This is a genomic window from Sorangium sp. So ce394 (assembly GCF_051474665.1).
GTDB classification, from domain to species: Bacteria; Myxococcota_A; Polyangia; order Polyangiales; family Polyangiaceae; genus Sorangium; species Sorangium cellulosum_D.
Genome location: NZ_CP150339.1, coordinates 12,413,467 through 12,471,137, shown reverse-complemented (window position 1 = coordinate 12,471,137; position 57,671 = coordinate 12,413,467). Strand labels below are relative to the sequence as shown.

General features: G+C 73.4%; 34 protein-coding genes and 1 tRNA gene (2 of these 35 only partly in view). 16 read left to right on the top strand and 19 right to left on the bottom strand.

What is annotated here, in order from left to right:
* On the bottom strand, positions 1–954 hold the 5' portion of the coding sequence (gene purB / locus WMF33_RS45990; RefSeq protein ID WP_437334499.1) for an adenylosuccinate lyase. It extends 345 nt beyond the left edge of the window; only the first 954 of its 1,299 coding nucleotides appear in the window; it begins with the start codon at positions 952–954; its stop codon lies off the left edge, out of view.
* Positions 955–1,079: 125 nt separating this feature from the next.
* Between purB and WMF33_RS45985 the strand changes: the two genes are divergently transcribed.
* Positions 1,080–1,790: a universal stress protein gene (locus WMF33_RS45985; protein ID WP_061621733.1), complete on the top strand. Its 711-nt coding sequence runs from the start codon at positions 1,080–1,082 to the stop codon at positions 1,788–1,790.
* A gap of 78 nt (positions 1,791–1,868) precedes the next feature.
* Here WMF33_RS45985 and ggt read toward each other — a convergent pair whose 3' ends face one another.
* From ggt to WMF33_RS45965, 4 genes are all read right to left on the bottom strand, one after another.
* The gene (gene ggt, locus WMF33_RS45980; RefSeq protein ID WP_437334498.1) at positions 1,869–3,761 is read right to left on the bottom strand and encodes a gamma-glutamyltransferase; all 1,893 of its coding nucleotides are present in this window, start codon (positions 3,759–3,761) and stop codon (positions 1,869–1,871) included.
* 186 nt (positions 3,762–3,947) lie between these two features.
* Positions 3,948–4,706 (bottom strand): hypothetical protein, encoded by a 759-nt coding sequence (locus WMF33_RS45975; RefSeq protein ID WP_437334497.1) that lies wholly within the window; start codon positions 4,704–4,706, stop codon positions 3,948–3,950.
* A gap of 270 nt (positions 4,707–4,976) precedes the next feature.
* Positions 4,977–6,032: a WD40/YVTN/BNR-like repeat-containing protein gene (locus WMF33_RS45970; protein ID WP_437334496.1), complete on the bottom strand. Its 1,056-nt coding sequence runs from the start codon at positions 6,030–6,032 to the stop codon at positions 4,977–4,979.
* Between the two features lie 62 nt (positions 6,033–6,094).
* Positions 6,095–7,219 (bottom strand): hypothetical protein, encoded by a 1,125-nt coding sequence (locus WMF33_RS45965; protein WP_437334495.1) that lies wholly within the window; start codon positions 7,217–7,219, stop codon positions 6,095–6,097.
* 246 nt (positions 7,220–7,465) lie between these two features.
* Here WMF33_RS45965 and WMF33_RS45960 point away from each other — a divergent pair, with 246 nt between their 5' ends.
* A complete protein-coding gene (locus WMF33_RS45960) occupies positions 7,466–7,597 on the top strand; it encodes a hypothetical protein (protein WP_437334494.1) in 132 nt (43 codons plus the stop codon).
* A gap of 91 nt (positions 7,598–7,688) precedes the next feature.
* On the top strand, positions 7,689–8,912 hold the full coding sequence (locus tag WMF33_RS45955; protein WP_061624709.1) for a serine/threonine-protein kinase: 1,224 nt from the start codon (positions 7,689–7,691) through the stop codon (positions 8,910–8,912).
* 78 nt (positions 8,913–8,990) lie between these two features.
* Here the strand turns inward: WMF33_RS45955 and WMF33_RS45950 are convergent, their stop codons facing one another.
* Positions 8,991–10,268, bottom strand: a complete 1,278-nt coding sequence (locus WMF33_RS45950; RefSeq protein WP_187346073.1) for a citrate synthase — start codon at positions 10,266–10,268, stop codon at positions 8,991–8,993.
* Between the two features lie 100 nt (positions 10,269–10,368).
* Between WMF33_RS45950 and WMF33_RS45945 the strand changes: the two genes are divergently transcribed.
* Positions 10,369–11,040, top strand: a complete 672-nt coding sequence (locus tag WMF33_RS45945) for a hypothetical protein (RefSeq protein ID WP_080682630.1) — start codon at positions 10,369–10,371, stop codon at positions 11,038–11,040.
* Here WMF33_RS45945 and WMF33_RS45940 read toward each other — a convergent pair.
* The 6 genes from WMF33_RS45940 to WMF33_RS45915 all read right to left on the bottom strand — a co-directional run bounded on the left by WMF33_RS45940 (position 11,037) and on the right by WMF33_RS45915 (position 17,109).
* Positions 11,037–12,461: an ABC1 kinase family protein gene (locus tag WMF33_RS45940; RefSeq protein WP_437334493.1), complete on the bottom strand. Its 1,425-nt coding sequence runs from the start codon at positions 12,459–12,461 to the stop codon at positions 11,037–11,039. The two genes, WMF33_RS45945 and WMF33_RS45940, sit on opposite strands and share 4 nt — an antisense overlap.
* Positions 12,462–12,604: 143 nt before the next feature.
* Positions 12,605–12,940, bottom strand: coding sequence for an HU family DNA-binding protein (locus tag WMF33_RS45935; protein WP_044989678.1), 336 nt, complete (start codon positions 12,938–12,940; stop codon positions 12,605–12,607).
* Between the two features lie 561 nt (positions 12,941–13,501).
* A complete protein-coding gene (locus tag WMF33_RS45930; protein ID WP_437334492.1) occupies positions 13,502–14,449 on the bottom strand; it encodes an NAD(+)/NADH kinase in 948 nt (315 codons plus the stop codon).
* Positions 14,449–15,111 (bottom strand): NUDIX hydrolase, encoded by a 663-nt coding sequence (locus tag WMF33_RS45925; protein WP_437334491.1) that lies wholly within the window; start codon positions 15,109–15,111, stop codon positions 14,449–14,451. The genes WMF33_RS45930 and WMF33_RS45925 overlap by 1 nt, the downstream gene beginning before the upstream one ends.
* 136 nt (positions 15,112–15,247) lie before the next feature.
* Positions 15,248–15,988, bottom strand: a complete 741-nt coding sequence (locus WMF33_RS45920) for a CPBP family glutamic-type intramembrane protease (protein ID WP_437316361.1) — start codon at positions 15,986–15,988, stop codon at positions 15,248–15,250.
* Positions 15,988–17,109, bottom strand: coding sequence for a decaprenyl-phosphate phosphoribosyltransferase (locus tag WMF33_RS45915; RefSeq protein WP_437334490.1), 1,122 nt, complete (start codon positions 17,107–17,109; stop codon positions 15,988–15,990). Before WMF33_RS45915 ends, WMF33_RS45920 begins: the two co-directional genes overlap by 1 nt.
* Before the next feature lie 324 nt (positions 17,110–17,433).
* On the opposite strand from WMF33_RS45915, the gene WMF33_RS45910 reads away from it, so the two are divergent.
* The 3 genes from WMF33_RS45910 to WMF33_RS45900 are packed head-to-tail and all read left to right on the top strand — an operon-like array spanning position 17,434 to position 21,810.
* The gene (locus WMF33_RS45910) at positions 17,434–18,399 is read left to right on the top strand and encodes an AAA family ATPase (protein ID WP_020741493.1); all 966 of its coding nucleotides are present in this window, start codon (positions 17,434–17,436) and stop codon (positions 18,397–18,399) included.
* Between the two features lie 7 nt (positions 18,400–18,406).
* Complete coding sequence (locus WMF33_RS45905; RefSeq protein ID WP_437334489.1) at positions 18,407–19,639, top strand: DUF58 domain-containing protein; 1,233 nt, start codon at positions 18,407–18,409, stop codon at positions 19,637–19,639.
* Entirely contained in the window at positions 19,636–21,810 is a 2,175-nt protein-coding gene (locus WMF33_RS45900; protein ID WP_437334488.1) for a transglutaminase TgpA family protein, read from the top strand. The genes WMF33_RS45905 and WMF33_RS45900 overlap by 4 nt, the downstream gene beginning before the upstream one ends.
* A 50-nt stretch (positions 21,811–21,860) precedes the next feature.
* On the opposite strand, the gene WMF33_RS45895 is transcribed toward WMF33_RS45900, so the two are convergent.
* A complete protein-coding gene (locus tag WMF33_RS45895) occupies positions 21,861–23,813 on the bottom strand; it encodes a hypothetical protein (RefSeq protein ID WP_437334487.1) in 1,953 nt (650 codons plus the stop codon).
* A gap of 233 nt (positions 23,814–24,046) precedes the next feature.
* Here WMF33_RS45895 and aspS point away from each other — a divergent pair, with 233 nt between their 5' ends.
* Together aspS and WMF33_RS45885 are read left to right on the top strand one after the other, a co-directional pair.
* Positions 24,047–25,993 (top strand): aspartate--tRNA ligase, encoded by a 1,947-nt coding sequence (gene aspS, locus WMF33_RS45890; protein WP_437334486.1) that lies wholly within the window; start codon positions 24,047–24,049, stop codon positions 25,991–25,993.
* A gap of 217 nt (positions 25,994–26,210) precedes the next feature.
* Positions 26,211–27,566, top strand: a complete 1,356-nt coding sequence (locus WMF33_RS45885) for a DUF4388 domain-containing protein (RefSeq protein ID WP_437334485.1) — start codon at positions 26,211–26,213, stop codon at positions 27,564–27,566.
* A 182-nt stretch (positions 27,567–27,748) separates the two neighbouring features.
* Here WMF33_RS45885 and WMF33_RS45880 read toward each other — a convergent pair.
* The 6 genes from WMF33_RS45880 to mxcH form a co-directional block, all read right to left on the bottom strand.
* Positions 27,749–27,835 (bottom strand) — tRNA-Ser (locus WMF33_RS45880).
* 407 nt (positions 27,836–28,242) lie between these two features.
* The gene (locus WMF33_RS45875) at positions 28,243–28,521 is read right to left on the bottom strand and encodes a hypothetical protein (protein ID WP_437334484.1); all 279 of its coding nucleotides are present in this window, start codon (positions 28,519–28,521) and stop codon (positions 28,243–28,245) included.
* Positions 28,514–28,861, bottom strand: coding sequence for a hypothetical protein (locus WMF33_RS45870; RefSeq protein WP_437334483.1), 348 nt, complete (start codon positions 28,859–28,861; stop codon positions 28,514–28,516). Before WMF33_RS45870 ends, WMF33_RS45875 begins: the two co-directional genes overlap by 8 nt.
* Before the next feature lie 17 nt (positions 28,862–28,878).
* Positions 28,879–30,486 carry a PepSY-associated TM helix domain-containing protein gene (locus WMF33_RS45865; protein WP_437334482.1) on the bottom strand — a complete coding sequence of 536 codons (1,608 nt, stop codon included), beginning with the start codon at positions 30,484–30,486 and terminating at the stop codon, positions 28,879–28,881.
* 35 nt (positions 30,487–30,521) lie between these two features.
* The gene (locus tag WMF33_RS45860; protein ID WP_437334481.1) at positions 30,522–31,802 is read right to left on the bottom strand and encodes a hypothetical protein; all 1,281 of its coding nucleotides are present in this window, start codon (positions 31,800–31,802) and stop codon (positions 30,522–30,524) included.
* 19 nt (positions 31,803–31,821) lie between these two features.
* A complete protein-coding gene (mxcH, locus tag WMF33_RS45855) occupies positions 31,822–34,464 on the bottom strand; it encodes a TonB-dependent siderophore myxochelin receptor MxcH (RefSeq protein ID WP_437334480.1) in 2,643 nt (880 codons plus the stop codon).
* A gap of 428 nt (positions 34,465–34,892) precedes the next feature.
* Here mxcH and WMF33_RS45850 point away from each other — a divergent pair, with 428 nt between their 5' ends.
* The 7 genes in view from WMF33_RS45850 to WMF33_RS45820 are tightly spaced (at most 32 nt apart) and all read left to right on the top strand, a layout consistent with a single transcriptional unit that may run on beyond the window.
* Positions 34,893–40,247: an amino acid adenylation domain-containing protein gene (locus tag WMF33_RS45850; protein WP_437334479.1), complete on the top strand. Its 5,355-nt coding sequence runs from the start codon at positions 34,893–34,895 to the stop codon at positions 40,245–40,247.
* Positions 40,244–45,157, top strand: a complete 4,914-nt coding sequence (locus WMF33_RS45845) for a type I polyketide synthase (protein ID WP_437334478.1) — start codon at positions 40,244–40,246, stop codon at positions 45,155–45,157. The genes WMF33_RS45850 and WMF33_RS45845 overlap by 4 nt, the downstream gene beginning before the upstream one ends.
* Positions 45,154–46,980 carry a cyclic peptide export ABC transporter gene (locus tag WMF33_RS45840; protein WP_437334477.1) on the top strand — a complete coding sequence of 609 codons (1,827 nt, stop codon included), beginning with the start codon at positions 45,154–45,156 and terminating at the stop codon, positions 46,978–46,980. The genes WMF33_RS45845 and WMF33_RS45840 overlap by 4 nt, the downstream gene beginning before the upstream one ends.
* The gene (locus tag WMF33_RS45835) at positions 46,980–49,352 is read left to right on the top strand and encodes a penicillin acylase family protein (protein ID WP_437334476.1); all 2,373 of its coding nucleotides are present in this window, start codon (positions 46,980–46,982) and stop codon (positions 49,350–49,352) included. Before WMF33_RS45840 ends, WMF33_RS45835 begins: the two co-directional genes overlap by 1 nt.
* Positions 49,353–49,384: 32 nt before the next feature.
* A complete protein-coding gene (locus tag WMF33_RS45830) occupies positions 49,385–49,612 on the top strand; it encodes an MbtH family protein (RefSeq protein ID WP_437334475.1) in 228 nt (75 codons plus the stop codon).
* Positions 49,609–50,628 (top strand): TauD/TfdA family dioxygenase, encoded by a 1,020-nt coding sequence (locus tag WMF33_RS45825; RefSeq protein WP_437334474.1) that lies wholly within the window; start codon positions 49,609–49,611, stop codon positions 50,626–50,628. Before WMF33_RS45830 ends, WMF33_RS45825 begins: the two co-directional genes overlap by 4 nt.
* Before the next feature lie 9 nt (positions 50,629–50,637).
* A protein-coding gene (locus tag WMF33_RS45820) for an amino acid adenylation domain-containing protein (protein ID WP_437334473.1) crosses the window boundary here: on the top strand, positions 50,638–57,671 show its 5' portion. The gene runs 796 nt beyond the window's last position; 7,034 of the gene's 7,830 nt are visible here — the first part of the coding sequence; its start codon is at positions 50,638–50,640; its stop codon lies off the right edge, out of view.

Genomic DNA, 57,671 nt, shown 5'->3' with positions numbered 1-57,671 from the left:
GGTCGCGTCGGGGGCGATCATCCGCTCGACCGACGAGTGCGAGATGTCGCGCTCGTGCCACAGCGGCACGTTCTCGAGCGCGGGGATCACCGCCGCGCGCACGATTCGCGCGAGGCCGCACAGGTTCTCGCTGAGGATGGGGTTGCGCTTGTGGGGCATCGCGCTCGAGCCCTTCTGGCCCACGGAGAAGCGCTCCTCCGCCTCGCGGACCTCGGTGCGCTGCCAGTGCCGCACGTTGGTCGCGAGCCGCTCGATGCCCGCCGCGATGAGCGAGAGCGCGGCGAAGAACTCGGCGTGGCGGTCGCGCGCGACGATCTGCGTCGAGACCGTCTCGGGGCGCAGGCCCACGGCGGCGAGCGCGCGCTCCTCGATGCGCGGCGACAGGTGCGCGTACGTCCCGACGGCGCCGGCGATCTTCCCGACCGCGATCGCCTCGCGCGCGGCGCGCAGGCGCGCCCGGCCGCGCTTCATCTCGGCGAGGTGGCCCGCGAGCGCCAGGCCGAACGTGATCGGCTCGGCGGCGATGCCGTGGCTCCTGCCGATCATCGGGGTGCGTCGGTGCTCGTCCGCGCGCCGCGCGAGCGCGTCGCAGAGCTTGTCGAGCCGCGTCGAGAGCAGGTCCGCCGCGCGGACAAGCAGGATCGCGAGGCTCGTGTCGAGCACGTCGCTCGAGGTCATCCCCCGGTGCAGCCACCGCGCCCCCTCGCCCGCCAGCTCCTCGACGTGGGTCAGGAAGGCGATGACGTCGTGCTTGACCGTGCGCTCGATCGACTCGATCCGCTCCGGATCCAGCGAGAGCTGCTTCGCCCGGATCCCTTTCGCGACGCCTGCGGGCACGAGGCCTTCGGCTTCCATGGCCTCGCAGGCGGCGAGCTCCACCTCGAGCCAGGTCGAGAATCGGGTGGCGGGCGACCAGAGCTCTTCGAATTCGGACGGGGTATAGCGGGGGATCATGGGCGGGACGCTGCGAAGGTCTGGAGGGTGCGTCAAGGATGGAGTGGTCCGGGACGCGCGCCGACGTTTGGAGCGCGCCGCGCGGCGCTTGCGGTCGCGCGGCGCGCTCCAAACGTTGGCGCCCGATGCCTACCGAAGCACCGGCGCCCGCGCGCCCCGACCAGGGCAGGTCGGTCGTCCGCCCGCCGTCCACCGAGAGCGATGCCGCGCCCGAGACCCTGCCCGCGGGGGCGAACGAGCCGACCGGAGCCGCCAGGGCGCCGGCGGACCTCCCGGGCCAGCCCGGGCGGGGTGAGCCCGCGGGGCGCGCCGTGGACGCCGCCCCCCCCGCGAGCGAGCCGGCCCGCGCGAGCGCGCGCGCCGGTCGCCGCGTGAAGCCGTACATCGTCGTGGTCGCGATGGACCTGTCCGAGCCGGGCGGGCGGGCGTGGCGCTTCGCCTTCGATCTCGCGGCGCTCCGGGGCGAGACCGAGATCCACGCCGTCGTCGTCGGCCCGCGGCAGGTCGCCCCCGCGGTGTGCGACGTGACGGTCCCGGGCGCGTCGTCGCCGCCCTCGCTGCGGGTGCTCCAGCACCGCTTCGCGGACGGCCAGGCCCGGCTCATGGCGATGCACTTCCGCACCGGCCGCCCCGACAAGGCCATCGTCTCGCTCGCCCGGGAGCTCAGCGCCGATCTCATCGTGGTGGCCACGCACCCGCAGTCGCCGCTCCAGCGGCTGTTCGGCGGCTCGACCGCCGATCGGATCGCGCGGAACGCGCCGTGCCCGGTCGTGGTCGTGCGCCCCAAGGAGGACGACGACGCCGACGCGGCCGAGTACGACCCCAGGCTGCGCTGACGGCCGGCGAGCGGCCTGCACCGCGCCGCTCTTCCCCTGGCGCGACGACCTTGCCGCGCGCTGACGCCCGCGCCCGACCTACCGCGCGCCGGAGGCCGGCGGCGCGCTGGCCTCCGCCGCCGGGCCGAGCTTGTCGGGCGCGCTGACGCCCTCGGCCGTGCCCCCCTCGCGCGTGTCGGCGTAGCCCCACGCCACGCCGGCGGCGTCGACGAGGATGTTGTTCGCGTCGCCGATCGGCATCGGATCCAGCACGACGGCGTGCCCCCGCCGCGCGAGGTCGTCGAGCGCGGCCTGCGGCGGCGGCGTCAGCCGCTCGACGCGCACCCGGTCCGGCATCCACTGGTGGTGGACGCGCGCGTGCCGGACCGCCTCGTCGATGGTCATCCCGTGATCGACCAGGTTGCGGAGCACCTGGGCCACGGTGTTCGGGATCGTGTCGCCGCCGGGCGAGCCGAGGAGGAGCGCGATCTTGCCGTCCCGGCTCACGATCGTGGGCGTCATCGAGCTCGCCATGCGCTTGCCCGGCGCGACGGCGTTGATGCCCGTCTCCGAGAACGCGCCCATCGCGTTGCCGAGCAGGATGCCCGTCCCGGGGATCACGATCTTCGCGCCGAAGCTCGCCGACTGCGTGGTCGTGCACGAGACCGCGTTGCCCTGCGCGTCGATCACCGAGAAGTGCGTCGTCTGCGGGGACTCCGGCAGAAGAGCGTCCGCCGCGCTCGCGATGTCGCCCGCCGCCGTGGCGCGCTCCGGGTCGATGGGCGGGCTGCGGCGCATCAGGGTGCTCCCGTCGAGGAGCCTCGCGAGCAGCTGCCCCGTCTCGGGCGGGGCGAAATCCGGGTCGGCGCCCACCTTGCGCCGATCCGCGTACGCTCGCTTGGCCGCCTCGACGAACAGGTGCAGCGACAGCCCGGAGTCGGCGGGGGCCTCGTGCGCCTTCACCCGCTCCAGCGTGAGCATGATCTCCGCGAGCGCGACGCCGCCCATCGACGGGGGCGGCATCGTGTCGACGGTGAAGCCGCGGTACGAGAACCGGAGCGGCGCGCGCCATTTGGCCTGGTAGGCCCGCAGGTCGTCCTCGGTGATGTGGCCGCCGCGCTCGCGCATCGCCGCGGCGATCTTCCGGGCGATCGCGCCCTCGTAGAACGCGCGCGGCCCCTCGGCGGCGAGCGTCTCCAGGGTGCGGGCGAGATCGAGCTGGCGCACCAGCTCGCCCTGGGCGAGCGGCCCCTTGCCCCGCCCCCAGACGGCGCTCGCGGCGCGATCGGCCCTCAGCCGCGGCCACGCCCAGCGCAGCGTCAGCGCCTGCCGCGCGCCGAGGCGGTGCCCCTTGCGCGCCAGGGCGATCGCGGGGGCCAGGAGCTCGGCGAACGGCCGCGTGCCGAACCGCTCGTGCGCCAGGGCGAGGCCGGCGACCGAGCCCGGCACGCCGGCCGACGCGTAGCCGTGCGCCCCGGCGCGCACCATGGCCATGTTCGACGCGGTGGTCACCGACGCGGGCGCGGCCTCGCGGAAGTCGATCGCCTGCGTCTCGCCGTTCGCGAGGCGGACCATCATGAAGCCGCCGCCGCCGATGTTGCCCGCGCTCGGGTGCGTCACCGCCAGCGCGAACGCGACGGCCACCGCCGCGTCGATCGCGTTTCCCCCGCGCCGCAGCACGTCCGCGCCGGCGCGCGTCGCGTGCTCCTCGACCGAGGTCACGAGCCCCGCGTCGCCGCGCACCGCCCGCGCGCCGCCCGAGGCGAGCGCGATCGGCGGATCCGGGGGCAGCGGCTCCGGCGCCGCCGCCGGGGCTGCCGGCTGCACCGCGGCGCTCGCGGCCTTGGCCGCGGCGGCGGCGCTCCCGGAGGCCGGCGCGCTGGAGGCGGCGGGCGCCGCCGCGGGCGGGGCGGGCGGCGTGCGGGCCTCGCAGCCGGCGAGCAGCGCGAGGGCGAGCACCCAGCGCGGCCTCGAACGACGATGCAGGGTCATCAGGGTGGGCGCGAATCTACTACGGTGCCGGAGAAAGCCAGGCCGGGCCGCGCAGGGCGACCCGGCCCGGGGATCGGTTCATGGCGCGAGGCGCGCTCCCCGGCGGCGCGCGACGGGCCGCGGAGGAGCCTCGCCTGGAGGCGCCTCCGCGGCAGCGCCTGCGCCGTCGGGGGCGCCGGGCCCCGCTCAGGACCGCTTGCGGCGGCGCGCGGCGGCCACGCCCGCGCCCGCGACGAGCGCCGCGAGCCCGGTGCCCGCGAACGGCGCGGACGAGGACGACCCCGGCGCGGCGGCGCAGGAGACGCTGGCCTCGGCCTCGGCCTCGGCGTGGAACTCCACGTCGATCCCCTGCGTCAGCAGCCAGTTCTTGCACTCCTCCATGGTGCCGGCGATATCGACATACTGCCCGTTGCAGAACAGCGCGCCGTCCGGTGTGGAGCACTGCACCTCACACCCGCCCTTGAGCTCGGACGTGCAGTCGACGTTGCAGTCGATGTTCGCCTCGACCTTGCACTCGCCCTCGCAGCTCGCCTCGCACTTCGCCTCGCACGAGGCGCTCGGCGGGGTCCCCTCGCAGCTGACGTTGCACTCTCCGTCGCAGCTCGCTTTGCACGACGACTCGCACTCGGCCCGCGCCCCTGATCCGTTGGCGTGCGCCGAGCAATTGGCGCTGCAGTTCGCCTTGCAGCTCGCCGTGCAGCTCCCCTCGCAGTCCAGGCTCCCCGGGTCGACGTTGCACTCCCCCTCGCAGTCCGCCTGGCAGCTGCCCGTGCACGAGGCTTCCGCGCTGCCGGTGCACCGCCCGGAGCACTCCGCAGTGAACTGGACCGGCTCGCAGTACCCTTCACAGCCGCCGGAGGTGCGGATCTCGCACTGTCCGGCCGCCGCGGCCTGGAGGTTCCCGCACGGATTGGGCTGGGCTGATGCGGAAGAAACAACGAGCAAAGGAACAGCAAAAGTAAAAGCGCTTACAAAAAGCTGAGCAATGGTCCGTCGCATGCCAATTCTCCTGGGTTGAGAGCGCGGGATCCGCGTGTGGTCTCCGCGGGTATTGCAATCGGACGACCAGCACTACCCCTTGAAGCATTTCCCAAGAAAAAAATCTCTGCGGTCGTGCTCGCTATGCCGAGCGTGTCGCGGAGTTCACGGTGCGCTGATGCGACATGCCACACTGCGCGCATGTCAGGGCAGGTGAGAGGACATGCGCCTTGGTGATCAGCGGCTCACAGTGTCGGCGATCTGTCCTTTCCCGTAGCGCGCCACCACGCCCTTGCGCGCCCTGCCCGGGGTCGGCTGGCTGAGGAAGTCGCCGCCGACCGCCCAGAAGGCCCCTTCCCCGTCGACCCAGACGGCGTGCAGGTCGGCATACGGCTCTTCCGTGAACTCGTCGATCCAGACCCCGTCGACGAGGCGCTGCTTGAGGCCTCCATAGCCGACGATCGCGACCTCGCCCGGGCGGCCGCAGGCGACGCCGTTCACGTCGTTGGTGAGCTCGATGTCGAGGCGGCGCCACGCCGTGCCGTCCGAGCGGAGCACGTCTCTCCCGCCGACCGCGTACACCTCTTCACGGCTGCAGCCGGCGGCCGTGAACAGGGTGCCCTGCGCGATCGGCGGATCGGACTGCAGTTCCCAGGTCGCGCCCGCGCGGTGCCAGATCACGCCGAATTCGCCGACGGCATAGAGGTCGTCGGACGACTCCCCCCAAACCTTATAGAGCGCGCGGCCGGGCTCCTCGGGCAGCGGCTCCCTCGACCATGCGCTGCCGTCCCAGTGAAGGACGATATCCTTCTCCGCCGCCCCCGCGCCGCCGCCGGGCGTGCCGCCGACGGCCCAGGCGTCGTCGGGAGCGAAGGCGATTACGCCCCACAGCGTAGCGTCTGTCCCGGTCTCGTGCTCGGTGAACGCTGCTCCGTCCCAGCGCGCGGCGCGGCCGCGCTCGCCGACCATCCAGACGTCCTTCGGCCCGGAGCCGGCCACCCACCAGAACGTCTCCTCCCCGCCGGCCGGGAGCTCACGCCACGTCGACCCATCGTAATGCAGCGCGAGCGACGCGCGCCCGGTGTTGCCGAGCGGCCCCCCCACGGCGAACACGTCGTCCGGCGCCGTCCCCCAGATCGACAGGACCGCGCGATCGAGGTCGCCCTCGTCGAGCAGCACGCGCCACGCCGGCGGTCCGTCCTCGGACGGCGGCGTCGCAGGATCGTCGGAGCAGCCGCCGAGGGCGGCCGCCCCGAGCGCCATCGCGGCAACGGGGTGCAAACGGGTGCGCATCGGGGTGAAGACCAGCCTGGAGCGATCCTGTCGGCGCGCGCGGCGCGCGCCCGTCCGGGGGCTCAGTTGCAGAACACGTCGTCCTGCTTCGGATAGTAGTAGACGAAGATATTGCAGTGCTCGTTCTTCTCGACGATCGGGCCGAACGTGTAGCAGCAATCGAGCTGCTCCTCCGAGGTGTTGTTCTTTGTCGCGTCGTACTCGTCGAGACCGCTGCAGCCCACGGAGGGGTCCGGCGGCTGCCACTCGTAGGTGCAGCCGTACCAGACGCCGCCGTTCTTCGGGACCTCGAGGTCGAGCTGCGGCGAGGTGAGCATCGGCGGGTCGTCCCACGCGTTCGAGGTGTAGAAGCGCTCCGAGGCCGGCGGCGTGCCGATGGATGTGCCGTCCCACGTGTACATGTCGAACCGCGTGCCCCGGCTGTGGAAGTGGCCGTTGGCGCCGATGATCCGCACGGGAGAGGGGCTGTTGATCTGGCACGAGCCCTCGAACGTGGGCCGCGGATTCGACTGGCAGACGCGGATGGATTGCTTGGTCGCGAAGACGGTGCCCATCTCGGCCGTCACCTGCTCGTCGGGCAACGACCAGAAGTTCACCCGGACGCGGCCGACCGCCTGGGGGGTCTTCTGCGACGTCGCGTTCACGTAATGCGTCTGCAGCATGAGCCACTCGTCGGGCTGGAGGACGTTCGCGACGCCCTCGGGGAACTCCCAGTCGAGCTGGCCGTCCTGCTGCGAGTTCGCGACGAGCGGCCAGTCGGCCCAGTTGGGGCTCTTGAAGCACTCGCCCACGCCGTTCTGGTTCTTCTGGATGAGCCCGCCCTCCGGCCCCAGCCCCTTGATGGTCCGCACGCGGAAGATGTTCATGTGGTGCGAGCCGTCGCGCTGCGCGATCTCCACGCGGTGGAGGTTCACGGGCGCCTGCGGGTCGAGCCCGTTCGACGCGGCGAGCTCGCTGACCTTGAAGAAGTAGCAGTCCTGCTGCTCCACCCCCGGAGGCACCTCGATGTCCTCCGTCTGCATCTGGAAGCCGTGGCCCACCGGAGGCGGATCGAGCAGCGACTCGTCCACCGTCGGCCCCGGACCGGAGCCCGTCGAGCCCGGTCCAGGGCCTGTGCGGTCGTCAATGCAGGCAGCAGCCCCCAGCGCGAGGGCAAGCAAACCGAACGTCAGCCGTCGAGCAGCCATGAGGTCCTCCAGTCAATGGAGCAGCAATGATGGAGATATACACCGTTGGGCAATTTCAGGACCATGATGTCGCGCGGCCGGCAGGGATCCGGCGCGAGCCGGGCCGTCGTGGCCGAACGGGGGTAGGAGCTGCTAGGATGTGGGAGAGGTTCAACCATGGCGGCGTCCAAGAAATGCGGTCCACACACGGAGCTCGCCTCGAATGAGGCGACGCGCGTCACCCGGTGCGGGTGCGGTACCGTTCACGTGACACTCCTCGGCCCCGGCGTGACGTTTCGCATGCCGGCGGACGCGTTCCGCGGCGTCGCCTCCGGGCTCAAGGCGGCGGCCGAGCGGCTTGACGACGACGCCCGCTTCGGCACGACCTCCATCAATTAGCTTGCGCACCCGCCGCGGTGCGGCCTACCAGTTGCTTCGCCGCTGAGCATCCCGCTCCTCGGATGGCGCGGGTCGAACGAGGGCGCCTTTCGTGTACGACGACGACGCGGAGCACTGGGTCGGCAAGACGTTCGCTGGAACGTGGTGGATCGAGCGCGTGCTCGGCACCGGCGGCATGGGGAGCGTGCTGCTCGGGCGGGCGGCGGACGGCTCGCAGGTCGCGCTGAAGGTGCTGCACCCGGAGCTCAACGCGATCGCGGAGGTGCGGAAGCGCTTCCTGCGCGAGGGCTTCATCGGGAACTCGCTCGGGGGGGCGGACGCGGTGCCGGGCGTGGTGCGCGTGCTCGGCTCGGGCGAGTCGCCGGAGGGGCTCGCGTACCTGACGATGGAGGTGCTCCAGGGCGAGACGCTCTTCGATCGGATGGCGCGCACCGGGACGATGCCCCCCGGCGAGGTGCTCGCGCTCGCGGATCAGGTGCTCGAGACGCTGGCGATCGCGCACGCGCGCGGCGTCGTGCACCGCGATCTGAAGCCCGAGAACATCCACCTCGGGATCGACGGCCGCGTGCGCATGCTCGACTTCGGCATCGCGCGCGTCGTCGACGGGCTCACGGGCCTGCCCGAGAAGACCGCGACAAAGACCGGCATGATCATGGGCACGGCGACGTACATGGCGCCGGAGCAGGCGACAGGCCTCATCCACGACATCGACGGGCGCACGGATCTGTTCGGGCTCGGGGCGACGATGTTCCGTCTGCTCTCGGGCCGGCAGGTGCACGGCGACGTGACGGAGGCGATGGAGGTCATCGCCGCGGCGACCGAGCAGGCCCCGCCGCTCGCCTCGGTCGCGCCCGGGATCTCGCCCGCGGTCGCGGCCGTGGTCGATCGATCGCTGGCGTTCATCAAGTTCCATCGCTACCCCAACGCGGAGACCATGCGCGCGGACGTCCGCGCGGTGCGCGCGGGCGGGCTGCCCCCGTACGCGCAAGCCGTCCTCGACGGGCGCATCCGCGCCGGCCAACCGCTGTCGCAGCCGGCGCCGCCGCTCGCGTCGCCGCCGATGACACCGTCCCCCGGCGGCGTGTCGCCGAGCGCCCGCCCGCAGCCGACCGTGCTTGAGCACGCCGCCGCGCCGAGCCACTCGATGAGCCGGCCGGAGCGCACGCTCGACGACAGCGCGACGGTGCCGCCCGGCTCCGGCACGCCGCTCACGCAATGGTCGACGGGCAAGCTGCTCTTGCTCGTCGGCGGCGCCTCGCTCGCCACGGGCGTCATCGTGGCGGTGATCGTCGTTCTGCTGCTGCTGAGCTGCTGACGGGCGGCGAGGGCTCCGGCGCCGCCGGCAGACGCGTTGAGGAAGGGCTGCCGGCGGGGCCGAAGGGCCCCGCCGCGGTCAGGAGCGGTCCTCGAGCGGCGTGTAGGCGATGGCGTTCTCGCCCGTGTAGATCTGCCGCGGGCGGCCGATCTTGCCGCTCGGATCGTCGTTCATCTCCTTCCAGTGGGCGATCCAGCCGGGGAGGCGACCGAGCGCGAACATGACGGTGAACATGTTCGTGGGGAAGCCGAGCGCGCGGTAGATGATGCCGCTGTAGAAGTCGACGTTCGGGTAGAGCTTCCGCTCGACGAAGTACGGGTCCTTCAGCGCGGTCTCCTCGAGCCGCTGCGCGATGTCGAGCAGCGGATCCTTGATGCCGAGCTTCGCCAGGATCTTGTCGGCGGCCGCCTTGATGAGCACCGCGCGCGGGTCGTAGTTCTTGTAGACGCGGTGACCGAAGCCCATCAGGCGGAAGCCCGAGGTCTTGTCCTTCGCGAGCTTGACGAACTTCGAGACGTCGCCGCCGTCGGCGCGGATCGCCTCGAGCATCGTCACGACCTCCTGGTTGGCGCCGCCGTGCAGCGGGCCCCACAGCGCGCAGATGCCCGCGGCGATCGAGGCGAAGAGGTTCGTCTTCGCGCTGCCGACGAGGCGCACCGTCGACGTCGAGCAGTTCTGCTCGTGATCGGCGTGCAGGATGAGCAGGAGGTTGAGGACCTTCACGATGTCCTCGTCGATCTCGTACGGCTCCGCCGGGACCGAGAACATCATGTTCAGGAAGTTCGCGCAGTACGAGAGCGAGTTGTGCGGGTAGACGAACGGCTGGCCGATCGACTTCTTGTACGAGAACGCGGCGATCGTGCGCACCTTCGAGAGCAGCCGCGCGATGGTGATGTCGAGGAGATCGGTGTTCTTCACGTCGATCGCCTCGGGGTAGTAGCTCGACAGCGAGAGCACCATCGCGGACAGGATCGCCATCGGGTGCGCCGTCGACGGGTAGCCGTCGAAGAAGCGCTTCATGTCCTCGTGGATCAGCGAGTGCCGGGTGAGCAGCGTGGAGAACCGCGACAGCTCGCTCTTGTTCGGCAGCTTGCCGTAGATCAAGAGGTACGAGGTCTCCACGAAGGTCGACTTCTCGCCGAGCTGCTCGATCGGGATGCCGCGATAGCGGAGGATGCCCTTCTCCCCATCGAGGAACGTGATGGAGCTCGTGGTCGAGGCCGTGTTGACGAACGCCGGGTCGATGCAGACGTACCCGGTCTTCGCGCGTAGGGATGCGACGTCGATCGCCTTCTCCCCCTCGGTGCCCGTGATCACCGGCAGCTCGATCGTCTGCTCCACACCGTTCTTGTTCAGCGTTAACTTCGCGGTCTCCTGCACGCCTCCTCCTTCCGCCGCAGCGCGGCGTAAGCTATCACGAGGTGAGGGAAGATTGCTTCCCCAAGAAATTGAGGTGATGCGTTTGAGCGAGCCGGTCGTGCGGGGGGAGCTGGCCCACCACCCGGAGGCGCTTCGGCTGGCGGCCGAGGTGCGCCGGGTCCACGGGCGTTACGCAGACGAGGTCGTCGCTCGGTATCGCCTGTGCCCGTTCATGCGCGACGCCGCAACCGGTTTCGGACGCTTTTACGTCCTGCTCGACCGCGAGCCCGTCCTGGAGACGGCGCTGGCGGCCGTGGCCGAGGCGGAGTCCGCCGTGGTGCACCTGATTTTCCCGTGCATCCACGCTCCGTCGCCCCAGTTCGAGCGGTTCTCGTCGCGCCTGGGTGAACAGCTGCGGCGGCTGCGCAACCCCGCGCCGGTCCTCGCCGCGTTCCACCCCGAGATGGCCGGGGACGAGACGAACTCGCACCGGCTCGTCGGCCTCCTCCGGCACGCGCCGGATCCGTTCATTCAAACGATTCCAGAAGGGTTGAACCATTCGGGGACTGTCCTCGCGGGGGCGGGCGTCGAGCCCGCCGCGGACCCGGCCGAGGACAATTACCGGCGCCTTCAAGGGGCTGGGATCGCCGAGGTCAAGGCCAGGCTCGCCGAGATCATGGCGGATCGCGACGCGAGCTATGCCCCCTCCCTGGCGCGGCTCGGGCTGACCCGCCCCGGCCCGCGCTTCGGCCCCGCGCCGGCGCGCTAGCGCTCGGGCGGCCGGCCGGGCGCCTGGCTCGCCCCGCCGGCCCTGGCCTCGCGCTCGGCCATCAGCGGCATCAGGTACGGGAAGCCCGCAGCCATGGTGTCGAGGTCGGGATCGATCTGGGCGGCCAGCCAGAAGAGCAGCACGCAGGCGCGCTCGACGTAGAACCAGTCCTCGGGGTACTCGAACGAGCGCATCAGCTCCTGGAGCTCGCCGCGCTCCAGCTCGGGGTCGGCCAGCTTCTCCAGCTGCTCGGGGCGAGCGCGCATCAGCGCCGCGGGCGTGCGATCCCGGATCTTCAGCAGCTTCGCGAAATAGGTCTTCACGGTCCGCTCGAGGAGCGCGTCGTTGCCCCCGGGCGCGACGAACCCCATCCGCCGGAAGCCGCGCACCACCGCCGCGTCGTCCTGCGCGAAGATGCCCTTCAGGATGTCGAGCAGCCCGTCGATGAGCTCGTCGCGGGCCTCGCAGCTCGCGCCGAAGTCGAGGACGACCAGGCGAAAACCGCCGCCCTCGTCCGCGCTCCGCGGGGCGACGAGGAAGTTCCCCGGGTGCGGATCGGCGTGAAAGAAGCGATCCAGAAAGAGCATCTTGTAGAAGGCCTGCACGAGCTTGAGCGCGACCTCCGAGGGCAGGACGCCCGCGCTCCGCAGCGCGTCGAGGCGGGTGATCTTGATGCCCTCCATGAACGTCATCGTGAGGACGTCGCGCGTCGTGAGCTCGTGGATGACCTCCGGGAACGCGACGCCCGCGTCCCCCGCGAAGTTCTGCGCCATCCGCTCCATGCACGCCGCCTCGTGCAGGTAGTCCGTCTCGCGGCGGAGCAGGTCGACCAGCGACTCGTGCACCCGCTCGATGCGCCCCACCGGGACGAACCGCTTGTAGACGAGGATCGCGAGGCGCAGGACGCGCAGATCGACGGCGATGATCCCGCGGATGCCCGGGTAGAGGAACTTCACCGCGACCTTGCGGCCGTCGCGCAGGCGCGCGACGTGCACCTGCCCCAGCGACGCGGCCGCGAGCGGCGCGCGCTCGATCGACGCGAACAGCTCGCCCGCCGAGCGGCCGAAGCTCGCGCGCAGCGCGGCCTCGAGATCGCTGAAGGGGTGGGGCGGCACCTGGTCCTGGAGCTGCTCGAGCTCCTTGCCGTAGGCCCGCGGCAGGAAGCCGCCCATGATGGACAGCACCTGGCCGAGCTTGATGAAGACGCCCCGCAGCTTGAGCATGGCCCGCAGCAGGCGTCGGGCGTTGTTCTGATCGACGCGGGCGCGGCGCGCGACGAGCCAGCCGGGCAGCTCACGCGCGGCGCCGCCGCTCCCTAGGCGCCTCGCGAACACCCGCCCGAGCCCCAGCTGGATCAGGTAGCTCGTCAGGATGACCGAGAACGCAAACAGCGCGCGGAGGAGTCGGACGGCGAGCGTCATGTGCGGCAGGGCAGCCGCACCATGCTACCGCAGGGGCCGCGCGGGGCCAGCCAAGCTCGCTCCCCGGGGACGATCCGGTCCCGGAGAGGGGGCCGCCGCGGGCCTTCCCCGCGCCGAGGAGCCCTCCGGCGAGCCGGGTAGGCTCAGGAGAGCGAGTCCTTGATCGCCTTGATCGGGCGAGCGCGGACCGACTTGCTGGCCGGCTTGGCCGCGAACGTCATCGGCTGCTTGGTGAACGGGTTGATCCCCTCGCGCGCCTTGGTGGCGGGCTTCTTGACGACGCGGAACTTCGCGAACCCGGGCATCGTGAAGATGCCGTTCTTCTTCAGCTCCTTGTACGCGATGTCGGTCAGCGCCTCGAGGATCGCCTTGACCTGCTTGCGCGAGATCTCGTTCTCGTTCGCCTCGACCACCGCGTTGATCAGCGCGCTCTTGCTGAGCGACGTGCTCTTCTTCCCGTCCGTTTTCTTCGCCGCCATGTTCATTCCTCCTGAGGTTTGTGGCCTCTTGCGCGCCAAAGGAAACACAACGGCCGCCGCAGATCCAGTGTCGAATCGTCGATCGGAGCTACAAAAAAAGGGGTTTCATGCCCCGGGGGGCGCGTCGCGCCGCCGGGAAGACCGCCGGGGGGGCCTGACGCGGGTCGCCAAAACCCCAGGAAAACCGCCGAAATCGACCGGTCTTCGGGCCTCGCGCGCCCTCCTCGAGGGCGGTCCGACGCCGGGCGCTCGGGGTAGGAGATCACCCGATCCCCTTCCGTTGAAGGCGATCTGGGCCGCGCGCGCCCTCCTCGGGTCGAGCCTCCTCGGCCGACGGCCCTCCTCCGCCCCGCCCCGCGCGCGCGATCGCGCCGCATCGCCCCGCTCGATCCAGCGCTGCGCGCGCGCGACGCGCCTCGCCGTCGCGCCCCGCGCGTCGGGCGAGCGGCGCAGCTCCCGCGCCCAGCAGCGCCGGCTCGCGGCCTCGCGACGGCGGCTCGCGGCCTCGCGGCGGCGGATCGGCGCGAGCCTCTCGGGACCGTTCGGCGGCCCGACGCGGGCCTAGCGGCGGCTGACCGCCGAGCCCGCGCCCCACTTCCGCTTGGCCGAGAGGCCCAGGATCGTCAGCGACTGCGGCGCCTGCGTGAACTCCATCACGTCGCCGAAGCCGACGTTCACCGAGTGGATCGGCCCGTCGAAGAAGAGCTTCGCGTCGTGCGTCTTGCTCCGCACGACGAGCGAGGAGCCCGGCTGGATCAGCGCGTGGCGGAAGCGGTACTCCTCGCCGTGGGGGGTGTACGGCTCGCGCACGACGAGCTGGAGGCGCGTCGAGGTGAGCGGCAGGACGCGCCCGCCGGCGGAGCGCTGCGCGGCCGTGGAGCCGGCCGCCGGGCCGATCCAGAAGCCGCTCGACTTCTGCTCCTCCTCGGCCTTGCCCAGCCGGATCACGTAACGCGACGTGGCCGCCGGGGAGACATGACAGAAGAGCGCGTCGTTCAGGACGCGCGCGGTGGCGAGCTTGTCGTTCACCGTGACCTGCATGCGGGTGAGCACCGTGCGGCGGAGCGAGCCGCGCAGCGCCTTCGCGATCGCGTCGGCCGCGTCCCCGCTCGTCGCGCCGCAGAAGAAGCCGACCGAGTGGCCAGGGGCGCTGTTAATGCCGAGGATCGGCACGTCGCCGACGTTGTGCGAGGCGCTGAGCAGCGTCCCGTCGCCGCCGACCGTGATCACGAGGTCGAGCTCGCCCGCGTCGAACGACTGCGCCGCGCCGGCGAGGATCTCGACGCGGGCGCCGAGGTCGTCGAGCGCCGCCTTGACCTCGCGCACGGTCTGCTCGTGCGCCTCGTGCGACGCCCTGAGGCGCGCGATGGCGGCGTCGCCGGCCTCGATGAGCCGCGTGATGCGCGGGTCTTTCCGCTCGTCGCGGTAGATCCTCCAGGCAGTGCGCTTGACGACGAGCGCGACGCGGGGCGAACGCCGCTGCGCGGGCGCGAGGGGTTGTTCCGCCATCAGAGCTCCGCGAGGCGCCGGAGCGCCACCTCCGTCTTCGCGTCCTCGATCTCGCCGCGGCGGGTGAGCTCGATCGCCTCGTCGAGCGGGACCGCCACGATGACGGCGTGCCGCTCGAGCGGGGAGCCGTCCTCGATGGGCGCCCCCTGGCGCGCGGGATCGACCTCGACGTGGAAGAAGAAGTGCCGCTCGCCCACCATGCCCGGCGCCGGGAACGTCGACGGGCCGAGCGGCTTCAGCTCGGACGGGGGCACGTCGAACCCCGCCTCCTCGAGCAGCTCGCGCGCGGCCGAGCGCTTCAGGCCCTCGGGGCTCCGCTCGTCGAGCTCCACGAGCCCGGCCGGCAGCTCCCACAGCGCGCCGAGCGTCGGCGCCTCCGGGAACGGGCACACCTCGGGCGCGCGGGTCGCGGCCGGAGGCCGGAGCGCCGAGCGGAGGTAGACGTGACGGCGCCCGTCCGCGCCGCGGTAATGCGGGGCGATCACCACCGCGTCGAGGCGCTCGCGATCGACGCTGTCGTAGGTGAACGGGTCGCTCAGCGACCCGTCCGGGAACTCGACGCGGAACACTTGGCGCCGCACGTTGAGGAAACCAGGGCCGTCCAGCGAGGGGATCGTCTGGACCAGCCTGAGCGCGAGCTTCGGGAAGGGAGGTAGCCGCATGCGTCGAGGCGCGAAGCATAGCGCCAAACGGCCGCCGATCGCGATTGCGCCCTCGCCGGGACGGCGACGCGCGGCCATGACGCGGGCATGGCACGCGGGCGCCCTGCCCCGCCCCCGGGGGGCGCGGCCTCCGGGCTCAGCGGAGCACGAGGACCCAGACGTCGTAGAGCGCGTGGGTCCAGACGGCCGGCGCGAAGCCGCGGAAGACATAAATCCCCGTGAGCACGAGCCCGCACACCATGCGGAACACGAACGAGGGCAGGTTCCAGGGATCGCCCATCGAGCCGACGTAGTGCCAGCCGGAGAAGACGGCCGCGGCCACGACCGCCCAGCCGACGAGCAGCACCACCCCCTGGACCCCCCGGCCGAAGAAGAGCTTGATCCCGAGCGCGCCGAGCCCGTAGAGGCCGACGCGGAACGCGATCTCCTCGTAGAAGCCCGCGCCGAGCGACATCACGACCCCGGTGAAGATGTCGTTCGACAAGACGGGCGGGCCGAGCCGGAGCGAGCCGACCACGTAGGCGCCGGCGAAGCGCATCAGGATGGCGTAGAGCGCGCCCTCGGTGGCGAGCAGCGCGAAGCGCCGCGTCTTCAAAGCGTGGCCGCGGCCGAGGACGGAGAGGACGATGACGAACGCGGCGCCGACGGCGAACGTGAGGCCCGCGTAGAGCGGGAGGCTGTGCTTGGCGAGCGCCCGGAGCTCGGCGGTGACCGGATCCGCCGCGTTGCGGATGGGGAGGAAGGCGACGCCGATGTGGTAGAGGACGAAGATCGGCATCGTCAGCGCCAGATCCGTCAGCGCGTCGCTCTTCGCGGTCGGCTTGTCGCCGGGAGGAGCCGCCCCCGGCCGGGCGAGCTCCGGCCCGGCGCCGAGCATCAGGACGGCCTCAGGCGATACACGATGACCAGCACCTCCGCGGACCACAGGACGAGGTTCAGCACGAAGGGGGTGTCCCGGAGGATCTCCTGGGTGGGGCTCTCGGCCTTCGCGCTGCCGGCCACGAGCTGGAGGAACCGGATCACCCCGAAGAGCGGGTGGATCGTGGTCAGCCAGAGGTACGGGTTCTCGAAGAAGCGCTGCGTGTCGTGATCGAGCGTGTACGCGAGGTAGGTGCCGATGGTGGCGACGCCGGTCACGGCGAGCGCCGCCGTCAGCGCGCCGGGCGTGTAGGCGTCCAGCGCCGCGCGCTGCTTCGAGGCGTTGGCGCACGCGAGCTCGTGGCGGCGCTTGCCGAAGCCGAGGAAGAGCGCGAGCAGGGCGGTGCAGGCGATCATGAAGCCGGAGAGCGGCGTCTTCGTCGCGAAGCCGCCGGCGAGCACGCGCAGCACGAAGAAGACCGCGATGCAGCCGACGTCGAGGTACGCGATCTTCTTGAGCCGGAACGAGTAGGCGACGTTGAGGACGTAGTAGCTGGCGGCGACCACCGCGAAGAGCGGCGGGCCGAGGAGGCTGGCGCCGAGCGCGATGACCGCGAGGCCGACCGCCATCGCCTTGGCGACCGGGATCGGCACGCGGCCCGAGGCGATGGGCCGGAAACGCTTGACCGGGTGGACCCGGTCGGCCTCGGCGTCGACGATGTCGTTCAGGATGTAGACGGCGCCGGCGAGCAGGCAGAAGATCGCGAAGGCCCCGACCGCGCTCATGATGATCGAGGGGTGGGTCAGGTGCTTGGCGAACACCACCGGGGCGAGGACGAAGAGGTTCTTCACCCACTGGTGGGGGCGCATCGCCCGGATCATCCCGCGCACGCGCCAGAGCAGCGTCCCCCTGGGGGAGTCGGGCAGGATGGGCGGCTGCGCGATCAGGCCGCCCGAGGGGGGCCCGCTCTCCGGCGGACGCGAGCTCGGCACGCCGCTCCGCGGCGGCGACGAGGGAGGCTTGCCGGCGGGGACGGAGCTCATCGCGGCGGGTGAGCCGCCCTGCTCCGCCGGCGCAGGGTTGTCCAGCGCGCCGGCGTCCGGGCGAGCATCGGCGCCCGGCGCCTCCTGGGCAGGCAAGGCGGGGGCACTGTGGCGAAAGAGAGGACCCGAGGCGGTCACGGCGGCCGGAGCATACCCGGGAGCACCGGTCACGGCCATTCCGCGGCAGGCAAAAGAGCAGGAACGTGGACGCTCGGGACTGTCGGAACCGAGCGGCGGCGACGGGCCGAGCGCCCCGAGGCCCAGCCGACGCGCCTGGGGGAACGTGGCGCAGCGCACCCGGGCCCGCGGCCCCCGCGGCGCACGTCGCGAATCCGCGTTCGCACCGGCCGCCCCGGCTTGTGGAACGCAAAATGCGCATCCCCGCAGGCTGGCCGTAACCTCGTGCTACCATCGCCCGTGATGACATCAGCGCTCTCGGTCGCGCGTGAAGCTTCGCCACTTCTTCTGAAGCTTCGCTCTGCCGTGGAGCAGGCCCTCGAAGGGAAGCCAGAGGCGGTCGAGCTGGCGCTCATCGCGCTGCTCGCCCGGGGCCATGTCCTCATCGAGGACGTGCCCGGCGTCGGCAAGACGACGCTGGCGCGAGCGCTGGCGAAGGCCGTAGGGGGCGAGCTCCGTCGCGTTCAGTTCACCAGCGATCTCCTGCCGAGCGACGTCCTCGGGGTGAGCGTCTTCGACCAGCGGCTCGGGCAGTTCGTGTTCCGCCAGGGGCCGATCTTCGCGAACGTCCTGCTCGCCGACGAGATCAACCGGGCGAGCCCGCGGACCCAGTCGGCGCTGCTCGAGGCGATGAACGAGGGGCAGGTGTCGATCGAGGGGACGGCGACGCCGCTGCCGGAGCCGTTCTTCGTGCTCGCGACCCAGAACCCGCAGGATTTCGCCGGCACCTTTCCCCTGCCGGAGTCGCAGCTCGACCGGTTCATGGTGCGGATCCGGATCGGGTACCCGCCGCCCCAGGTGGAGATGCGGCTGCTCCTCCAGGGCGGCGAGCCCGATCGCGCGCGGAACGTGCCGCAGGTCATCGATCCCGCGCAGCTCGTGGCGCTGCAGCGCGAGGTCGATCGCGTCGAGCTCGACTCGTCGCTCGCGACCTACCTGCAGGCGGTGCTCGCGGCCACGCGCTCGAGCCCGACCCTCTCGCTGGGCGCCTCGCCGCGCGCCGGCATGAACCTGGCGCGCGCGGCCCGGGGGCGCGCCGTCCTCTACGGCCGCTCGTACTGTATCGCGGACGACATCCATGACCTCGCGGTCGCCGTGCTGGCGCACCGGGTCCGGCTCTCGGCCCACGCCGAGGGCTACATGCCGACCCGCGACGAATGCGAGGCGGCGGTGCGCGATCTCGTGGCGCGGGTGCCGGTCCCGCTCTGAGGGGGCGATGGGCGCAGAGGACCGGGAGCGGGGATCTCTCAGCGGCAGCTCCCGCGGCGCCGAGCGCGAAGGCGGGGCCGCGCGTAGCGCGATCCGGCCGAGCCGCCTGAAGCGCGAGCGGCCCCCGATCGAGCAGCGCCCGCTCTTGCCCTCGCGCGGGGAGCAGGCGGCTTCATGGACGAAGGTCCTGCTGGCCCTGAGGCCGCCCCGGAAGCTCAAGTTCACCCGGGAGGGGAAGTACTACCTCGGGATCACGCTGGGCGTCGGCTTCGCGGCGATCAACACGGGCAACAACCTCCTCTACCTGCTGCTCGGGATGCTGCTGTCGCTGATCGTCGTCTCCGGCGTGATGAGCGACATGTCGCTCCGACACCTCACCGTGACCCGGCGGCTCCCAGCCCGCGCCCAGGTGGGCCGGGCGCACCTCGTCGAGATCGAGGTCTACAACCACAAGAAGCGCGTGCCGTCGTACGCGATCGAGGTCGAGGACCTGCGCGCCGGTCAGCCGGCCGACAAGCGCTGCTTCTTCCTGAAGATCAGCCCCTCCAGCGCGCAGGTGGCCGCCTACCGGCGGACGCCGGCGAAGCGCGGCCGCGACCGGCACACCGGGTTCCGCATCGCGACCCGCTTCCCCTTCGGGCTGTTCGAAAAATCGCGCGAGGTCGAGGCCGAGGGGGATCTCATCATCTACCCCGCCGTCGATCCGGTGCGGCTCCCGGTCGAGGACGCCGGGCGGCGCGAGGGCGGCGCGAGCCTCAGCGGGCGCGGCGGCGGCGACGAGACGTTCGGGCTGCGGCCGATGCGCGAAGGCGACGATCCGCGCGACATCTACTGGAAGAAGAGCACGATGCGCGACCAGCTGGTGCTGCGCGAGCGCACCCGGGAGACGCGGCCCGACGTGCGGATCGTCGTCGACACGGTGCGGCCCGCCGGCGAGGGCGACGGGTTCGCGCAGACCTTCGAGCGCAGGATCCGCGAGGCGGCCTCGCGCGCGGTCGCCCACATCAAGCGCGGCGACGCCGTGGTCGTCGCGACGACGCTGGGCGAGCGGGTGCGCGGCGACCGCAACATCGGCTCCGACGCGATCCTCCGGTTCCTGGCGCTGCTCGAGGCGGTGGACGAGGGGCGGTTGCCGGAGCTCGGCGAAGCGCGCGCCGCTCGGGCGTCCGCGCGGCAGGTCTCCAGCCCGGGCCCCACGAGCGGCGAGCGCCGCACCACCACGCCGAGGACCGCTTCATGAGATTCGGGATGGTGCATCGGGTCATGACCGACGCGCTCGCGGCGCTCGGCGTCATCGCCCTCGTCGCCAGCGGGCAGTTCAACCGCTACGTGAGCTGGGCCATCCTCATCGGCCTCGCGCTCGCGCTCGTCGTGCGCGAGTCCTGGCAGCGGCACCCGGCGCTCCGCCACCTCGACACCGGCGTCCTCCTGGTCGTCATCGCCGTCCAGGTGGTCCGCATCGTCGCGACCGACGCGAGCGTGCTCGACGTGCTCGTGGAGTTCGCCGCGGCGCTGCAGATCATCCGGCTCGCGACGCGGAAGGGCGCGGCGCACGACCAGCAGGTCATCGTGCTCGCGCTCCTGCACCTCATCGCCGGGACCGTCCTCGGCGGCGGCCTGGGCTACGGGCTGTGCTTCCTCGGCGTGCTCGTCGTCGCGCCCGGCGCCCTCGTGCTCAGCCACCTCAGGCGCGAGGTCGAGGGCAACTACCGGCAGGGGGCGCGCGACCGAACCGGGCTGCCCGTGGACGTGCCGCGCATCCTGCGTTCCAGGCGGGTCGTCGGGCGCTCGTTCCTCGCCGTCACCTGCCTGCTCTCGATCCCGATCTTCGTCTTTACCGCGCTCCTGTTCGTCATCTTTCCGCGCGTCGGCCTCTCGCTGCTCCTCCTGAACCGCGGCCACACGGGGCGGATGATCGGCTTCTCGGGCAAGGTCGACCTGGGCGCGGTCGGCGTGCTGCGCAGCGATCCCAAGCTGGCGATGCGCGTCGAGATCCCCGATCTCCCGGAGCCGCCGCCGCCGCGCCTCACCATGCACCTGCGCGGCACCGCGCTCGACGCGTACGACGGCCGCACCTGGACCCAGAGCGAGGCGTTCAAGCGCCCGACCGAGAGCGACGGGGGGCTCGTGCCGATCGAGCGGTACCCGGATCCGTCGGTCGATCCGGTGATGCGCATCGATCTCGAGCCGATCGATCCGCCCGTGATCTTCATCCCGCCGAACGCGACCGGGCTCCGGTTCAAGAGCCGCGGGCAGCTCGGCATCGACGCGAACACGATGGCCCACCGCGGGCCCGAGGGAGAGTTCCGGTACCAGCCCCTCGACGACCGCGGGCTCGTCTACGACGTCTTCCTGTCGCGCAAGCGGTCGCCGACGTTCCAGCGCCTGCCGGCGGGCGAGCGGCGGCGCTACCTGGAGCTGCCGAAGGACCTGCCGCCGCGCGTCGTCGAGCTCGCGCAGCAATGGACGCAGGGCCTGGAGCGCCCGGCCGACCGCGCGCGCGCGGTCCAGGATCGCCTGCGCACGGAGTACCGGTACGATCTCGCGTCGCCGTCGGGGGCGGACCCGCAGCCGCTCGATCACTTCCTGTTCGAGTCGAAGCGCGGGCACTGCGAGTTCTACTCGACGGCGATGGCGATCCTGCTGCGCGCGGTGGACGTGCCGACGCGCAACGTGACCGGCTTCGTCGGCGGCACCTACAACCGCTTCGGCCGGTTCTACGCCGTGCGCCAGGGCGACGCCCACTCGTGGGTCGAGGTGTTCCTCGACGGCGAGGGGTGGCAGACGTTCGATCCGACGCCGCCGGCCGACGCGGCGCCGAAGAGCGAGCTGGTCGGGGTCTGGGCGTACCTCCGCGACTTCATCGAGGCGACGAGCCAGCGCTGGGACAGGCACATCGTCGGCTACGACCTGAACCAGCAGGTGAGCCTGCTCCAGACGCTCACGTCGCGCTACCGGAGGTCCGGCTCGAGCGGCGACGTCACGCTGTCGCGCCCGCGGATCCTCGCCGTCGCCGCCGTCGCGCTCGCGCTGGGCGGCGGCCTGCTCTACTGGCGGTTCCGCCGCGCGCGCCGCGGGCGCGACGAGTCGCGCGCCGACGGGGGGCGCACCCCGAGCGCGATCCTGGCGACCGCGCTCTACGAGAGCCTGGAGGCCGCCATGCTCGCGCAGGGCGTGCCGCGCCCGCCCAGCATGCCGCCGCTGCGCCACGCCGAGGTGCTGGAGCACGCGGACCACCCGCTGGCGCGCGAGATCCTGCAGCTCACGCAGGTCTACCTGCGCGCCCGCTTCGGCGGGGCGCAGCTCACCGAGGACGACAGCCGCGACTTCGAGCGACGCGTCAAGGCGCTGCGCTCGACCGATCGCCGCGCGCTCGCGGCAGGCAACGTCGGGCTCCACGCGTCGCCCTGATCGCGGGCCTCGGCGGCGCGCGGCGGAGCATCGCCGCGCGCGGCGCCCGCTCAGCGGCGCCGCACCGGGCGCTTCGCGATGAACGCCTGGCGGATGCCGGTGACGGCGCGGCGGGTCGGGCCGCCGGAGACGAACGGGTCCTCGGCCGCGAGCTCGCCCAGCCGGTCCACGAACGACTGCGCCACGACGCGCTCGCCCAGCAGGCTGACGACGTTCGACTGGCCTCGCATCGTGGACGCGAGGACCGCCGCCGTCGACGTGTCCGGCACCGCGGCCGCCGAGAGCGCCTCCAGCACGCGCTTGATCGGCACGATCGACTGCGCGGTCGCCAGCTTGCGATCCGAGGGGCCGAGCGGCTGCGGGGCGTACTCCAGCCAGATCCCGGCGACGTTCAGGTGGCCGAGGAGCCTCTTCGACCAGCTCGGATCGAGCTCCACGTAGAGGGGCCGGACGTCGGCCAGCGTGGAGAGCGCGAACTCGCTGGGCTCGCCCGCGAGCGCGAAGTCGCGCAGGAGCGGCGCGAGCTTGCGCTCCTCGGCGAGCAGGCTCGCCGCGACCTGACCGCGATCGAGCAGCGGGATCGGGACCACGAGGACGTCCGGCCGCTCGCCGCGCGTGATCCGCGCCGCCCAGACCCGCCACGCGATCGCCGGCGAGCGCACGAGGATGGCGGAGCTCGGATCGAGGCTGCCGTAGGCCTCGTCGGTCCAGACCTCGGCGGCCGTCTGCTCGCTCCGGTCGGCGGCGAAGCCGGCCTCCTCGCTCGTCAGGGCGACCAGCGTCAGCTGGAAGACGACGAGCAGCACCGCGCCGCTCCGCGAGAACGGCACGCGCGTGTCGAGCAGCGCCCGGACGGCGGCGTGCGCCCCGAGCGCCGAGCCGACGGCGATGGCCGCGACCGCGAGCGACCGCAGGGGGGTGAGCGGATCCGCGGAGAGCACGCCGGCCGCGCGCGCGGGCAGGAGCGTGTCGAGCGCGAGCAGCACGAGGAACGGCGCGACGAGCCACCGCGCGCGCGGGCGCAGGAGCGAGAGCGCGAGGCCGGCCGCGGCGATGAGGAGGGAGACGACGCCGATCTCGCGGCTCCACGCGGCGAGCGCCGTGGTGCGCGCGCTCGCGACGTCGGCGGCGGCGAGGCTCCCCGCCGTGAGCGCGCGGCCGATGTCGGCCCACGCGCGCGGCGCGAGCGGCCGGAGCGCGAGCGGCGCGAGGAGGAGCGCGGCCGTGAGCGCGCCCGCGCCGGCGGCGGCGCCGAGCAGGCGCCGGGGCGGGCCCGCGGCCGCCGCCTCCCCGCCGAGGCCCCGGCGGGCGAGGACCATCGCGAGCGACGCCGCCATCGCCGCGAGGCCGGCGGGAGGGCTCTCGGCGAACGTGGCCCCGAGGACCGCGCCGAGCGCGATCCACGCGCGCCCCGCGTGCCGCGCCTGCTCGGCGCAGATCGACGCGAGCGCGAGGGCCACGAGCGCGCAGCAGGTGGCGAGCATGGCGCCGCCGCCGACCGTCGCCTCCCGCTGCCAGGTCGGCGACAGCGCCGCCGTGAGGACGGCGATCGCCGACAGCGCGGCGGCGAGCCGCGGGCTCGCGGCGCCGCCGGGCGCGGCCGGCGCGGGCCGCGCCGCGGCCGGGATCGCCTCGGCGGCGCCGCCGACGAGCTTGCGGAGGAGCGAGAGCCCGGGGAGGGGCGCCGGCCGCGCGGACTCCAGGAGGAGCCGGCGGACCATCTCGTAGAGCAGGCGCGACGCGAGCGCGAGCGCGAGCGCCGATCCGAGGGCGGTGCGGAAGGTGCGCGAGCCCAGCGGGAGCAGGCTCAGCGCCTGCGAGACCGCGGTCGAGAGGCCGCCGCCGACCCCGACCGCGACGAGGCCGAGGTCGCGGACGGCCGTGAGATCCTCTCGCCATTGCCCTGACGAGGCGGCGCGGGCCAGCGAGAGCCCGAAGGGCAGCGCGGCCGACAGGAAGGCGAGCGACCGATCGAGCCAGCAGCGTTTCTCTTCGGAGCTCACCGGGCGGCCATGCCAGATCGGCCGCGGGCGGGCCAAGTTCCGGCGCACGACCCGGCCGCGCCCCGGCGGTGCGTGGCCCCGCAGCGCCTCGGCGGCGGCGCGCGGCCCGATCCGCGCCCCCCGCGGCGGCGCGCGGGGCCACGCACCGCGCGAGGGGCGCGATCATCCGGAGAGGCGGTGAGCGGCGACCTGGGCTAGAGTCGCCCCTCCCACGGAAATTCGGAGGTCGGCTCGTGTCCCGTTTCATCGATGAGCTCAAGAGGACGCACCGCTGCGGCGATCTGCGCGAGGCGGACATTGGCAAGGAGGTCGTGCTGTTCGGCTGGGTCGCGCGGCGCCGCGATCACGGCGGCTGCATCTTCATCGACCTCCGCGACCGCACCGGCGTGACGCAGATCGTCTTCGATCGCAGCTACCTCGGAGCGATCACGAAGTACGGCGTGAAGGCGGAGGAGAAGGACCTCGTCGACGCCCACGCCGCCGCCGAGCGGGCCCGGTCCGAGTGGGTCGTCGGCGTCCGGGGCGTCGTGGTGAGCCGCGAAGGCAACGTGAACGACAAGATCGACACGGGGGCCATCGAGGTCTGGGTCGCCGAGGCGACGATCTTCAACAGGGCCGAGACGCCGCCGTTCGAGATCGCGGACGAGATCGAGACGCGGGAGGAGATCCGCCTCCAGCACCGGTACCTCGACCTGCGCCGGACGCCGCTCCAGCGGACGCTGCGGATGCGCCACGAGATCAACCGGGCGACGCGGAACTACCTGTCGGACCAGGGCTGCCTCGAGCTCGAGACGCCGTTCCTCGTGAAGTACACGCCGGGCGGCGCGCGCAACTTCCTCGTCCCGTCGCGGATCTCGGCCGGCAAGTTCTACGCGCTCGCCGAGAGCCCGCAGCTCTACAAGCAGCTGTTCATGGTCGCGGGCTTCGACCGGTACTTCCAGATCGTGAAGTGCTTCCGGGACGAGGACCTGCGCATCGACCGGCAGCCCGAGTTCACCCAGATCGACGTCGAGCTGTCGTTCGTGAACCAGGACGACGTCTTCGGGCTGATCGAGGGGCTCGTCTTCGCGTTGTTCAAGGCCGCCCTCGGCAAGGACCTCACCGAGCTCTACCCGACCGGCCGCTTCCCGCGCATGCCGTACGCCGAGTCGATGCGCCGCTTCGGCAACGACAAGCCCGACCTCCGCTTCGGGATCGAGCACACCGACCTCACCGACATCATCATCGAGCACGGCGGCGGCGGGGTGCCGTTCTGGGTGGAGCTCGCCGAGAAGTACCGGTCCGGCAAGCTGCGGCGCGACCTGCCGGCCGAGATCGTGAAGGGCCTCGTGATCCCGGCGAGCGCCAACCTCTCGCGCCAGCAGACCGAGGATCTCGAGAAGGGGCTCCGCGACGTGAAGGGCTTCCGGGGGCTCGCGCGCGCCAAGCTCGCCGAGGACGGCTCCTGGACGCAGTCGCCCCTCACGAAGTCGATCACGCCGGAGCTCCGGCAGAAGCTGAACGAGGCGCTCGGCGCCAAGCCCGGCGACATCCTCTGCTTCCAGTTCGGCAAGGAGGCCGTGGTGCACACGGTCATGGCGAAGCTCCGCATCGACGTCGCCAAGAAGATGGGGCTCATCCCGGAGTACGGGCATGGCGACCAGTGGCGGTTCCTCTGGGTGACGAACCCACCCCTGTTCGAGTTCGACGAGGACACGGGGCGCTGGGCCGCCGCGCACCACGCGTTCACGCGGCCGATCGACGAGCACGTGCCGCTCCTCGAGAGCGATCCGGCGCGCGTCGAGTGCTACCGTTACGATCTCGTGCTGAACGGGTTCGAGATCGGCGGCGGCTCGATCCGGTTGCACGATCCGGAGGTGCAGGCGCGCGTCTTCAAGACGCTGGGCATCGACGAGGGCGACGCGCGCGACAAGTTCGGGTTCCTCCTGGACGCGCTCCGCAGCGGCGCGCCGCCGCACGGCGGGATCGCGCTCGGCATGGACCGGCTCTCGATGCTGCTCAGCGGCGCGCCGACGCTGCGCGACGTCATCCCGTTCCCGAAGACCAACCAGGGCACGGACCAGATGACCGGCGCGCCCGTGGCCGTCGACGGCGCGCAGCTCGCCGAGCTGCACGTGAAGACGGTCGCGCCCGCGGACGCCCGACCGGGCGCGGCGGGCACCGGCAGCGCCGGCGCCTGATGCCGGACCGGGGGGCGCGCGCGCGATCGCGATCGGACGGCTCGACCGCGGCGCCCCGGCGCTCGAGCGCGGCGGGGCGCCACCGCCACCGCGCGCGCTGTGCCCTGCCTCGCCGCGCGCGGCCGCGCCCCTCGGCCTTTATGTTTGCAGGCCGCGCACTTCTGGTAGGGTAGGGCCTGTATCCTTCGCCATGGCCTCCCCGGCGCGAGTCCTCGTTGTGGATGACAGCCCGACCATCCTGAAGGTCGTCAGCGCCATCCTCGCTCGCAACGGGTTCGATCCGACGGTGGCGCGCGACGGGCTCGCCGGGATCGAGCTCATCAAGAAGGGGCCGAAGTACGACCTCGTCCTCCTCGACTTCGTGATGCCGAGGATGAACGGCTACGCCTTCTGCCGGGAGCTGCGGTCGAACCCGTCGCACCGCACGGTCCCCGTCGTCCTGATGAGCGCCAAGGGCGACAAGATCCGGGGGCAGTTCGTCCAGCAGACGGGCGCCGTCGACGCGATCACGAAGCCGTTCGACGCGCGGGCGCTGGTCGCGGTGATCGAGGGCGCGCTCTCGAAGACGGCCGAGGGGCGCGCGCGGCCCGTGCCGGAGGGCGCGAAGATGCCCGACGAGGACACGATCGCCGAGAGCGTGCGGCCGAGCCTCCTCGCCCGGAACATGCGCCAGCGCGCCGGGGTCGACTTCGCGCAGCAGCTGGCGACGGTGATGACGCCCGCGATCATGAGCCTGTCGCCCGAAGCGCGGACGAACGAGGCGGCCGTCATGCAGGCGGTCGCCCGCGTGATGACGAGCGAGGTGGTCTCGAAGCTGACCCTCACGCTCCGCGATCTCGACGCGCCCCCGGACGCGAAGGAGGTGATGAGCGGCGACGTCTCGGCGATCCCCCTCGCCGAGATCCTCCAGCTGCTCCAGATGCAGCGGCAGACGGGCGTGCTCCGGGTGACCACGAACCGCGCGTCGGTCACGATCTCGCTCCGTCAGGGGCTCATCGATCTCGTGCAGGCGCGCAACTCGTCGGACGAGTTCAAGCTCGGGCGCTACTTCATCGAGCGCGGGCTAGTGACGCGCGAGCGGCTCGAGGCGCTGCTCCGCATGAAGGCGCCGCAGACGCTCCTCGGCCAGGTGCTCGTCGAGGCGGGCGTCGCGACGAACGACGATCTCATCGCCGTGCTGGAGCGCCAGTCGAGCGAGCTGATCTACGAGGTGCTGCGCTGGCCTTACGGGCGCTTCTCGTTCACGCGCGAGCCGTTCCGCCCCGAGGTCGAGCAGGCGCGCCTCGGCCTCGCCGTGTCCGCGCTGGTGCTCGAGGGGTTCCGGCGCGTCGACGAGTGGCGGCTCATGGAGGGGACGATCAACTTCGACCAGGTGGTGGTCGTGGATCAGGTCGCCCTCGACGGCGTGGGCTCGGGCAAGCTGACGCGCATCGAGGAGCTCGTGCTCGGCGCGGTCAACGGCTCGCGCACGGTGAACGAGGTGATCAAGGAGAGCGCGGTCGGCTCGTTCGACGCGATCAAGACGATCTACCAGTTCCTGCAGTCGCGCGTGCTGAGGACCAGGGCCGCCTGAGGCGCGCGCCGGCGGCGAGCCGCGCGCGGGCAGGGGCAGGCACACACGCGCGCGAGCGCGCGGCGCGTCGACGCCGCGCATGCGGCATCGGCGCATGCGCGGCGACGTTCGCCGCCGTTACGTTGTCCACGCGCGGGGCTCAGGCCGCCTCACGACGGGCGTAGCGCTGAGCGCGATCGCGGCGGAGAGGGCGGGATTCGAACCCGCGGATCAGTTTCCCGATCGCACGCTTAGCAAGCGTGTGCCTTCAGCCACTCGGCCACCTCTCCTGGTCTCCAGGAGGATCCGCCCGGCCCATGCTCGGCGCAGGGCCCCGTGCGGATCTCGAAGCTTTGACAGTAAAAAGAGCGTTGACTCGACAGACGCTCGGCGCGGTCCGTCGAGGGAGCGGCAACATACCAAAGAGGCTGCCGCCGTGCACAAAAAGATCGCGCGGGGAAGCGCCGGGGACGGGCGAGGGCCTCCGGGGGACGGCGGCGAGGGGCAGCGGGCCGGCCGGCTCTACCCTGGAGCTCGACCCGGGAGACGAGGGAGATCACGAGATCGCGCCCGCGCGGAGAGAGCCTCCACGAAGACATAAGTATATGATATTATTATATTTTATTGCATTCTACCCGGGCCCGCCCTCCCCGGCTGGCGGCGCAGGCGGCCGGGCGGCGGCGCCTTGCGTGGCGGGTCACTGCGGCACGCCATAGGCCAGGGCGAACAGCACCGCGCTGAGCGCCGCGCAGACCGCCCACGCCCGGGCCGCGCTGCGGGCCAGGAAGGCGACGCACATCGCCGTCACCCAGAGCGGCGCCACGAGCGCGAAGGCGAGGACGCTCCGCGTGTCCCCGGAGAGCGGCGCAAACCGCGCGACGCACGCGCTGGCGAGGACGGCGACCGGGAGCGTCCCGACGAGCGCCGCCAGCGGGCGCAGGGTCGCGCCGAGCCGGACGAGCCGGCCGCTAGCCATGACACGCTCCAGCGAGCGAGAGCGCGACGACCGCGGGGGGAGACAGGAGCGCGAGGCCCCACGCCGCGCGCGGCCAGAGGGGCGCGAGCAGGACGAACAGGCTCGCGGCGCAGAGGAGCGCGGCGACGGGGACGAGGTACGCCGCGGGGCCGGCCTCGGTCCGGCGCCACAGCCACACCGACAGCGCGAAGGACGCGGCGGCCAGCGCGCGGGCCGCGATGGGCCACGCGCGCTTCCCGCGCAGCCGCGGCGCGACGCCGAACGGGACGCGCTCCGGCCGCGCCGCGTGGAGCAAGGCGAAGGCGAGGTACGCCGAGAGGAGCGACGCGATCTCAACCATGGGAAGCCGACGCGATCTCAACCATGGGAGGCCGTCTGGCCCCTGGCCATGAGCCCCGCCCCGCCGTGGGCCAGCGGCGCCCGTGCGTCGTCTTGCGCCGCCTGCGGCGGCGCCGCGTGCCTCGAGGCCGCGCGGCGGAGCGCCCAGGCCGAGGCGCAGAGCGCCGCGGCCGCCACGAGGAGCGCGACGTCCACCGCGACGACGGCCGCGAGCTTCGGCCCCGCGCCGAAGAGCCCCGCGCCGGACCAGCGCGCCGCGAGCGCTGGGACGGGCAGCAGCAGGAGCCCCGCGAGCCCGATCTGCCGCCACCACAGGCTCGCGCCGTCGCGCGCGGCGAGCGCCCACGCGACGCACAGCCCGAGCGCCGCGAGGAACGTGAGCTCCTCGGCGGCCATGCGGCCCGCCCACTCGAGCGGGAGCGCGCGGCTCGCCAGGAAGAGCGCCGCGATCGCGACGAGCGTCCCCGCGCCGAAGCCGGCGGTGAGCCGCGCGAGGAGGCGGTTGCCCAGGCTCTCGCGCCGCGCCTCCCGCCGCGCGAGCCAGATCCAGTTGCCGGTGAGGATCGTGGCGCACGTCGCCAGGGCGAGCACGAAGAACAGGACGCGGAGGGTGACGCCGCCGAAATCGGCGAAGTGGAGGCCGTACATCCAGCGAAGCACGCCGCTGCGAGCGCCCTCCGCGCCCGGCACGTCGGCCGAGACGACCGCGCCGTCGGTCGCCCGCAGGCGCACGAGGCCGCGCCCGAAGGGAACCCCCTCGACCGAGCCGCGGATATCGACGGTGCCGCTGTCGAGGCCGAGATGCCGGACACGGTACCTCTCGGGCACGAACCGGGGCTCGATCGCGCGCGCGCGCGCCGTGAGCTCGTCCAGGGTGAGGCCGCGCGCGGGCGCCCCTTTCGCCGGCTCGTCGACGTACGAGGCCCCCCAGGCCGCCCGGTCCGCTCGGCCGGCGTCCCCGCCGAACACGGGGCCCGTGAACGCCGGCACCAGCACGCCCAGGAACACGATGAACGCGCCGGTGTACGCGTACAGGACCTGGAACGGCAGGCCCATCACGCCGAGCACCTTGTGCATGTCCGACCAGAGGACGCGGGGCTTTGCGTCCGGCCGGAACCGATGGAACTGCCGCACGAGGTCCTTCAGGTGGATGAGCACGCCGGTCGCGAGCGCGAGCAGCAGCGCGACGCACAGGAGACCGGCGACGTAGTACAGCCACACGCCGGTCGCGCGGTGCCAGAGGTAGTGCAGGTCGTAGAGAAAGCTGGAGAGCCCCTCGCGCTCGGGCACGAGCCCGTCGCGGACCCACGACGAGAACCGCTCGCCCTGCGCGTAGTAGCCGAGCCGCGCGGCGCCGAGTCCATCGGCCGGCAGCTCCAGCCAGAGCTCCTCGGGCGTCGTGCCCGCGGCGGCGAGCCCCTGATCGAGCGTGGCCTGGAGCCTCCCCTGCTCGACGACCGAGCGCTGCTGGGTCAGGGGCTCTTCCCACACCGCGAGCTGCCGCCGGAAGAGCGTGATCCCCCCCGACAGGAACATCACGTAAAGCAGGAGCCCACCGACCACGCCGGCCCAAGCGTGCACGTCCCAGAAGGTCGTGAAGGCATGGCGGGAGAGCTTCTTGGCCATGGCGGGATCTCCTGTCTCGCGTGAGCGCGCGTCCTTTACCGCACCTTCGATACGCCGTGCAGGAATCCCGGCACCGTCATGGCGCGCCTCGGGCCCCCCTCGGCCGTGAGCTCGATGAGCGTGCTCTCGGCGTAGTCGTCCGCCGTCTCGGTCCCGAAGACCCGGCCATCGACCTGGAACCAGAGGACGTCCGAGGTCATCGGGCTCAGCTCCTCGACGCGCGCCGCTTCGCCCGTCGCGGTGTCCCAGCGCCACCACTGCCACACCTTCTGGCTCGTGAGATCCCAGGTCACGCTGTCGGCTTCGACCGTGGCGGCGCCCTCGTCGAACACCCGGAGGAAGACGCTGTCGCCGCCGCCCGGGATGGGCTCGCCCGCGATCGCGCCGTCGGTCAGCTCGCCCAGGGCCATGAGGTAGCCCTGGTCGAAGGCGTCCGCGCCCTTCTCCACGCGCAGCGCGCACGGCTCGGTCGGCAGCCGCTCGAGCCGATGGGCCGCCCCCGCGAGCGCGGAGCTCACGAAGTAGGCGTCGCCCGAGGCCGTCTCGACGGGCTGCGTGATCCCGCCGCAGCGCTCGTCGACGTCGACCCGCACGAGGGTGTCCGTCGTGGTGTCGATCACGACGAGCCCCGTCTCGTCGAGGATCGTGTCGTTCTGCTCCCAGTCGAACCACCCGACCGAGAAGAGGAGCCTGTCGCCGCGCAGGATCGACCCGTAGCTGTACAGCGCCAGGTAGCCTTGACGGGCGGTCTCCGGCAGCTCGATGGTCCCCTCGACCTTCATCGCCGTGGGGTTCAAGATGATGAGCTGCTCGTTGTGGCGATCCGGATAGTACGCCTTCGTCGGAGAGACGAAGTACAGGGTGGGCCAGAGATCCTGCACGCCGAGGGGCTGCAGGTTGATGCTCGTCCCCTCCTCGAGCGCGCCTTGCTCGTCGAGCGTGTAGCGCGAGATCGTCGGCGCGTCGCCGCCGCCGATGGCGAGCCAGCCGAGGTCCTCGAAACCGTAGAGCTTGGCCGAGCCCGGGACCTCGAGCGCCTCGGACAGGTCGAGCTTCGTGCCCTGATCGAGCGACGGGACCGCGTGGAAATAAGCCGTCGTCGAGGTGTCGTCCCAGACGCGTGTCCCCACCACGAACGCCGGCCGGCCCGCGTCGCCGCCGCCGCTCGGGTTCGGCTCTCCTCCGCCGCTCCCGCCCGGGTTCGGCTCATCGTCCGCGCAGCCGCCGCTCCCGAGCGCCACGACCAGGAGCCCGAGCGCGCCGAGCGCGGTGCTCGTGCGCCTCGATGTCAGCGTGCTGTTCCAGATCGTCCTCATGGGTTCTCCTGACTCTCCATCACATCTCCAGCATTGCTTTGGAAAAGAAGGCCCGTCCGGGCCGCTGGACACCGTAGAAATCGAAGGCGGGCTCGTCGGTGAGGTTGTGGGCTTCGACGGTGAAGCTCAGGGTGCGCAGCGCGAGGCGCGCGATGTAGGTGAGCGCGAGCGCGTGCAGGAGCTGCGAGGGGACGCGGGCCTTGTCGTCGCGCCGCCCGTTGCGCTCCCAGCCGAGGAAGTACCCGTGCACGTAACGCGTGTCCCAGGTGAGTGCGAGCTCGTCGCGCGGCGCGGCGACCTCGCGGAGCTGCACGCGCGCCGACCCGTTGGCGAAGAGCCAGGGTCGGTTCGGCATCCGCTGCCCCGCATGGGGGCCGAAGGTCCCTTCCTCGGACGTGTTGCGGAAGTCCTCATAGGTGACGTTGCCGTCGAGGACGACGTGCTCGCCAGGCGACGTCCAGCGCGCGGAGGCCTCGATCCCCAGCGCCCGCGCCGAAAAGACGTTGTCGTACTGGGAGATCTTCCCGTCGCCGAGCAGCACGATGAGGTCCTCGGCCGCGCGGAGATAGCCGTTCGCCTCGAGCCGCCACGCGCCCGCGGCGGTGCCGGGGGCGTCGATCGTGACGCCGAGGTTGCCGTTGTGGCTCGTCTCGGGCGAGAGATCGAGCTTGGCGCGGATCAGCGCCCCGTCGCCGAACACCTCGTCGGGGCGCGGGAGCCGCCTCGCCCACTCGTAAGACGCCTTGGCGTAAAGCCACTCGCTGAATCGATAGCGCAGGCCGTCGCCGACGCCGAGGCGATGGGTGTCGCGATCCTGCCGGCGGAAGCGATCGGCGAGCCCCTGGAGGCTCTCCTCGGAGCGCAGGAGCTGCACATACTGCTTCACGAAGAGGACGTTCTCCACGCGGTCGTCGAGCAGGTTGAGCTGGTGCTCGGCGCCGTGAACCCAGTTGACGAGCTCGCGTTCGGCCGCGAGCGGGTCGCGGCCCGCGGGGTTCGCCTGCCTGCGCTCGTCTCCCGTGCGCGTGACGAACATCGGAGAGACGGAGAGCTGCAGCGCGTGCTCGGGGTGGGGCCGAAAGCGGAGGTTCAGCCGTCCATAGCCGCTGTGCTCCCAGAACACCTGATCCCGCGGCTTGGTGTCGTCCTCGCCCGGCTTGCCGCCGGGATTGCAGTGACCATACCAGTCGTAGGTGCACTCGCTGACGTCGAGGAAGGTGGCGCGGCCGTACGCGTAGCCGCCGATCGCCTCGAGGGCGACGCCGCGGCCGAGCGGCTGCTCGTACCGGAGCGTCACGCCCGCCGTGGTCTCGCCGCTCGTGACCTCGCCGTAAGGCACCTTCATGACGCCGAGCTTGTGCTGGTGCTCCTTGTCGTACGCCGTGAGAAAGGCGCGCAGGAGCAGCCGCCGCGCCCAGGGCCGGTTCACGAAGCCGAGCTCGACGCCGCCGCCCGCGGCGCGATAGGCGTCGTGGAAGCGGTAGACGCGCTCGGGGTGCTCGACGAGGTCGTCGTCCGGCACGTCGACCGTCACGCGATAGTCGTTCCGCGCGTAGTCGAGGAAGCCGTTGACGCGGGCGAGGAAGCCGCTCGGCTCGTGCAGGTGCCGCGCCGTTGCGGCGAGTCGATGGGTGTCGAAGGACCCGATCTCGTAGGACGCGGCGCCGTGGGTGCCGCGCACGTCCTGGTCGGTGACCAGGTTGACGGCGCCGCCCAGGGCGTCGGCGCCGAGGCGCACCGGGACCACGCCGCGGTAGATCTCGACGCGGTCGACCAGGTTGACGGGCACGTTCGCGATGCCGAACGGGAACCCGGCGAAATCGAGCGGCACGCCGTCGAGGAAGAAGCGGATCTGGTCGTTCGAGAGGCCGTTGAGCGAGAAGCGCGCCGAGGACCCGAGCCCGCCGCCGCGCCGCACGCCCACGCCCTCGGTGCGGGCGAGGACCTCGCCCATGTCGGCGGTCCGCCGCTTCGCCTGCTCGGTCTCGATGACCTTGATCGCCTGCGCGGATTGCCGGAGGCGCTCGGCCATGGCGGCGCCGCGCACGGTCACCTCGACGGGCGCGGGGGCGGGCGCCGCGCCTGGCGCCGCGGCCGCCGCCGCGCCGGTCGCCGGGGCAGCGCCGGTCGCAGGGCCGGGCCCCCGGGTCGGCCCTGGCGTAATCTCGGCGGAGCGCGCGGCCGCAACCCCGGTCGGGCGCGCGGCCGCGACCCCGGTCGGGGGCGGCTCGGCCGGGAGTTCCTCCGGCGGCCGGAACTCGTACGCGTAGAGGATCCGTGACGCGACCGGCGTGCCGTCCCGGCGCGCCGGCGTGAAGAGGAACCGGAACGCCGCAGCGCGGGCCGCCTCGTCGAAGCCGGGGCCCAGCGGCTCCACAACCTCGGCCTCGGTCACGCGCCCCGCCGCGTCGATCCGGAGCTTCAGCACGACCTTCCCCTCACGTCGCGCCGCCCGCGCCTCCGGCGGAACCTCGGCCTCGGCGCCCTCGACGAGCTGCGGCGGCTCGATCCGCGTCCCCCCGGCGCCCCGCGGCGAGCGCTCTCCCCTCACCGCGCCGGCCGCAGGCGCGCCCGCTCCGCCATCGCCTTCCGCGCGCCCTCGGCCCTCGGGCTCACCCTCGTCCTGAGCGCGCGCCGGCGCAGGCGCGACGGGCAACAGCAAGGTCAACGCGCCCGCAAGCAGGACCCGTAGCGAGCGAGAGCGTCGCGTCACCGCACCCCCTCTCGGCCTGGAGCGCGCGTCGGCGCAGGAACGGAAGGGGAAACCGAGCAGACGGCCATGTCCAGACGACGTCGCTACTCGAGCTGAAAACCAAAATCAATTTCATCTTCACAGAACTGAACCGACGTTCAGTGCACCATTTTTCCCTTGACGCGCCTCGCATCGGTGTTCCATACAACCGCTTCACTGATCTTGATCATCATTTTCATTTTCAATTAGGTACCAACAAGCGCACGCTGCGGGCGCTGACGGCGCCGTCGGGTGCTTCGCGTCCGTGGCGCATTGCGTCATCAGGCTCAGAGCCCGGGCCTGGTGAGCGGGAGCGCTTTGTCGTCGGGCTGCCTTTTTCGACCGGAGCTGAGGTGGCGATGGAGTCGAACCGATCACAGACGCGTGCGATCAGCGATCGCGACGCGGCCGAGCCCGCGACGCTCGTCGCGCTGCTGCGGCGTCGCGCGGAGCAGCGCCCGTCCGCGCTCGCCTATACCTTCCTGCTCGACGGGGAGACGGACGCTCGCTCGCTGACGTACGGCGAGCTGGACCAGCGGGCGCGCGCGATCGCCGCGGAGCTCCAGCCCGGCGCGCGGGCGGGCGAGCGCGCGCTGCTCCTGGTGCCGCCGGGGCTCGACTTCATCGCGGCGTTCTTCGCCTGCCTCTACGCGGGGCTCGTGGCGGTGCCGGTGCCGCTGCCGCAGCGGAAGAGCGGGCTGCTCCGCGTGCTGGCCATCGTGCGCGACTGCCGCCCGAGCGTCGTCCTCACCACCGAGGCGTTCCTCGGCGCCGCGGCGATACTCCGCGAGGATCCGAGCCTCGCCGAGCTGAGCCAGCTGCGCTGCGTGGCCGTCGACGCGGCCAGGGACGGCCAGGGAGACGCGTGGCGGCCGCCGCGCGTGACCGCCGAGACCGTGGCGTTCCTCCAGTACACCTCGGGGTCGACCGGGGCGCCCAAGGGCGTGGTGCTCACGCACGAGAACCTGCTGCGCAACGAGCGCATGATCCAGCGCGCGTTCGCGCACACCGAGGAGAGCGTGATCGTCGGGTGGCTGCCGCCGCACCACGACATGGGGCTCATCGGCAACATCCTGCAGCCGCTCTACGTGGGCGTGCCGTGCGTCCAGCTGTCGCCCGACCAGTTCCTGATGAGGCCGCGGCGCTGGCTGGAGGCGATCTCGCGCTACCGGGCCACGACGAGCGGCGGGCCGAACTTCGCCTACGAGCTGTGCGTCCGCAAGATCCCCCCGGAGCAGCGGGAAGGGCTCGATCTCGCCTCGTGGAAGGTGGCCTTCAACGGGGCCGAGCCGGTGCGCGCGGCGACGCTCGATCGCTTCGCCGAGGCGTTCGCGCCGGCGGGCTTCCGGCGCGCGGCGTTCTACCCCTGCTACGGGCTCGCCGAGGCGACGCTGCTCGTCAGCGGCGGCGCGGCGGACGCGCCGCCGGTCGTGCGCGCGGCCGACCGCGCGGCGCTGGAGCAAGGGCGCGCGGCGTTCGATCCGCGCGATCCAGAGGCCGCCGTCGCCCTCGTGGGCTGCGGGCGATCGCCGGACGGCGACGAGGTGCGGATCGTCGATCCCGAGACGCGGAGGCCCTGCGAGGACGAGCGCGTCGGCGAGATCTGGGTGGCCGGCGCGAGCGTGGCCCAGGGCTACTGGGAGCGGCCGGAGGACACGGCGGCGACGTTCGAGGCCCGGCTGGCCACGGGAGGAGGGCCGTTCCTCCGGACCGGCGATCTCGGGTTCCTGTCGCGCGGCGAGCTCTACGTGACCGGCCGGCTCAAGGACCTGATCATCGTCCGCGGGCGCAACGTTTACCCGCAAGATCTCGAGCTCACCGCGGAGCAGAGCCACCCGGGCCTCCGCGCCGGCGGGGGCGCGGCGTTCTCGGTGGACGTGGACGGCGAGGAGCGCGTCGTCCTGGTCCAGGAGCTCGGAAGGGGCGCCGCGGCGTCGGCGGATCCGGCGGAGATCGGCGCGGCGATCCAGCGCGCCGTGGCCGATCGGCACGAGGTCGCGATCCACGCGGTGGCGCTGATCAAGCCGGGGAGCCTGCCGCGGACCACGAGCGGCAAGGTGCAGCGGAGGGCGTGCCGCGCGCGGTTCCTCGACGGCTCGCTGAACGCGGTCTGGCGATCGGCGGTCGAGCCGCCGGCCGGCGCGGGCGCCGCGCGCGAGGAGCCGCCGCGGACGGCGCTGGAGCGCGCGCTGGCCGGGATCTGGGCGGAGGTGCTGGGGCGCGCGCGGGTCGGCCGGGACGAGGAGTTCCTGAGCCTGGGCGGCGACTCGCTGCGGGCGATGCAGGTGAGCGGCCGGGTGAGCGAGGCCCTCGGCGTCGAGGTGGGGCCGGCGCAGCTGTTCGCGACGACGACGGTGGCGGCGCTGGCGGCCTGGATCGAGGGCAGGCAGGGCAGCGCGCCGGCGGGCGGATCCGCGGGCGGCGCCGCGCCGCTCGCGCCGGAGGAGCGGCCGGAGCGGCTGCCGCTGTCCCTCGTGCAAGAGCGCCTGTGGTTCCTGGAGCAGCTGGTCGCCGGGGCGCCCGTCTATCACATCGCGGCGGCCCTGCGGCTCTCCGGGGCGCTCGACACGGGCGCCCTGGAGCAGGCGGTGACCGCGCTCGCGGCCCGCCACGAGGCGCTTCGCACGAGCTTTCCGTCGGCGTCCGGGCAGCCCGTCCAGAGGATCGCGCCGCCCGCGGAGGTCGCGCTGCCGATCGAGGACCTTTACGCGCTCGCCGAGGAGGACCGGGAGCCAGCGCTGCAAGCGCGCCTCCGGGAGGAGGCGCGGCGCGCGTTCGATCTGGCCGAGGCGCCGCCCGTGCGCTGGACGCTCCTCCGCAAGGGCGAGCGGGAGCACGTGCTGGCGGTCACCTGCCACCACCTCATCGCGGACGGCTGGTCGATGAACGTGCTCTTGCGGGAGCTCGCGCTGATCTACGGCGCGCTCGCGGCGGGGCGCGCTCCGGAGCTCGCGCCGCTGCCGATCCAGCCGGCGGATCACGCGCTGTGGCAGCGCCGGACCGAGCAGGCGGCGGCGCGCGAGCGGGAGCTCGCGTACTTTCGCGAGCGGCTGAAGGGGCCTGTGCCGCCCCTCTCGCTCCCCACGGATCGACCGCGGCCGTCGGTGCAGAGCTACGCGGGCGCGCGCGAGGAGCTCGCGCTGCCGCCGGAGCTCGTGGCGCGGCTCACCGCGCTCGGGCGGGGGGCGGGCGCGACGCTGTTCACGACGGTGGCAGCGGGGCTGTTCGCGCTGCTGCACCGGTACACGGGCCAGCGCGACGTCTGCATCGGCACGCCGGTCGCCGCGCGGCCGCGGGCGGCCCTGGAGGGCGCCGTCGGCTGCTTCCTCAACACGCTGGCGCTGCGCGTCGACCTCGCGGGCAACCCGCGCGTCGCGGAGCTGATCGCCCGCGTCCGGACGGCGGTCACGGAGGGGCAGGCGCACCAGGAGGCGCCGTTCGAGCGGGTGCTGGAGGCGCTGTCCCTCGAGCGGAGCCTCAGCCACTCCCCCCTGTTCAACGTGATGCTCGCCATGGATCCGGCGCCCGAGCGGGCGCCGGAGATCCCCGGCCTGTCGATCGAGGCGCAGCGGGTGGACACCGGGACAGCGCAGTTCGATCTGGCGCTCAACCTGACCCTGGAGGGCCAGGGAGCGCGCGGCGCCTGGGAATACAACACCGACCTCTTCGACCGGGCCACGGTGGCGCGCATGGCGCGGCACCTCGTCGCGATCCTCGAGGGGTTCGTCGCCGCGCCGGAGGCCCGGCTGTCCGATCTGCCGATGATGGACGCGGGCGAACGGAGGCAGGTCCTCGCCGGCTGGAACGCGACGGAGCGCGGCTATCCGGAAGACCTGCGCGTGCACGAGCTGTTCGAGGCGCAGGCCGAGCGGACGCCGGACGCGACGGCGGTGATCTTCGATGCGCGGCGGCTGAGCTATCGAGAGCTCGACGCGCGCGCCAACCAGGTGGCCCACGCCCTGCGCCGGCGCGGCGTCGGGCCCGACGGGCTCGTCGCCGTCGCCGCAGAGCGCTCCGTCGAGCTGGTCGTCGCCCTGCTCGGCGTCCTCAAGGCCGGCGCCGCCTACGTCCCCATCGACCCCGATTACCCCGCCGAGCGCATCGCCTTCATGCTCGACGACGCCGCCGCTCCGGTGCTCCTCACCCAGTGGCCGGTCGCCTCGCGCCTGCCGCCTCACCGCGCGCAGCTGCTGTGCCTCGACGCCGATCGCGCAGAGCTCGACGGCGAGCCGACCGCCAAGCCCGCGGTCGCCGTCTCGCCGGACAACCTCGCTTACACCATCTACACCTCGGGCTCGACCGGCCGCCCCAAGGGCGCCGGCAACACCCACCGCGGCCTCTTGAATCGGCTGCTGTGGATGCAGGAGCGCTACGCGCTGACCGCCGAAGATCGGGTGTTGCAGAAGACCCCCTTCAGCTTCGATGTCTCGGTCTGGGAGTTCTTCTGGCCGCTCATCACCGGCGCCGGCCTCGTCGTCGCCCGGCCAGGCGACCACCGCGACGGCGAGCGGCTCATCGAGCTCATCGCCCGCCATGGCGTCACCACCCTGCACTTCGTCCCCCCGATGCTCCAGGCCTTCCTGGAGACGCCCGGCGCCTCGTCGTGCGCGTCGCTGCGACGGGTGATCTGCAGCGGTGAGGCCCTGCCCGCCGAGCTCGCGCGGCGATGCTTCGAGCGGCTCCCTCACGCCGAGCTGCACAACCTCTACGGGCCCACCGAGGCATCCATCGATGTCACCGCCTGGGCCTGCCAGCCGCTCGACACCTCGGCCTCGGTGCCCATCGGCACCCCCATCGCCAACACCCAGATCTACCTCTTGGATCGACACGGCCACCCGGTCCCGGTGGGCGTGGCCGGGGAGCTTTACATCGGCGGCGTCGGGCTCGCGCGCGGATATCACAACCGGCCAGCGCTCACCGCCGAGCGCTTCGTCCCCGATCCGTTCGGCGCTTCGCCCGGAGGGCGGCTGTACCGCACAGGCGATCTGGCCCGCTATCGCCCCGACGGAGCCATCGAGTTCCTGGGACGGCTCGACCATCAGGTCAAGCTCCGCGGCCTGCGCGTCGAGCTCGGCGAGATCGAGGCGCGCCTGCTGCTGCACCCCAGCGTGGGCGAGGCCGTCGTCGTCGCCCGCGACGAGGCCCACGGCGGAAAGCGCCTCGTCGCCTACGTCACCGGCCGCGACGGCGCCACGCCGCAGTCCGAAGCGCTGCGCGCCTGGCTCGCCGACGCGCTCCCCGCGTACATGGTGCCCGCGCCGATCCTCGCGCTCCCGCGGCTGCCGCTGTCGCCCAATGGCAAGGTCGACCGCCGCGCCCTGCCCGCGCCCGAGCAGGTGGACGCGCCGACCAGGGCCACCACGCCGCCACGGACCGACCTCGAGCGCGCCATCGCAGCGATCTGGAGAGACGTCCTCTCGATTCCGCAGGTGGGCGTTCACGACAACTTCTTCGATCTGGGCGGACACTCGCTCTTGCTGGCCAAGGTCCACAGCCGCCTGCGCGAAGAGGTGGATCGCGCGCTGCCGATGCTGGTCCTGTTTCAACACCCCACCATCGCGTCGCTCGCAGCGGCCTTGAGCCGGGAAACCAGCGAGCCGGCGCCCCAGGAGGGAGAGCGGAGCGGGGAGCGGGCGAGCGCCGCGCAAGAGCGGCGCGGGGAGCTCTTCGCCCGGCGGCGCGGCGGGCGCGGCGCGCTGGAGACCAAGAAATGACGACGCCGAGCAGCAGCGAGCCGCGCGCGGGCCTGGAGGTCGCGATCGTCGGCATGGCCGGGCGGTTCCCCGGCGCGCGCGACGTGGCGACGTTCTGGCAAAACCTCTGCGCAGGCGTCGAGTCGGTCGCGATCCTCACCGACGAGGAGCTCCTCGCCGCGGGCGTGGATCCGGCGCTGATCGCGCGGCCCGACTACGTGCGGGCGCGCGCGGTGCTCGACGACATCGACCTGTTCGACGCCGAGCTGTTCGGGTTCACGCCGCGCGAGGCGGCCGCGCTCGACCCGCAGCACCGGCTGTTCCTGGAGTGCGCGTGGGAGGCGTTCGAGAACGCCGGGATCGACCCGGAGCGCGCGGGCGGGCCGGTCGGCGTGTATGCCGGATCGAGCCTGAGCGGGTACCTGACGCACCTCTTCCCGGGCGGGCCGCGGCTGCAGTCGGCGGCCGACGTCGCGGCGCTCCTCGCGCTCGACAAGGACTTCCTCACGACCCGCGTGTCGTACAAGCTCAACCTGGAGGGGCCGAGCATCGCGGTGCAGACGGCCTGCTCCACGTCGCTCGTCGCCGTGCACCTGGCCTGCCAGGGGCTGCTCACCGGCGAGTGCGACCTCGCGCTGGCCGGGGGCGTCTCGATCGGCGTCCCGCAGAAGGTCGGGTACCTCTACCAAGAAGGCGCGATCGCGTCGCCCGACGGCCACTGCCGCGCCTTCGACGCGGAGGCCCGCGGCACCGTGGGCGGCAGCGGCGTGGGCGTGGTCCTGCTCAAGCGGCTCGACGACGCGATCGCCGATCGGGACGCGATCATCGCGGTGATCAAGGGCTCCGCCGTCAACAACGACGGCCGGGCCAAGGTGGGCTACACCGCGCCGCGCGTCGAGGGCCAGGCCCGCGTGATCCGCGCCGCCCACGCGGCCGCGGGCGTCGACGCGGACTCGATCGGGTACGTGGAGGCGCACGGCACCGGGACGCCGCTCGGCGATCCGATCGAGATCGCCGCGCTGACCCGGGCCTTCCGGGCGACGACCGACCGGGAGGGCTTCTGCGCGATCGGATCGGCGAAGACCAACGTCGGGCACCTGGACGCGGCCGCGGGCGTCACCGGGCTGATCAAGGCGGCGCTCGCCGTGGCGCACGGGCGCATCCCGCCCAGCCTGCACTTCCGCGCTCCCAACCCCGCGCTCGATCTCGAGAGCAGCCCGTTCTACGTGGCCGCCGGGCTCGCGGCGTGGACGCCCGAGGGGGCGCCGCGCCGCGCCGGCGTGAGCGCCTTCGGGCTCGGCGGGACCAACGCGCACGTGGTCCTCGAGCAGGCGCCGCCCCCGCCGGAGGGGGACCCGCCGCGGGCGTGCGAGCTGCTCGTGCTCTCGGCCCGGTCGAGCGCGTCGCTCGAGCGGCTGACCGACGCGCTGGCGGAGCACCTCGAGGCGCACGCGGAGCTCGCGCTCGGCGACGTGGCGCACACGCAGCAGCTCGGGCGCCGGGCGTTCGCGCACCGCCGCGCGGTGGTGTGCCGCTCGCGGGAGGAGGCGGCGCTCGCGCTGCGCGATCGCGGCGGGGCGCTGCGCACGGGAGGGCCGGTGGCCGGGCCGCGGCCGGTGGCGTTCCTGTTCCCGGGGCAGGGCGCCCACCGGCCCAACATGGGGCGCGATCTCTACGAGACGGAGCCGGTGTTCCGGGCCGAGGTCGACGCTTGCGCGGCGCGGCTCGAGCGCCACCTGGGCCTGGACATCCGGGCGCTGCTGTTCCCGGCGCCCGCGGAGCTCGAGGACGCCGCGCGGCGCCTCGACCGCACGTCGATGACGCAGCCGGCTCTGTTCGTCGTCGAGTACGCGCTCGCCCGGCTGTGGATGGCGTGGGGCCTGACCCCCGACGCGATGCTCGGGCACAGCGTGGGCGAGCTCGTGGCCGCGTGCGTGGCCGGGTGCCTGTCGCTCGACGACGCGCTCGCGCTGGTCGCGGCGCGGGGGCGGCTGATGGAGGCGACGCCGGAGGGCGCGATGCTCGCGGTGTCGGCGTCCGAGGCGGAGGTGGCGGGGTGGCTCGGCGAGGAGGTCGCGCTGGCCGCGGTGAATGGGCCGCGGCAGTGCGTGCTGTCGGGGCGGACGGCGGCGATCCAGCGGGTCGAGCGCGAGGCGGCGGGCCGCGGGGTGGAGGCGCGCCGGCTGCGGGTGTCGCGCGCGTTCCACTCCCACCTGATGGAGGGGGCGCTCGATGGGTTCCGAGAGGCGGTGGGCAAGGTCACGCTGCGCGCGCCGCGGATCCCGTGGGTCTCGAACGTCACCGGGACCTGGATCACCGCGGCGGAGGCGCAGGATCCGGGCTACTGGGTCCGGCACCTGCGGAGCACGGTGCGCTTCGCCGGCGGCGTGACGGCGCTGCGGGAGGACCCGGAGCGGATCTTGCTGGAGGTCGGGCCGGGGCAGACGCTCACGGCGCTGTGCCGGCAGGTCGCGGGGGAGTCGCTCGCGCTGGCGTCGATGCCCGCGGTGCGCGAGGCGGGGGCGGGGGGGGCGGCGCTGCTCGACGCGGTCGGGCGGCTCTGGGTGGCCGGCGCTCCGGTGGACTGGGCAGGCCTGCAAGCGGGACGGTGCCGGCGGCGCGTCGCGCTGCCGGCAACCCCGTTCGAGCGGAAGCGGTACTGGCTGGAACGCCCGGAGGCGACGGGGGCGACCTCAACCACGGTCGGATCCACCTCAACCCCGCTCGGCTCAACCTCGGTCGGCTCAACCTCGGTCGGGTCCACCTCAACCTCGGTCGGCTCAACCTCGGTCGGTTCAACCTCGGTCGGCTCAACCTCGGTCGGGTCCACCTCAACCTCGGTCGGCTCAACCTCGGTCGGTTCAACCCCGGTCGGTTCAACCCCGGTCGGGTCCACCTCAACCTCGGTCGGTTCAACCCCGGTCGGGTCCACCTCGACCCCAGCGTCTGACCTGGGTGGATTTTTCTACATCCCCTCGTGGAAGCGCGCTCCGCTGGAGCCGCTCCCGCCCGGGGACGACGGGGCGCACTGGGTCGTCTTCGCGGACGAGGCGGAGATCGCCGCCCGGATCGTGGAACGCCTCGAGCGCGCCGGGCGGCGGGTCACCCGCGTCAGGAGCGGCGAGCGCTTCGCGCGCCCCGCGGAGCGCGCCTTCACGCTTCGCCCGGATCAGCCCGAGGACTACGCCGCGCTGGCCCGGGAGCTCGGCGTGGACGCCGGGCAGCCCGCGCGGATCATCCACGCCTTCAGCCTCGACGGCGCACCCCAGGCGCAGCTCGACCCCGGCGCGTTCCAAGATGCGCAGCGCCGGGGCTCGCTCAGCCTGCTCTGGCTGGCGCGCACGCTGAGCCAGCTGCCGGCAGGCGCCCACCTGATCGCGCTCGCCTGCGGCCTGCACGACCTGACCGGGCGAGAAGCCCTGCGCCCGGAGCACGCCACGCTGCTCGGGATCTGCCGGAGCATCCCGCTGGAGTACCCGCACGTCCGCTGCCGCGTGATCGACCTCGAGGCCGCCACCCCGGACGCCGCAGAGGTCGACCCCATCGCCGCGCGGCTCCTCGCAGAAGCGCGCTCCGACGCCGGCGCCCCCGTCGTCGCCTACCGCGGCCCCCATCGCTGGGCGCCCGCCGTCGAGCCGGTCCCGCTCAAGCCGGCCCAGGGCGCCCCCGCCCTGCTGCGCGAGCGCGGCGTCTACCTCATCACCGGCGGGCTGGGCGGCGTCGGGCTGTGGCTCTCCGACTACCTCGCGCGCACCGTGCGCGCGCGGCTGATCCTCACCGGCCGCTCGGCGCCCACCGACGAGCAGCGCCTGCGGCTCGCGGCGCTCGAGCAGGCCGGCGCCGAGGTCGTGACGGTGCGCGCCGACGTCACCGACGCGGCGCAGATGCGCGCCGCCGCGCGCGAGGCGCTGGCGCGGTTCGGCGCCCTGCACGGCCTGATCCACGCGGCCGGCGTCGCAGGCGGCGGGCTCATCGAGCGGCTCTCGGCGGACGCGCTCCACGCCGAGCTCGCCCCCAAGGCGCTCGGCGCGATGGCGCTCGACGAGATCGCCCGCTCCCTCCGGCCCGACTTCGTCCTGCTCTGCTCCTCGGTCACCGCGCTGAGCGGCGGCCTCGCGCGGGCGGGGTACGCGGCCGCAAACGCGTTCCTCGACGCGTTCGCGCAAGCCTGCGCGCGCCGCCCAGGACCGTACACGGTCTCCGTCGACCTCGATCGCTGGCGCAACGTCGGCATGGCCGCCCGCGCCGAGGCGCGCCTCCTCGCCCTGGGGCTCGACGACGTGATCCTCGACGGGATGCGCCCGGAGGAAGGCCAGCAGGCGTTCCACCGCGTCCTCAGCCAGGCCGCGCTGCCGCAGGTGATCGTCTCGGCGCGCCCGCTCCAGGGCCTGCCCAGCGACGACGAGGGCGCCGCCTTGACCCGGCGGTTCGGCGCCGGCGACGCCGCCGCCCCCGGCGACGCCGCCGCAGCTGCCGGCCGCGGCGAGCCGCCCCCGCGCGCCGGGGCGGCCGCCGCCGGCGCCGCCGAGCGCCTCTCGCCCGAGGCGGTGACGGCGGAGGTGACGGCGATCTGGGCGCGCGCGTTCGGCCTGGATCCCCTCGATCCCAAGAAGGACTTCTTCGAGCTCGGCGGCGAGTCGCTCCTCGCCTTGCAGATCCTCAACCGCGTCCGCGAGACGTTCCAGGTGGAGCTGTCGCTCCGCGACTTCTTCGAGCGGCCGACCGTGGCCGCCGTCGCGCAGCGCATCCAGGCCGCGCGAGGCCAGGCGCCCGCGAGCCCCGAGCCGGCGCTGGTCGCATTGCCCCGGACCGCGCGGCGGCTCCCCGCCGCAGGAGGCCCGCAGGCGCCGACGCGCCCGAGCGGCGGCCCGAGCGGCGAGCCGGACGACGCCTCGAAGGCGCCGGCCGACCCGAAGGAGAAGCGGCGATGAGCGCGCTCGGCTTCCTCGTGCGCCGCGCCCGCCGGCCCCTCCTGATCGCGGTCGCCGCCGGCGCGATCAGCGGGCTCGCCGGCGCCGGCGTCATCTCCCTCGTCCAGGAGGCGCTCTCGGGCGACGGCCGCCCCGCGGCGCAGCTCGCGTGGGGCTTCGCGGGGCTCGCCGCCGTCGGCGTGCTCAGCAGGGCCGTGTCCCAGGTGCTCCTGACCCGCCTCGGACAGGCCATGATCGCGGAGCTGCGCATGCAGCTCAGCCGGCGCATCCTCGACGCGCCGCTGCGCCACGTCGAGCAGCTCGGCGCCCACCGGCTGCTGGCGGCGCTCAACGACGATCCTGCCGTCATCACGCAGGCCTACGTCGTCCTGCCCCTGCTCTGCGTCAACGTGGCCACCGTCCTCGGCTGCCTGGCGTACATCGGACACATCTCGGGGTCGGCGCTGGCCATCGTGCTCGGCGCGATGGGGGTCGGCGCCGCGCTCTTCCGGTGGCACGCGCGGCGCGCGATCGGCGCCTTCACGCGCGCGCGCGAGACGAGCGACGCCCTGTTCCAGCACTTCCGCGGGCTGACCGGCGGGATCAAGGAGCTCAAGATGCACGGCCGGCGCGGGCGGTCGTTCCTGTCCGACGTCCTCGGCGGCAGCGTCGCGACGTACCAGCGCGAGTTCGTGGCGGGCACGACCGAGTACGCGGTCGCGATGGGCTGGGGCGCGCTGCTCTTCTACGCCGTCCTCGGGCTCGCGCTGTTCGCGCTCCCGGCCTGGGCAGGCCTCGCGCCGCCGGCGGTGTCCGCCGTGGTGCTGGCGATGCTCTTCCTGATGACGCCGTTCGCGCAGACGGTCGAGTTCCTGCCGGCCGTCGGGCGCGCCAGCGTCGCGCTCTCGAAGGCGAGCGCGCTCGGGCTCGCGCTGACGCCGGAGCAGGGGCCGACGCCGGCCCCCGACGCGCCCACGGGCGAAGGCCGCGCGGAGGGCCCGGCCACGTTCGAGCGCATCGCGCTCTCCGGCGTCACGCACCGGTATTACCGGGAGAAGGAAGAAGGCAGCTTCCAGCTCGGGCCCATCGATCTGACCTTCCGGCCCGGCGAGCTCGTGTTCCTCGTCGGCGGCAACGGCAGCGGCAAGACGACGCTGTCCCTGCTGCTCCTCGGCCTCTACGCGCCGGAGTCCGGCGAGATCCGGCTCGACGGCGCGCCGGTCGACGACGCGAGCCGCGCGCGGTACCGGCAGATCTTCTCGGTCGTCTTCGCCGATTACCACCTCTTCGAGCACCTGCTCGGCCTGGACGACCCCGGCCTCGACGAGCGCGCCCGGCGCTACCTCGAGCGGCTGCAGCTCGATCACCGGGTGCGCGTCGAGGAGGGCGCGCTGCGCGTGAGCGGCCTCTCGCAGGGTCAGCGCAAGCGCCTCGCCCTGCTGACTGCCTATCTGGAGGACCGGCCTTTCTACGTCTTCGACGAGTGGGCGTCCGACCAGGACCCGCAGTTTCGAAGGGTCTTTTACACCGAGCTTCTGCCGGAGCTCCGCGCGCGGGGCAAGACCGCCCTCGTCATCACCCATGACGACCAGTACTTCGCGCTCGCGGATCGCTGCCTGCGGCTCGACTTCGGCCGCCTGACCGAGCTGTCCACGGCCCCGGCCGCGCCCGGCGCAGCGCCGCGATCGACGCGGGACGAGCGCGCCGCGAGCGCCCGCGTCGACGAGCCAGGCCGGGTCATGTCCGCGGAGACCCTCCGCCTGCACGCCAATCCGCAACAGGCCGCGCTGGAGCCCGGCGCCCGCGGCCACGAGGCCCTCACGGCCGCAAAGCAGGAGCTCTGATGCGCAACGTCCGCTCACTCCACCTCTCGGCCCTCCTCTCGCTGGCGATCGCCGGCTGCGCGGAGGGAAACCAGGCCGACGTCCGCGCCCCGGCGCCGCGCGCCGGCAGCGCGACGACCGTGCCCGGCCTCGAGGGCGCGGCGACGATCGCCTACGACGGCCTCGGGATCCCCGCGATCCGCGCCGCCTCGCGGCTGGACGCCCTCCGGGCCCTCGGCGTCGCCACGGCGCGCGACCGGCTGTTCCAGCTGGATCTGCTCCGCCGGAGCAGCGGAGGACGCCTCGCCGAGGTCCTCGGGCGCGATCTGCTGGAGGCCGACACCCGGCAGCGGCTCTACGGCTTCCCGCAGGCGGCGCGGGCGATTCTGGCGCGCCTGCCCGCGAGCCAGCGCGCCGCGCTCGACGCGTACGCCGAGGGCGTCAACGCCTATCTCCGGAGCGCGGAGACGCTGCCTGTCGAGCTCCAGCAGCTGGGCTATCGGCCCGAGCCGTGGCGCCCCGAGGACAGCGTCCTCGTCGTGCTGGGGATGTTCAACGCCCTCAGCGTCACCGAGGACGCGGAGCGGACGCGCACGGTCCTGACGCGCACCCTCCCGAAGCGCGTGACGGCCTTCCTGTTCGAGGACACGGACCCTTACACGAAGGCGCTGCTCGGCGCCCACGCGCCCGCGACGCCGCCGCTGCCGGGCGAGGAGCTGCGGGCGCTCGTGGCCGAGAGCCGGGAGCGCGCGTGGGCCGCCGCGGTGCTCAGCGACGACGCCGGCGAGGCGCCGGTCGGCTCGAACGGCTGGGCGGTGGCCGGGCAAAGGACGCGGGACGGCCGCGCCATCCTCGCGAACGACATGCACCTCGAGCTCGGCGTCCCCAACATCTTTTATCGCGCGGAGCTCCGCTACGAAGGCCGCGAGATCGCGGGCGTCGTGCTGCCCGGCGTGCCCATGGTCATCGCGGGGACCAACGGCCATGTCGCCTGGGGGATGACCAACCTCGACGGCGACGCGATGGATCTCGTCCAGATCGAGACCCACCCCGAGCGCCCCGGCGAGTACCGGACGCCCACCGGATGGAAGCGGTTCGACGTCGCGCAGGAGACGATCGCGGTGCGCGGCGAGCCCGACGTCGCCGTCACCGTCCGCGGCACGATCTGGGGGCGCGTCGCGCCGCGGCCGCTCCTCGGAGCGGAGGTCGCGGTCCGCTGGACGGCGCTCGATCCCGAGGGGGTCGACCTCGGGCTCCTCGAGATGGATCGCGCCCGCAGCATCGAGGAGGCGGCCGCGGTGATGAACGCCGCCGGCGGGCCCGGGTGCAACGTCCTCCTGGCCGACCGGCGCGGCCGCGTCGCGTGGACCGTCACCGGGCGCGTGCCGCGGCGCCGCGGCTTCGACGGCTCGGTCAGCGTCTCGTGGGCGGACGGGCGCGCCGGCTGGGACGGCTACGTGCCCCCCGCCGCGCTGCCGCGCGTCGTCGATCCGCCGTCGGGGTTCGTCGTCAACGCCAACCACCGCATGCCGCTCGGCGAGGGCGCGCCGGCGCTCGGCCGCGACTACGCGAACGGCTACCGCGCCTACCGCATCACCGAGCGCCTGCGCGAGGCGCGCCCGGTCACCGAGGCGGACCTGTTCGCGCTGCAGCTCGACACCGAGGCCAGGTTCTTCGACGTCTACCGCGACCTCGCGCTGCGCGCGCTCGACGGCGCGGCGCTGTCCCGCCGGCCGGCGCTCGCCGAGGCGCGGCGCGCGATCGCGGCGTGGGACGGCCGGGCGGACGTGTCCGGCGTCGGACTGCCGCTCCTGATGCGGTTCCGGCGCGCCCTCGCCGACGCGGTGTTCGCCGCGTGGCTCGGCGCGGGCCGCGCCGCGGAGCCGACCCTCTCGCTCGCGCTGCCGGACATCGACACGCCGCTCCAGCGCGCGCTCGGCGAGCGGTCGCCCGACCTCGTGCCGGCGCCGGAGGGCGGCTGGGACGCCTTCGTCCTCGCGGCGCTGGAAAAAGCCGTGACCGCGCTCCACGAGGAGCACGGCGGGCGACTCGTCGACCAGATCCCCTGGGGCGCGGTGAGCCGGGTGCGGATCGCGCACCCGCTCGGCCGGGCGCCGGAGCTCGCCGCGCGCCTCAACATGCCCGACGAGCCGCTCCCGGGCTGCGGCTTCTGCGTGCGCCTCGCGACCCGCACGCTCGGCGCCAGCGAGCGGCTCGTCGTCGCGCCGGGCCACGAGCCCGACGGCATCCTGCACATGCCGGCCGGCCAGTCGGGAGATCCGCTGTCGCCCCACTACCGCGATCAGCAGCGCGCCTGGGTCGACGGGCGCCCTCTGCCGCTCCTGTCAGGCCCGGCCGCGCGCACGCTCACGCTCGTTCCCGAGCGCCGATGACATCGAACACCACATCTCGAACGGAGGAGTCCATGGCCAGCGAAGAGCATGAAGACAACATTATTTACAAAGTCGTCGTGAACCACGAGGAGCAGTACTCGATATGGCCCGAGTACCGGGAAAACCCGCTCGGGTGGCGCGACGCGGGCAAGACCGGCACCAAGGCGGAGTGCCTCGATCACATCAAGGAGGCCTGGACCGACATGCGGCCGCTCAGCCTGCGCAAGCAGATGGACGCGCAGGAGGGCCGGTCGTCGTGACGGAGCTCCGCGCTGTGTCGCCGGCGGCGCCGCGGGGCGAGGCGGACGGCCTCGCGCGGTCCTGCCTCCCCGGCGCCGCGTTCCCCCTGGTCGCGAGCCCGCTCCGGCGCGGTGACGCCTCCGCCGCCCCCGCGCTCGCCGCGGCCGTCCGGGCGTGCGCGGACGAGGCGCTGACCTCGTACGGAGCGGTGCTGTTCCGCGGGTTCCCGGTGCGCGCGCTCGCGGACTTCGAGGCCTTCGTCAAGCTCGTGACGCCGGAGCTGCTCGACTACACGTTCGGATCGACGCCGCGGTCGCACCTGCAGAGTCGCATCTACACGTCGACGGAGTACCCGGCCCACCAGCACATCCCGCTCCACAACGAGCAGTCGTACACGCTCGAGTGGCCGCTCAAGATCTGGTTCCACTGCGCCCAGGCCGCCGCCGAGGGGGGCAGCACCCCGCTCGCGGACAGCCGAGAGGTCTTCCGCCGCGTCCCTGCCCGGATCCGCGAGCGCTTCACCGCGAGGAAGGTGATGTACGTGCGCAATTACGGCAGCGGCCTGGACGTCCCGTGGCAGCAGGTCTTCGGCACGACCGACCGGGCCGCGGTCGAGCGCTTCTGCCATGAGCACGGCATCGCGTGCGAGTGGAAGCCGGGCGGCGAGCTGCGCACGCGGCAGGTGTGCCAGGCCGTGGCCACCCACCCGCGCACCGGAGAGCGCGTGTGGTTCAACCAGGCTCACCTGTTCCACGTCTCCAACCTGGAGCCGGCGGTGCTCGAGGCGCTCCTCGCGGTCTTCCCCGAGGACGACCTGCCCCGCAACGCTTGTTACGGCGACGGGTCTCCCATCGAGAGCTCGGTCCTCGACGAGATACGCGACGTCTACAGGCAGGTCGCCGTGGAGTTCCCCTGGCAGGAGGGGGACGTGCTGCTCGTGGACAACATGCTCGTCGCCCACGGACGCACGCCCTTCCGGGGCCCGCGCAAGGTCCATGTCGCCATGGCCGAGCCCTTCCGGGCCAAGGCCCTCTGAGGTTCTTCCATGCAAGAGGACGTCTTCGTTTTCCCGATGAGCTTCGCCCAGGAGCGGCTCTGGTTCCTGGCCCAGCTCGAGCCCGAGAGCGCCTCCTACAACCTGGCCGCCGCCGTGCGGCTCACCGGGTCGCTCGACGCCGGCGTGGTGGAGCGGTGCGTGGCCGAGATCGTGCGGCGCCACGAGATCCTGCGCACGACGTTCGGCGTCGTCGACGGCCAGCCGGTCCAGGTGATCCGGCCGGAGGGCGCGCCGCGCGTGCCGCGGATCGATCTGACCGGCCTGCCCGAGCCCCAGCGCGACGCGGAGGCCCGGCGCCTGATCGAGCGCGAGGCGCGGCGCCCCTTCGACCTCGAGCGCGGCCCGCTGCTGCGGCTCGCGCTCCTCGGGCTGCGGGAGGACGAGCACGTCCTCGTCTGGGTCGTCCACCACATCGCCTTCGACGGGTGGTCCACGGGCCTCGTCCTGCAGGAGTTCGCCGCGCTCTACGCGGCGTTCGCGGCGGGCCGGCCCTCGCCGCTGCCGGACCTGCCGCTGCAGTACGCGGACTTCGCCCACTGGCAGCGCGAGCGGCTCGCGTCGGGCGCGCTCCGGTCCCAGCTCGACTTCTGGACCCGGCGCCTCGCCGGCCAGGACGCGCTGCTGGAGCTGCCGACGGACCGGCCCCGGCCGGCCATCCAGCGCTACCGCGGGGCGCGGTACTTCTTCCGGCTGCCGGCCGCGCTCACCGGCGCGCTGCGCGCCCTGGCGCGGCGGGAGGAGACGACCCTCTACGCCGTGCTGGTCGCGGGGTTCAAGGCGCTCCTCGCGCGCGTCACGGGCTCGCTCGACATCCGCGTGGGCACGCCGGTGACGAACCGGAGCCGGGCCGATCTGGAAGGGCTCGTGGGCTGCTTCGCCAACACGGTCGTGCTCCGCACCGATCTCGGCGGCGATCCGACGTTCGCCGCGCTGCTCGCGCGCGTGAACGAGACGGTGCGGGAGGTCCAGGCGCACCAGGAGGTGCCGTTCGACCAGGTCGTGGAGGCGCTGCGCCCGGCCCGGGACCTCTCCCACGCGCCGCTCTGCCAGGTGCTCTTCGCGCTGCAGCCCGCGCTCCGGCAGGCGCCCGAGATCCCGGGGCTCGAGGCGCGCCTCGTGGATCTCGACGCGGGCGGCGCCCAGCTCGATCTGTCGCTGGAGGTGGCCGCCGACGAGGGCGGCCTCGCCGGGGCGATCGAGTACGACACGGACCTGTTCGACGAGGCCTCGATCGAGCGTCTCGCCGGGCACCTCGAGCGGCTGCTCGCGGGCGCCGCGGCGAGCCCGGAGGCGCGCCTGTCCGAGCTGCCCCTGCTCGCGCCGGAGGAGCGCGCGCGCGTGCTCGCGTGGGGCGCGGCCGCGGCAGCGGCAAAGGAGCGCGCGCCGCGCGCCTTGCACCGGAGCTTCGAGGCGCGGGCCGCGCTCGCGCCGTCGGCCGTGGCCGTCGTCCACGAGGGGCGGTCGATCGCGTACGGCGAGCTCGATCGGCGCGCGAACCAGCTCGCGCAGCGCCTGCGGCGGCGCGGCGTCGGGCCCGAGGCGCGCGTGGGCGTGTGCCTGCCGCGCTCGATCGAGATGGTCGTCGCCGTGCTCGGGGTGCTCAAAGCAGGCGGCGCCTACGTGCCGATCGATCCGACCACGCCGCGGGATCGGATCGCCGCGATGGTCGCCGACGCCGGCGTCCGCGTGGCGGTGACCGGCGCGGAGGCGGCGGACGGGCTGTCCGGCGTCCCCGCGCTGATCCGCCTCGATCCCGGCTGGACCGAGCTGCTCGGCGAGCCGGCGGCGCCGCCGCCGGGCGACCCGTCGCCCGAGCAGGCCGCGTACATCCTGTACACGTCCGGATCGACGGGCGTGCCCAAGGGCGTCGTCGTCCCGCACCGGGCGATCGCGGGCTTCGTCGAGGCCGCGGCGGCGCTCTACGAGATCGCGCCCTCGGACCGCGTGCTGCAGTTCGCGTCGCTGAGCTTCGACGCCAGCGCCGAGGAGATCTTCCCCTGCCTCCTGCGAGGCGCCGCGCTGGTGCTGCGCACCGAGGCGATGCTGGAGTCGCCGGCCGCGTTCCTCGAGGCGTGCGCGGCGCAGGGCGTGACGGTGCTGGATCTGCCGACCATGTACTGGCACCGCGTGGCCGCGGAGCTCGCGCACGGAGGGCGCCTGACCCTGCCGCCTGGCCTGCGGCTCTGCATCATCGGCGGCGAGGCGGCCCTGCCCGAGCGCGTGAGCGCCTGGCGCGCGTCGGCGGCCGCGCGGGTGCGCCTCGTCAACACGTACGGGCCGACCGAGGCCACGGTCGTGGCGACCGCGTGCGATCTCACGGCCCGAGGCGCGGGCCCCGCGTCCGCCGTGCCGCCCATCGGCAGGCCCATCGCGGGCGCGCGGGCCTACGTGCTCGACGCGGCGGGGCGGCTCGCGCCCGTGGGCGTGGTGGGCGAGCTGTACCTCGGCGGCCAGGGGCTCGCGCGCGGCTACTGGGCGCGCCCCGGGCTGACCGCGGAGCGCTTCGTGCCCGATCCGTTCGCGGGGCGGCCGGGCGAGCGGATGTACCGGACCGGCGACCGCGCGCGGTGGCGGGCGGACGGGCAGCTCGAGTTCGCCGGGCGCGTGGACCACCAGGTGAAGCTGCGCGGCTTCCGGATCGAGCTCGGCGAGATCGAGGCGCGGCTCGCCGAGCACCCCGGGGTGCGCGGCGCGGTCGCGATCGTGCGCGAGGATCGGCCGGAGGATCGGCGGCTGGTCGCCTACGTCGCCGCCGCCGAGGGCGTCTCGCCGGAGCAGCTCCGGCGGGCGCTGCGGGAGCAGGTGCCCGACTACATGGTGCCGTCGGCCTTCGTCGTGCTGGACGAGCTGCCGCGCACGCCGCACGGCAAGATCGATCGGCGCGCGCTGCCCGCGCCCGCCGCGGAGGGCGCCGGCGAGGCCGCGGCCCCGCGGACGCAGGCCGAGGAGGCCCTCGCGGGGATCTGGGCGGAGCTCCTCGGCCGGACCGCGGTCGGCGTCCGCGAGAACTTCTTCGAGCTGGGCGGCGACTCGATCCTGGCGCTCCAGGTGGTGGCGCGCGCGCGCGCGGCGGGCCTCTCGATCGCGCCCCGGCAGATCTTCCAGCACCAGACCGTCGCCGAGCTGGCCGCGGTGGCCGAGGCCGCCCCCGCGGCGAGCGCGGCCGACGAGCCGCTCGACGGCGACGTGCCGCTCACGCCCATCCAGCGCTGGTTCTTCGAACACGTCGGGGAGCATCCGCACCACTGGAACCAGTCCGTGCTCCTGGAGCTGCGGGCGCCGGTGGCCGCGGAGGCGCTCGAGGCCGCGGTCGTGGCCGTGGCGGAGCACCACGAGGCGCTGCGGCTGCGGTTCACCTGCGAGGGCGGCGTGTGGCGGCAGCGCCACGGGGGCGCGACCGGCGCGGCGGTCGCGCGCGTGGACCTGTCGGGGGTGCCGGACGCGGAGCGAGCGGCGGCGCTCTCGCGCGCGGCGGGGCCATGGCAAGCGCGGCTCCACCTGAGCGAGGGGCCGCTGCTCCGCGCGGTCCTGTTCGACCTGGGCCCGGCGCGCCGCGGCCGGCTGCTGCTCGTCGCGCACCACCTCGTCGTGGACGCGGTCTCGTGGCGGATCCTGCTCGAGGATCTGGAGACCGCGCTCCGGCAGCGGGCGGCCGGCGAGGAGATCCGGCTCCCCGCGAGGACCACCGCCTTCGGGTCCTGGGCGCGGCGCATCGCGGCGCGCGCCGATTCCGAGGAGGTGGCGCGGCAGGCCGACGCGTGGATCGCCGCTGCGCGGGGGACGGTGCCGCTGCCGGCGGACGATCCGGCCGGTGCCGGGCTCGAGGGCGACACGGTCCGCCGCATCGATCGGCTGGACGAGGGCGAGACCCGCGCGCTGCTCGCGGCGACGTCGGCGTACCGGGCGCGGGTCGACGAGCTGCTGCTCACCGCGCTCGGCGGGGCGCTCGCGCGGTGGACGGGCGATCCCGCGGCGCTCGTCGAGGTGGAAGGCCACGGGCGCGACGCGCTGGACGACGCGGATGTCTCGCGCACGGTCGGGTGGTTCACGAGCCTCTACCCCGTGCGGCTCGAGGTCCCGCCCGAGGCGGCGTGCGACGAGGCGCTCAAGGCGGTGAAGGAGCAGCTCCGCGGCGCGTCGTGCCGCGGGGGCACGTACGGCCTGCTGCGCTACCTGAGCGAGCGCGGCGCGGCGCTCGCGGGGCAGCCCGCGCCCGCGGTGAGCTTCAACTACCTGGGGCAGTGGGACGACCTGTTCGCGGCGAGCCAGCTCTTCGCGCTCGCCGAGGAGGACGCCGGGGCCGAGCGCGATCCGCGGGCGCCGCGGGGCTACGAGCTGGAGGTCGACGCCGCCGTCGTCGGCGGGCGCCTCCAGGTCACGTGGAGCGCGAGCGGCGCGCGCTACCGGCCGGAGACGATCCAGCGGCTCCGCGACGACTTCGCGGCGCGGCTGCGCGCCCTCGTCGCCCGCTGCCTCGAGCCCGGCGCGGGCGGGTGCACGCCGTCGGACTTCCCGCTGGCGCGGCTCGATCAGGCGACGCTCGACCGCCTGCTCGGGCCCGGCCGCGACGTGGAGGACGTGATGCCGCTCAGCGCGCTCCAGCAGGGGCTGCTGTTCCACAGCCTGTGGGAGCCCGGCGACGGGGCCTACGTCGAGCAGGTGACGTGCCGGCTGCTGGGGGCGCTCGACGCAGGCGCCTTCCGCCGGGCCTGGGAGGCGGTGGTGCAGCACCACGGCGTCCTGCGCACGACCTTCGCGTGGGAGGGCGCCGACGAGCCGCTCCAGATCGTGCGGCGGCCGGGCGCGGCGACCGCGCTGGAGATCGAGGTCGAGGACTGGCGCGGCGCGGGCGCGGAGGAGCAGCTGGCGCGGGTGGCGGCGCGCCTCGAGTCCGATCGCGCGCGGGGCTTCGATCTGGCCCGGGGTCCGCTGATGCGCCTCGCGCTCCTGCGCGTGGACGACGACGCCCACGTCGTGCTGTGGAGCCATCACCACCTGCTCCTCGACGGGTGGTCGGCGGCCCTGGTGCTGCAGGACGCGTTCTCCGCGTACGACGCCCTGCGCGCCGGCCGCGCGGTCGCGCTGCCGGCGCGCCGGCGCTACCGCGAGTACATCGCCTGGCTGCGCGGGCGCGACGCGCGCGGCGAGGAGCCGTTCTTCCGGCGGGCGCTCGCGGGGTTCGGCGCGGCGACGCCGCTGCCCCTGGAGCGGCCGGCGCCGGCCGAGGGGGCGACCGGGTACGGGACCGCGGCGGTCTCGCTGCCGGAGCCGGTCACGGCGCGCCTCCAGCGCTTCGCGCAGCAGCACCACGTGACGTCGAGCACGCTCGTCCAGGCCGCCTGGGCGCTGCTGCTCAGCCGGACCGCGCGGACCGACGACGTGCTGTTCGGCGTCACCGTCGCCGGGCGGTCGGCGCCGCTTCCGGGGATCGAGTCCATGGTGGGGCTCTTCATCAACACGCTCCCGCTGCGCGTGGCCGTGCCGCCGGCCGCCACCGTCGCGGCGTGGCTGCGCGATCTCCTGCGGGCGACGACCGAGCTCGGGCCGCACGAGCACACGCCGCTCGCAGAGGCGCGGGCCTTCAGCGAGATCCCGGCGGGACAGCCGCTGTTCGAGAGCCTCCTCGTCGTCGAGAACTATCCGAGAGACCCCCGGGTGCAGCAGGGGTTGCCCGGGCTCGGGGTCCGCGACGTCGCGTTCGAGGATCAGACCAACTACCCGCTCACCTTGACCGTCCTGCCGGGACAGCAGCTGACGCTGCGCCTCTCGTACGATCGGCGGCGCTTCGATGACGCGGGCGCCTCCCGCTTGCTCGGCCTCGTGGAGGCGGCGCTCCGGCAGATCGTCGGCCGTCCCGAGGCGCGGGTCGGCGATCTCCCGCTGCTCGGAGATCTGGAGTCCGGGCGCGCGGTGGCCGGCTGGAACGCGACGGAGCGCGGCTATCCGGAAGACCTGCGCGTGCACGAGCTGTTCGAGGCGCAGGCCGAGCGGACGCCGGACGCGACGGCGGTGATCTTCGAGGACCGCCGCCTCAGCTATCGAGAGCTCGACGCGCGCGCCAACCAGGTGGCCCACGCCCTGCGCCGGCGCGGCGTCGGACCCGATGGGCTCGTCGCCGTCGCCGCAGAGCGCTCCGTCGAGCTGGTCGTCGCCCTGCTCGGCGTCCTCAAGGCCGGCGCCGCCTACGTCCCCATCGACCCCGATTACCCCGCCGAGCGCATCGCCTTCATGCTCGACGACGCCGCCGCTCCCGTGCTCCTCACCCAGTGGCCGGTCGCCTCGCGCCTGCCTCCGCACCGCGCACAGCTGCTGTGCCTCGACGCCGATCGCGCAGAGCTCGACGGCGAATCGACCGCCAAGCCCGCGGTCGCCGTCTCGCCGGACAACCTCGCTTACACCATCTACACCTCGGGCTCGACCGGCCGCCCCAAGGGCGCGGGCAACACCCACCGTGGCCTGCTCAACCGACTGCAGTGGATGCAGGAGCGGTACGCGCTGACCGCCGAAGACCGGGTGTTGCAAAAGACCCCCTTCAGCTTCGATGTCTCGGTCTGGGAGTTCTTCTGGCCGCTCATCACCGGCGCGGGCCTCGTCGTCGCCCGGCCAGGCGACCACCGCGACGGCGAGCGGCTCATCGGGCTCATCGCCCGCAACGGCGTCACCACCCTGCACTTCGTCCCTCCGATGCTCCAGGCCTTCCTGGAGACGCCCGGCGCCTCGTCGTGCGCGTCGCTGCGACGGGTGATCTGCAGCGGTGAGGCCCTGCCCGCCGAGCTCGCGCGGCGATGCTTCGAGCGGCTCCCTCACGCCGAGCTCCACAACCTCTATGGGCCCACCGAGGCGTCCATCGATGTCACCGCCTGGGCCTGCCAGCCGCTCGACACGTCGGCCTCGGTGCCCATCGGCACCCCCATCGCCAACACCCAGATCTACCTCCTGGATCACCACGGCCACCCGGTCCCGGTGGGCGTGGCCGGGGAGCTCCACATCGGCGGCGTCGGGCTCGCGCGCGGATATCACAA

What these genes read in the sequence shown, in the direction of transcription:
- WMF33_RS45840 (WP_437334477.1), top strand. Translation starts at nt 45,154, where the DNA reads ATGAGCGCGCTCGGCTTCCTCGTGCGCCGCGCCCGCCGGCCCCTCCTG.
- WMF33_RS45900 (WP_437334488.1), top strand. Translation starts at nt 19,636, where the DNA reads ATGAGATTCGGGATGGTGCATCGGGTCATGACCGACGCGCTCGCGGCG.
- WMF33_RS45930 (WP_437334492.1), bottom strand. Translation starts at nt 14,449, where the DNA reads ATGGCGGAACAACCCCTCGCGCCCGCGCAGCGGCGTTCGCCCCGCGTC.
- WMF33_RS45945 (WP_080682630.1), top strand. Translation starts at nt 10,369, where the DNA reads ATGCGTTTGAGCGAGCCGGTCGTGCGGGGGGAGCTGGCCCACCACCCG.
- WMF33_RS45860 (WP_437334481.1), bottom strand. Translation starts at nt 31,802, where the DNA reads ATGAGGACGATCTGGAACAGCACGCTGACATCGAGGCGCACGAGCACC.
- WMF33_RS45970 (WP_437334496.1), bottom strand. Translation starts at nt 6,032, where the DNA reads ATGCGCACCCGTTTGCACCCCGTTGCCGCGATGGCGCTCGGGGCGGCC.
- WMF33_RS45965 (WP_437334495.1), bottom strand. Translation starts at nt 7,219, where the DNA reads ATGGCTGCTCGACGGCTGACGTTCGGTTTGCTTGCCCTCGCGCTGGGG.
- WMF33_RS45910 (WP_020741493.1), top strand. Translation starts at nt 17,434, where the DNA reads ATGACATCAGCGCTCTCGGTCGCGCGTGAAGCTTCGCCACTTCTTCTG.
- WMF33_RS45850 (WP_437334479.1), top strand. Translation starts at nt 34,893, where the DNA reads ATGGAGTCGAACCGATCACAGACGCGTGCGATCAGCGATCGCGACGCG.
- WMF33_RS45905 (WP_437334489.1), top strand. Translation starts at nt 18,407, where the DNA reads ATGGGCGCAGAGGACCGGGAGCGGGGATCTCTCAGCGGCAGCTCCCGC.
- WMF33_RS45925 (WP_437334491.1), bottom strand. Translation starts at nt 15,111, where the DNA reads ATGCGGCTACCTCCCTTCCCGAAGCTCGCGCTCAGGCTGGTCCAGACG.
- WMF33_RS45870 (WP_437334483.1), bottom strand. Translation starts at nt 28,861, where the DNA reads ATGGTTGAGATCGCGTCGCTCCTCTCGGCGTACCTCGCCTTCGCCTTG.
- WMF33_RS45920 (WP_437316361.1), bottom strand. Translation starts at nt 15,988, where the DNA reads ATGCTCGGCGCCGGGCCGGAGCTCGCCCGGCCGGGGGCGGCTCCTCCC.
- WMF33_RS45845 (WP_437334478.1), top strand. Translation starts at nt 40,244, where the DNA reads ATGACGACGCCGAGCAGCAGCGAGCCGCGCGCGGGCCTGGAGGTCGCG.
- WMF33_RS45940 (WP_437334493.1), bottom strand. Translation starts at nt 12,461, where the DNA reads ATGACGCTCGCCGTCCGACTCCTCCGCGCGCTGTTTGCGTTCTCGGTC.
- WMF33_RS45865 (WP_437334482.1), bottom strand. Translation starts at nt 30,486, where the DNA reads ATGGCCAAGAAGCTCTCCCGCCATGCCTTCACGACCTTCTGGGACGTG.
- ggt (WP_437334498.1), bottom strand. Translation starts at nt 3,761, where the DNA reads ATGACCCTGCATCGTCGTTCGAGGCCGCGCTGGGTGCTCGCCCTCGCG.
- WMF33_RS45835 (WP_437334476.1), top strand. Translation starts at nt 46,980, where the DNA reads ATGCGCAACGTCCGCTCACTCCACCTCTCGGCCCTCCTCTCGCTGGCG.
- WMF33_RS45935 (WP_044989678.1), bottom strand. Translation starts at nt 12,940, where the DNA reads ATGGCGGCGAAGAAAACGGACGGGAAGAAGAGCACGTCGCTCAGCAAG.
- WMF33_RS45830 (WP_437334475.1), top strand. Translation starts at nt 49,385, where the DNA reads ATGGCCAGCGAAGAGCATGAAGACAACATTATTTACAAAGTCGTCGTG.
- WMF33_RS45875 (WP_437334484.1), bottom strand. Translation starts at nt 28,521, where the DNA reads ATGGCTAGCGGCCGGCTCGTCCGGCTCGGCGCGACCCTGCGCCCGCTG.
- WMF33_RS45985 (WP_061621733.1), top strand. Translation starts at nt 1,080, where the DNA reads ATGCCTACCGAAGCACCGGCGCCCGCGCGCCCCGACCAGGGCAGGTCG.